This window comes from Rhodopirellula europaea 6C (assembly GCF_000338295.1).
GTDB classification, from domain to species: Bacteria; Planctomycetota; Planctomycetia; order Pirellulales; family Pirellulaceae; genus Rhodopirellula; species Rhodopirellula europaea.
This window is the reverse complement of the sequence record NZ_ANMO01000090.1, coordinates 1-57,671: the sequence shown is the minus strand read 5'-3', so window position 1 is coordinate 57,671 and position 57,671 is coordinate 1. Positions and strand designations below refer to the sequence as shown.

The 57,671-nt window shown below is 55.8% G+C and carries 46 protein-coding genes and 1 pseudogene (1 of these 47 running past the window's edge); 16 read left to right on the top strand and 31 right to left on the bottom strand.

The window, feature by feature from the left end:
- On the bottom strand, positions 1-59 hold the 5' portion of the coding sequence (locus tag RE6C_RS07625) for a hypothetical protein (protein WP_008655347.1). Its footprint begins 154 nt before the window's first position; the window shows 59 of its 213 coding nt (coding positions 1-59); the start codon lies at positions 57-59; its stop codon lies off the left edge, out of view.
- A gap of 143 nt (positions 60-202) precedes the next feature.
- Here RE6C_RS07625 and RE6C_RS33335 point away from each other — a divergent pair, with 143 nt between their 5' ends.
- Positions 203-511, top strand: coding sequence for a TIGR03643 family protein (locus tag RE6C_RS33335; RefSeq protein ID WP_315852345.1), 309 nt, complete (start codon positions 203-205; stop codon positions 509-511).
- Between the two features lie 480 nt (positions 512-991).
- Here RE6C_RS33335 and RE6C_RS07615 read toward each other — a convergent pair whose 3' ends face one another.
- Positions 992-1,738: a phosphatase PAP2 family protein gene (locus RE6C_RS07615; RefSeq protein WP_008655337.1), complete on the bottom strand. Its 747-nt coding sequence runs from the start codon at positions 1,736-1,738 to the stop codon at positions 992-994.
- Positions 1,739-2,068: 330 nt separating this feature from the next.
- On the opposite strand from RE6C_RS07615, the gene hmpA reads away from it, so the two are divergent.
- The 3 genes from hmpA (at position 2,069) to RE6C_RS30035 (ending at position 4,612) form a co-directional block, all read left to right on the top strand.
- Positions 2,069-3,295 carry an NO-inducible flavohemoprotein gene (gene hmpA / locus RE6C_RS07610; RefSeq protein ID WP_008655335.1) on the top strand — a complete coding sequence of 409 codons (1,227 nt, stop codon included), beginning with the start codon at positions 2,069-2,071 and terminating at the stop codon, positions 3,293-3,295.
- 106 nt (positions 3,296-3,401) lie between these two features.
- Complete coding sequence (locus RE6C_RS07605; RefSeq protein ID WP_008655334.1) at positions 3,402-3,737, top strand: cupin domain-containing protein; 336 nt, start codon at positions 3,402-3,404, stop codon at positions 3,735-3,737.
- A 164-nt stretch (positions 3,738-3,901) separates the two neighbouring features.
- Positions 3,902-4,612, top strand: a complete 711-nt coding sequence (locus RE6C_RS30035) for a DUF3565 domain-containing protein (protein ID WP_008655333.1) — start codon at positions 3,902-3,904, stop codon at positions 4,610-4,612.
- A 169-nt stretch (positions 4,613-4,781) separates the two neighbouring features.
- Here the strand turns inward: RE6C_RS30035 and RE6C_RS32420 are convergent, their stop codons facing one another.
- From RE6C_RS32420 to RE6C_RS07580, 4 genes are all read right to left on the bottom strand, one after another.
- Entirely contained in the window at positions 4,782-5,135 is a 354-nt protein-coding gene (locus tag RE6C_RS32420) for a hypothetical protein (RefSeq protein WP_173401776.1), read from the bottom strand.
- 139 nt (positions 5,136-5,274) lie between these two features.
- A complete protein-coding gene (locus RE6C_RS07590) occupies positions 5,275-6,243 on the bottom strand; it encodes a mechanosensitive ion channel family protein (RefSeq protein ID WP_008655331.1) in 969 nt (322 codons plus the stop codon).
- 5 nt (positions 6,244-6,248) lie between these two features.
- Entirely contained in the window at positions 6,249-7,412 is a 1,164-nt protein-coding gene (locus RE6C_RS07585) for a hypothetical protein (RefSeq protein ID WP_008655330.1), read from the bottom strand.
- Positions 7,413-7,692: 280 nt separating this feature from the next.
- Positions 7,693-9,054 carry an AI-2E family transporter gene (locus RE6C_RS07580; RefSeq protein WP_039961498.1) on the bottom strand — a complete coding sequence of 454 codons (1,362 nt, stop codon included), beginning with the start codon at positions 9,052-9,054 and terminating at the stop codon, positions 7,693-7,695.
- Between the two features lie 199 nt (positions 9,055-9,253).
- Between RE6C_RS07580 and RE6C_RS07575 the strand changes: the two genes are divergently transcribed.
- Together RE6C_RS07575 and RE6C_RS07570 are read left to right on the top strand one after the other, a co-directional pair.
- Positions 9,254-9,928 carry a class I SAM-dependent methyltransferase gene (locus RE6C_RS07575; RefSeq protein ID WP_008655327.1) on the top strand — a complete coding sequence of 225 codons (675 nt, stop codon included), beginning with the start codon at positions 9,254-9,256 and terminating at the stop codon, positions 9,926-9,928.
- Between the two features lie 227 nt (positions 9,929-10,155).
- Positions 10,156-10,902: an HI_0983 family protein gene (locus tag RE6C_RS07570; RefSeq protein ID WP_008655317.1), complete on the top strand. Its 747-nt coding sequence runs from the start codon at positions 10,156-10,158 to the stop codon at positions 10,900-10,902.
- A gap of 121 nt (positions 10,903-11,023) precedes the next feature.
- Here the strand turns inward: RE6C_RS07570 and RE6C_RS07565 are convergent, their stop codons facing one another.
- From RE6C_RS07565 to RE6C_RS07525, 8 genes are all read right to left on the bottom strand, one after another.
- Complete coding sequence (locus RE6C_RS07565) at positions 11,024-12,385, bottom strand: NAD(P)(+) transhydrogenase (Re/Si-specific) subunit beta (RefSeq protein WP_008655316.1); 1,362 nt, start codon at positions 12,383-12,385, stop codon at positions 11,024-11,026.
- Positions 12,382-12,681, bottom strand: a complete 300-nt coding sequence (locus RE6C_RS07560) for an NAD(P) transhydrogenase subunit alpha part 2 (protein WP_008655314.1) — start codon at positions 12,679-12,681, stop codon at positions 12,382-12,384. The genes RE6C_RS07565 and RE6C_RS07560 overlap by 4 nt, the downstream gene beginning before the upstream one ends.
- A gap of 32 nt (positions 12,682-12,713) precedes the next feature.
- Complete coding sequence (locus RE6C_RS07555) at positions 12,714-13,847, bottom strand: Re/Si-specific NAD(P)(+) transhydrogenase subunit alpha (RefSeq protein WP_008655312.1); 1,134 nt, start codon at positions 13,845-13,847, stop codon at positions 12,714-12,716.
- Positions 13,848-14,150: 303 nt separating this feature from the next.
- Positions 14,151-15,170: an SDR family NAD(P)-dependent oxidoreductase gene (locus RE6C_RS07550; protein WP_008655301.1), complete on the bottom strand. Its 1,020-nt coding sequence runs from the start codon at positions 15,168-15,170 to the stop codon at positions 14,151-14,153.
- 375 nt (positions 15,171-15,545) lie between these two features.
- The gene (locus tag RE6C_RS07545) at positions 15,546-17,423 is read right to left on the bottom strand and encodes an outer membrane protein assembly factor BamB family protein (RefSeq protein WP_173401775.1); all 1,878 of its coding nucleotides are present in this window, start codon (positions 17,421-17,423) and stop codon (positions 15,546-15,548) included.
- A gap of 107 nt (positions 17,424-17,530) precedes the next feature.
- A complete protein-coding gene (locus RE6C_RS07540; RefSeq protein WP_039961495.1) occupies positions 17,531-18,922 on the bottom strand; it encodes a malectin in 1,392 nt (463 codons plus the stop codon).
- 189 nt (positions 18,923-19,111) lie between these two features.
- Positions 19,112-21,385 (bottom strand): serine/threonine protein kinase, encoded by a 2,274-nt coding sequence (locus tag RE6C_RS07535; protein ID WP_008655296.1) that lies wholly within the window; start codon positions 21,383-21,385, stop codon positions 19,112-19,114.
- A 127-nt stretch (positions 21,386-21,512) separates the two neighbouring features.
- The gene (locus RE6C_RS07525; protein WP_008655294.1) at positions 21,513-22,082 is read right to left on the bottom strand and encodes an ECF-type sigma factor; all 570 of its coding nucleotides are present in this window, start codon (positions 22,080-22,082) and stop codon (positions 21,513-21,515) included.
- Between the two features lie 408 nt (positions 22,083-22,490).
- Here RE6C_RS07525 and RE6C_RS07515 point away from each other — a divergent pair, with 408 nt between their 5' ends.
- The 5 genes from RE6C_RS07515 (at position 22,491) to RE6C_RS07495 (ending at position 28,828) form a co-directional block, all read left to right on the top strand.
- A complete protein-coding gene (locus tag RE6C_RS07515; protein ID WP_008655292.1) occupies positions 22,491-22,850 on the top strand; it encodes a hypothetical protein in 360 nt (119 codons plus the stop codon).
- Positions 22,851-22,994: 144 nt separating this feature from the next.
- Entirely contained in the window at positions 22,995-23,900 is a 906-nt protein-coding gene (locus RE6C_RS07510) for a hypothetical protein (protein ID WP_008655291.1), read from the top strand.
- 145 nt (positions 23,901-24,045) lie between these two features.
- The gene (locus tag RE6C_RS07505; protein ID WP_008655289.1) at positions 24,046-24,735 is read left to right on the top strand and encodes a PRC-barrel domain-containing protein; all 690 of its coding nucleotides are present in this window, start codon (positions 24,046-24,048) and stop codon (positions 24,733-24,735) included.
- A gap of 238 nt (positions 24,736-24,973) precedes the next feature.
- Positions 24,974-26,518, top strand: a complete 1,545-nt coding sequence (locus RE6C_RS07500) for a sulfatase family protein (RefSeq protein WP_039961493.1) — start codon at positions 24,974-24,976, stop codon at positions 26,516-26,518.
- Positions 26,519-26,755: 237 nt separating this feature from the next.
- Positions 26,756-28,828 carry a hybrid sensor histidine kinase/response regulator gene (locus tag RE6C_RS07495; RefSeq protein WP_039961506.1) on the top strand — a complete coding sequence of 691 codons (2,073 nt, stop codon included), beginning with the start codon at positions 26,756-26,758 and terminating at the stop codon, positions 28,826-28,828.
- Positions 28,829-28,880: 52 nt separating this feature from the next.
- On the opposite strand, the gene RE6C_RS07490 is transcribed toward RE6C_RS07495, so the two are convergent.
- The 11 genes from RE6C_RS07490 to RE6C_RS07425 form a co-directional block, all read right to left on the bottom strand.
- A complete protein-coding gene (locus RE6C_RS07490; RefSeq protein WP_008655284.1) occupies positions 28,881-30,296 on the bottom strand; it encodes a POT family MFS transporter in 1,416 nt (471 codons plus the stop codon).
- Positions 30,297-30,653: 357 nt separating this feature from the next.
- The gene (locus RE6C_RS07485) at positions 30,654-30,914 is read right to left on the bottom strand and encodes a hypothetical protein (protein WP_008655283.1); all 261 of its coding nucleotides are present in this window, start codon (positions 30,912-30,914) and stop codon (positions 30,654-30,656) included.
- 845 nt (positions 30,915-31,759) lie between these two features.
- Positions 31,760-32,560 carry a site-2 protease family protein gene (locus tag RE6C_RS07465; protein ID WP_008666269.1) on the bottom strand — a complete coding sequence of 267 codons (801 nt, stop codon included), beginning with the start codon at positions 32,558-32,560 and terminating at the stop codon, positions 31,760-31,762.
- A gap of 153 nt (positions 32,561-32,713) precedes the next feature.
- Positions 32,714-34,939, bottom strand: coding sequence for a prolyl oligopeptidase family serine peptidase (locus tag RE6C_RS07460; protein ID WP_173401774.1), 2,226 nt, complete (start codon positions 34,937-34,939; stop codon positions 32,714-32,716).
- A gap of 60 nt (positions 34,940-34,999) precedes the next feature.
- Positions 35,000-35,575 carry a hypothetical protein gene (locus RE6C_RS07455; RefSeq protein WP_008655274.1) on the bottom strand — a complete coding sequence of 192 codons (576 nt, stop codon included), beginning with the start codon at positions 35,573-35,575 and terminating at the stop codon, positions 35,000-35,002.
- Positions 35,568-36,449 (bottom strand): hypothetical protein, encoded by an 882-nt coding sequence (locus tag RE6C_RS07450; protein WP_008655273.1) that lies wholly within the window; start codon positions 36,447-36,449, stop codon positions 35,568-35,570. The genes RE6C_RS07455 and RE6C_RS07450 overlap by 8 nt, the downstream gene beginning before the upstream one ends.
- 135 nt (positions 36,450-36,584) lie before the next feature.
- The gene (locus tag RE6C_RS32775; RefSeq protein ID WP_236618013.1) at positions 36,585-37,001 is read right to left on the bottom strand and encodes a MotA/TolQ/ExbB proton channel family protein; all 417 of its coding nucleotides are present in this window, start codon (positions 36,999-37,001) and stop codon (positions 36,585-36,587) included.
- Between the two features lie 169 nt (positions 37,002-37,170).
- Positions 37,171-38,892 carry an alpha-amylase family glycosyl hydrolase gene (locus RE6C_RS07440; RefSeq protein WP_008655262.1) on the bottom strand — a complete coding sequence of 574 codons (1,722 nt, stop codon included), beginning with the start codon at positions 38,890-38,892 and terminating at the stop codon, positions 37,171-37,173.
- A complete protein-coding gene (locus RE6C_RS07435) occupies positions 38,889-40,154 on the bottom strand; it encodes a glycosyltransferase family 4 protein (protein WP_039961487.1) in 1,266 nt (421 codons plus the stop codon). Before RE6C_RS07435 ends, RE6C_RS07440 begins: the two co-directional genes overlap by 4 nt.
- 57 nt (positions 40,155-40,211) lie before the next feature.
- Positions 40,212-41,186 (bottom strand): HAD family hydrolase, encoded by a 975-nt coding sequence (locus RE6C_RS07430; protein ID WP_008655260.1) that lies wholly within the window; start codon positions 41,184-41,186, stop codon positions 40,212-40,214.
- Positions 41,183-41,722: an FxsA family protein gene (locus RE6C_RS07425; RefSeq protein WP_008655259.1), complete on the bottom strand. Its 540-nt coding sequence runs from the start codon at positions 41,720-41,722 to the stop codon at positions 41,183-41,185. The genes RE6C_RS07430 and RE6C_RS07425 overlap by 4 nt, the downstream gene beginning before the upstream one ends.
- Before the next feature lie 321 nt (positions 41,723-42,043).
- Here RE6C_RS07425 and RE6C_RS07415 point away from each other — a divergent pair, with 321 nt between their 5' ends.
- Positions 42,044-45,727 carry a PVC-type heme-binding CxxCH protein gene (locus RE6C_RS07415; protein ID WP_039961482.1) on the top strand — a complete coding sequence of 1,228 codons (3,684 nt, stop codon included), beginning with the start codon at positions 42,044-42,046 and terminating at the stop codon, positions 45,725-45,727.
- A 114-nt stretch (positions 45,728-45,841) separates the two neighbouring features.
- On the opposite strand, the gene RE6C_RS07410 is transcribed toward RE6C_RS07415, so the two are convergent.
- Positions 45,842-46,141, bottom strand: a complete 300-nt coding sequence (locus tag RE6C_RS07410) for a FliM/FliN family flagellar motor switch protein (protein WP_008655257.1) — start codon at positions 46,139-46,141, stop codon at positions 45,842-45,844.
- A 44-nt stretch (positions 46,142-46,185) separates the two neighbouring features.
- On the opposite strand from RE6C_RS07410, the gene RE6C_RS07405 reads away from it, so the two are divergent.
- On the top strand, positions 46,186-46,521 hold the full coding sequence (locus RE6C_RS07405) for a hypothetical protein (protein ID WP_008655256.1): 336 nt from the start codon (positions 46,186-46,188) through the stop codon (positions 46,519-46,521).
- A 31-nt stretch (positions 46,522-46,552) separates the two neighbouring features.
- Here the strand turns inward: RE6C_RS07405 and RE6C_RS07400 are convergent, their stop codons facing one another.
- Entirely contained in the window at positions 46,553-47,995 is a 1,443-nt protein-coding gene (locus tag RE6C_RS07400) for a glycoside hydrolase family 32 protein (RefSeq protein WP_039961481.1), read from the bottom strand.
- Between the two features lie 170 nt (positions 47,996-48,165).
- Here RE6C_RS07400 and RE6C_RS07395 point away from each other — a divergent pair, with 170 nt between their 5' ends.
- A complete protein-coding gene (locus tag RE6C_RS07395; RefSeq protein ID WP_008655254.1) occupies positions 48,166-49,161 on the top strand; it encodes an adenosine kinase in 996 nt (331 codons plus the stop codon).
- Between the two features lie 86 nt (positions 49,162-49,247).
- Here RE6C_RS07395 and RE6C_RS07390 read toward each other — a convergent pair whose 3' ends face one another.
- The 3 genes from RE6C_RS07390 to RE6C_RS07380 form a co-directional block, all read right to left on the bottom strand.
- Positions 49,248-49,928, bottom strand: coding sequence for a peroxiredoxin-like family protein (locus RE6C_RS07390; protein ID WP_008655251.1), 681 nt, complete (start codon positions 49,926-49,928; stop codon positions 49,248-49,250).
- 186 nt (positions 49,929-50,114) lie between these two features.
- Complete coding sequence (locus tag RE6C_RS07385; RefSeq protein WP_008655249.1) at positions 50,115-52,478, bottom strand: ATP-dependent helicase; 2,364 nt, start codon at positions 52,476-52,478, stop codon at positions 50,115-50,117.
- Between the two features lie 119 nt (positions 52,479-52,597).
- Positions 52,598-54,340, bottom strand: a complete 1,743-nt coding sequence (locus RE6C_RS07380; RefSeq protein WP_236618011.1) for a hypothetical protein — start codon at positions 54,338-54,340, stop codon at positions 52,598-52,600.
- A gap of 670 nt (positions 54,341-55,010) precedes the next feature.
- On the opposite strand from RE6C_RS07380, the gene RE6C_RS07370 reads away from it, so the two are divergent.
- Together RE6C_RS07370 and RE6C_RS07365 are read left to right on the top strand one after the other, a co-directional pair.
- Positions 55,011-55,706, top strand: a complete 696-nt coding sequence (locus RE6C_RS07370; protein WP_008655245.1) for an RNA polymerase sigma factor — start codon at positions 55,011-55,013, stop codon at positions 55,704-55,706.
- A gap of 442 nt (positions 55,707-56,148) precedes the next feature.
- Positions 56,149-57,354, top strand: a complete 1,206-nt coding sequence (locus RE6C_RS07365; protein ID WP_039961478.1) for a hypothetical protein — start codon at positions 56,149-56,151, stop codon at positions 57,352-57,354.
- A 100-nt stretch (positions 57,355-57,454) separates the two neighbouring features.
- On the opposite strand, the pseudogene RE6C_RS32770 reads toward RE6C_RS07365, so the two are convergent.
- Positions 57,455-57,671: pseudogene (locus tag RE6C_RS32770) on the bottom strand (16S rRNA (adenine(1518)-N(6)/adenine(1519)-N(6))-dimethyltransferase RsmA); the annotation flags it as partial.

The following is a 57,671-nucleotide window of genomic DNA, read 5'->3' as shown; positions in this document are numbered from 1 at the left end:
GCGTCATAGAGTCCGGCGGCCAATTCTGGCCAAGTGTGTGTTCCTTGCTTGTCAGTCATCGTATTCCTCATCGTGTTTTGAGTGTGGTGATTCCTAGCCAACGAACTTTAGAACAGCGGCAAGCTGATGGTTGGAAGTTTTTGCAAACGTTGAACGACCTTCACACAGGGTCACGCTATTAGCGGTGACAGACGGACTTGCCATGCTCATATCCTCCTTGGTCTTTTCATGTGGCCGCATTGGTGACCCGACCCAAAAGGTCCTTAGCAAACTGTTGAATAAGAGATCAAAAGTGAAACGTGAGTCGCAAAAATTATCACGATCCGAAATCGATCGCGTCATCATGATGTTTTGGGAAGATCGAACGAGCTTTGATGCCATCCGAACACAGTTTTCTCTTTCGCATGGCGACGTCATTGAACTGATGCGTAAAGAGATGAAGCCCAGCTCATTTTGTATGTGGAGAAGGCGGACTGCACGGCGGTTAACAAAAACGAGGCGGCGTTTTTAAGTCAACAAGACGAGAATCGCTGTCGCCGCTTTCGCGCCAAGTCGCAGCGAGGTTAGTCATCGCTCGAGCCCGCAAGCGATATCGAACGGTTTGGTTCGACTGCCAGACTGCCGACCATTCTGCTCTGGTGTCCCGCAATTTGTCCATGTGCTTGATCGCCGCGCAAAGCAAGCCAACCAAAAGGGGAACGTCAACCATTTTGACGGTCGCGGTCACGAACTGATTCTTGACACGAAACGAAGCCGAACTGACTACCCAAGGGTCCAGCCAAGTTTGACTTCAGTAAAAACCTTTTCACGCCCTGTTCAGTATTTCGGTGTTTGGAGGGGGGGACGTCGAACATCGACGCCGCAAATTCGGCTTCACACCGGTTTGGGGGCGGTGACGCTGCGTCTGGCTTGGCCTGAACCAGACGACGGCGCAGTTAAGAAGGCAGCTCAAACGCCGCCTCGTAACCGAGGGTTCAGGCGGTTCAGTTGCTCATCGGTCGAGTTCGTCTCGTTCCGTTTCAATCTGTCCGCTTCGCTGAAACCGCCTCGCGAGCAACCAACATGAGAGCGCCCACGTCAAACCAGCGATCCAGCCAGCCAGAACGTCGGTCGGATAGTGGACACCCAGGTAGACGCGGCTGACTCCGACGATCAACGTCAGCATGCACGCAACCGCGAGAGTGTAGATTCGCAAAGTTTGACGAGGCAGAACGCTCGCGAGCAGAGAGCCAAGCGTGAGATAAACGACCGCGGATAGCATGGAGTGGCCACTAGGAAAACTGCTCGTGTGGACAATCGACAGATGAGGAACCATGTCCGGACGCGGACGATCAAACAGATGCTTCAGTGAGAGGCTGATGATCAGACCGCCAAGGGTGGAGGCGATCAGAAAGACCGTCATGTGTCGCTTGCGATCAAGCCAAAGGTAACCGGCAATCACGATGGTGAAGAGCGACAAGGCGCCGATGCCACCCAATGCGGTCGCGTCGCGCCCCATCTCTTGCAAGAACGAAGGCCCGATTGGCTGGGCCGGGTTGTCCGGTTGTCGCATCGCTCGCACTGCCCATTCGTCGAAAGCTTTTGTTTCGCCTTCGATCACCTCGCCCGCGATTTGGGCGAACATCCAAATGCCGCCCACGACCAGCAACACGACGACCAACAGGATCGGCTCACGTCCGCGTAGCCAAAGAAGTGATTGCGACAACGTTGTGTAGGCTTTCGTTCCAATTGTCTTCATGACGAATCTATTGCGGGTGGGATTTGAGTCTCGTCGGCAGGCAAAATCGAATCAGTGACGACGAGACTCATACTTTGCAGCAGATGGTCTCCATGACCAAGTCCCGGCGTTGAAAGATGTCCGTGAGTTATCGGGGACTGAGTTGATCTTTCCCGAGTGACAATCGCGAACGCAACTCGCAGGCCAGGCTGAATCAATCCGCCGGTGATGAAACATGCACCTTGACGTGAATAATCAAATGTGTACCTTTGGGTGAATGTATCGAGACGACGTTTTCTCTGTCGTCCGAAAATTCCCCACCGCTAGCGTTCCTCTATGAAGGCCCCGCCCATGCTGAGCGAGAAAACGATCCGAATTGTCAAGGAAATCACACCCGTGGTCGCTGCGAATGCGGAAACGATCACGCGCAGGTTTTACGAACGGATGTTCGAAGCCAATCCGGAGGTGAAGGCATTTTTCAATCAAGCTCACCAGCATTCCGGCGGACAACAAAAGGCACTCGCCGGTGCGATCTGTGCCTACTTCAGCCACATCGACAATCCCGCCGTATTGATGCCGGCCGTTGAATTGATCGCGCAAAAGCATGTCTCATTGGGCATCAAACCCGAGCACTACCCGATCGTTGGCAGCAACTTGCTGGCAGCGATTGGCGATGTGATGGGGGATGCGGCGACACCGGAAATTGTTGAGGCCGTTTCGGAAGCGTACGGCTTCTTGGCGGACATCTTCATCGGTCGTGAAGGTGCGATCTACGAAGAGCAAGCTTCCGCTCCGGGCGGATGGAATGGAACGCGAACGTTTGTTGTGGCGAAGAAGGTTCCCGAGAGCGACATCGTGACATCGTTCTATCTCAAACCCGAAGACGAAGGTCCGCTGCCACCGTTCAAGCCCGGTCAATACATCACCGTCCACATTGATCACCCGCACACGCCCACTTCCCCACGCAACTACAGCCTGTCGGATTGTGCCAGCCAACCGCACTACCGAATCAGTGTCAAACGTGAAGAACGACTTGTCGCGGATGCACCCGATGGTTTGATATCCAATCATTTGCATGACGATATCGAAGAAGGCCACCACATCGAGCTCGGCCCACCGTGTGGCGAGTTCACGGTCGATCCAGCCGCAGTCGCAAAACCAGTCACGCTGATTGCGGGTGGCATCGGCGTGACGCCACTGTTGTCGATGGCCAAGTCAATCATTCACGCCAATCCCAACGCGGAGGTTCACTTCATTCAAGCGGCTCGGAACAGCAAGGTGCACGCATTCGCAGGCGAGCTTCGCGGTCTGGCACAAGCCGCGCCCAACGTCCACACCAAGGTCATTTATGACTCGCCGCTTCCCGGTGACATGGAAAATGGCAAGTGCGACAAAACCGGATTTATCACGACCGAGTTGATACGAGAGTGGACGCCATTTGCCGAGGCGGAATTCTACTTTTGCGGTCCCAAGCCGTTCATGAAAAACGTCCATGCCTGTTTGAGAGAGCTTGGTGTCGACGAACACCGCGTTCGGTACGAGTTCTTTGGGCCAAAAGAGGAGTTGGTCGCGGTGTGATGCTATCGCGAGCTTTCGATTTCAGCACTCGCGTCGTGGACTCGTTCACGCAAATCGTTTGCTGCCATGGCAACCAATTGTTCCTCTCCATTTTGAAGGTGATTTCATGAGCGACTTGTTTACAACCTATGCCGATCTGGCCGCTGAGATCGATATTCAGAAGGACGGAACGATCAGCAAGACTCTTTACCAAGATGACTCGCTGAAAGTCGTCTTGTTCGGGTTCGATGCCGGGCAAGAGCTGTCCGAACACACCGCGGCTGTTCCAGCGATGCTGCAATTTTTGGACGGGGATGCAACCGTGACGCTGGGTGACCAAACGATTGATGCTGCGGCAAACACGTTCGTTCATATGGCAGCGAAACTGCCGCATAGCATCTCGGCGAACGAGCCCACCAGAATGTTGTTGCTGCTTCTCAAGGGAGCGAAGGCGAATGGCTGACTGGACGGTGTTGGGTTGGTTGTTTGGAGGTTTGGTCTGGTTCGTACCGTAAGATCCGGTGCTAACGCACAAGCGGCTAAGATGCTGGGGATGTGGCTTTTGGGGATCGACGTTTTGGTCGAATCATTTCGATCCATTTTTCTCGCGTTTGAGAGTGTCCCTTGATGACGGAACCAAGCAGTGTCATCCAGCAACCGATCATCGGCTATCACCGCGACGAAGAGGGACATTGGGTTGCGCAGTTGGCTTGCGGACACAACCAGCATGTTCGCCATGACCCGCCGCTGGTTCGGCGTGAATGGGTGACAACATCCGCCGGTCGCGAATCAATGCTCGGCTTTCACCTTGGATGCAAGAAATGCACTGAGGGAGCCCCTGCGGACGATCGGCCGTACTTCGCCTCGCTGTTGAGCAAAATGCCGGCGGGCACGTTTGCTGAAATGACTGCGGAAGAGTGGCGGATCATCAACGACCCGATGCTGCGCGGCGATTCCGCTGCCTTCATCGAACGGTTGGCTGATTTGGGAAAACCGGGCGTTCAGCCCATGCTGGAGATCCTGCGGCATTCGGTGCAAACGATTCCTGAATGGCACAAACGAAGGCAGGTGGTCCTGGCTGTGTGCCGCGGTCTGGCGAGATTAGGGCCGGACGCCGGCGAAGCCTTGCCGTTGGTTCAATCGCACTTTGAGCAGAAGCGTTGCCCGATCACCAACAGTGCCAACGACGCTCTTGCGTGGCGGATCGCGATGGCTCGGATGGGACTGCCGATCGAGAAGCTTCCTCACCCCTCGAGTTGGAAAGAACCCGCGATCGCAAAGATGAAGAGCCGGGTGAGTCGAAGAGTCGCGAAATACGATCCCGATGCTGGTTTGTAGCGACGGACGACTTTCTGCGTCCAACAAAGCAGCCGCGACGCTTGCGGTCTCTTTCGCGTAAGAAAACCAGGGCCAAAAATCAAACTTGGATAGCGCCAGCAAATTGCGGGTTTCGCTGAATCATTCACTTGCAACCGCTTCGTGGTATGCCGGTTGCGGCGCTGCCTCCTCACGGCAACGGGGCCGCAACTAACAATCCAACGGAGAAATCTGAATGAGTACCGCAACCGCATCGATGCAGGAATGCATCCAAAACTGTCAAGAATGCCAAACCATTTGCGCAAATACTTTGACCAGCCATTGCCTGGTCGAAGGTGGCGATCATGTCGAGCAAACACACGTCAAACTGATGCTTGATTGCATCGCCGCATGCAGTGCTTGCGTTGATTTCATGAGCCGCAACAGCGACAACCATTCGCTCTACTGCCGCGCGTGTGCCGAAATCTGCAAGGCGTGTGCGGAGAGCTGTGAAAAGGTCGGCGGAATGGAAAAGTGCGTTGAGTGCTGTCGCACGTGTGAACAAAGTTGTTCATCAATGGCCGCTTAACGGTCAAGTTGTCAAATGAAAGCACATCGACGCCGGGATCACTGTATCCCGGCGTTCGCATTTTATGGGTGGTCAATTACCGTGCTGCCGCCAATTGTGGCCAAGCCCGTTGTGGCTAGAACGTCACCACAGGTTGCGAGCTTTTCTTTTCGGATGAGATGTACGGCGATGTCACCTGGGTGGCACCCAATTCCGCGATCGCCTCTTTGCCGCGGACGGACAGATCGGTGATGAAGACGAATTGGTCACGCAGATCGAACGGGTAGGCCTTCACTTGGTAGTGAGTCCCCCATGGTTTCTCGCTCATCACCACCAACACCGGTTTGTCGTACTCGAGGTAGGCACTCGTCATGGCAACGTCTCGCAATGCACCTCTCACTTCCGACGCGTCGTGATCAGGAACCAAGTAGAAATCGGCGATGCACATCAAGGTTTGTGCGCCGTCGTTGCTGTTGCTGATGTTGCCTTGCCAGCTGACTAAATGCGGCACCGTGATGATGTCGTCCGCAGCGGTCTTCAGACGGATCGCACGCAACCCGACCGATTGCACTTCTCCATAGTCGTCATTGATTTCCACCCAGTCACCCGGGCGATAAGGTCGCTCGAACACCGCGACGACACCCGCGATCAGACTGCTGACGTAGTCTTTGAATGCGAAGCCGATGGCGACGCTGGCACCACCAGCAATCACAAGGAAATTCTCGAAGGTGACATTGAAGATGATCGGGATGATCCACAGCACCGCCAGCGTCATCAATAGCAATCGAATGATCGGCACCGCGGCCAGCAGGTACAACCGCAATTGGCTGGGGCCTCGCTCGGCCAAAAACGGTAGCAGTCTCCGTACGATTGCAATCGCCAGCCAGACGGCGAATGCGATGCCGGCGATCTGTAGCAGGCTGATGTCTTGCCAATCGTTGATCAGCTGAACGGCCTGGTCGGATGCTTGTTGTGCCGGTTTGTCGATCTTGTCGGCAACCGCTTCACCGGCACCGGATGCTTGTTTGGCAGTTTCCGTAGCCAGATCGCTTGCGGTGTCGGCGGCGTCTTGTTCGATGGCCGATTCGGGAGCGTCGTTTTGCATCGGTCCTACAGACGGTCGAGTGGAAAGCCAGCGTCGTTGAGACACTGACGAATCGTGGGGTATGCCGTGGGACAGCAGTAGTAGTTGTCACCATCACGTTCGACGAACTCAGCTTCTAGCAATGCGACCAGCAAATTAGATTCATCCACGCTGGGCAGTACGATGCTCAATTCCTCTGCGGTCAAGGAGTGATGAAGGAGCAAGGCATGCAGCGCGAGCAGCGCGGTTGAGACGTGGTTCTTTGGCAGATGGAAATCGTCCAGTTCCGCCACCCACAGTGCTTGCTCGCCTGGGAACTGATCCGCAATCCGATTGTTGTCTTTCGGGGCAAGTCGCAAGCTGCTACGCCACAGATGCCATGCGACCCACGGGATGCCCAAGCTTCGTGCGGCCAAAGTCATCAGGTAGTCTGATTTCGGTGAACCTTCATCGCCGCTGAGTTGGAAGATGTCTTCGCCATTCTTGTTAAGACGAAAGACTTTCCCTTCGGCTTCGCCCGATTCGACCAAGTGGCTGAACCAAGCGTGAAGACGGTCTGCGTCAAAGGCATGCAGGGTCACTCCGATCGGCAGCACCAAATCCGCCCCGACGGTCTTTTCGAAGAAACCCCACGCCCAGCTGTTGCACCCGATCACGCAATGACGCTGCATCATGGCCAAATGGTCCAGCAGGCGACGCAAGACTTTCAACCCATTGCGATGTCTGATGAACCAGTCTTCTAAACGCGGAATAACAATCACGCCGTCGCCGGTTGCTTCCGGTAAGTCGAAATTGGCCGCGCCGCTGAGAATGGATTGGCGATCCGGTGGTTCAATGATGATGTGCTCACCTTGGGCAGCCCACGATCGCACGACGTTGCTGTGATCGCACGGCGGCAACACGACAAGTTGCATCCAATGTGCGGGCTCTGCGTCTTGCGTCCAATCCGAGAACGTCTCTTTCATCTCGGCGAGAAGTGGACCGCAGGCGGGTGGCGGTACGATTTTGTTGAGTTTTCGCGTCGTCGCAATTCGGAGCGAGTCATCGGAGATGAACGGATCCTCCTTTTCACGCCGGAGAGTTCTCCAAATGTTCTCTGCAAACCGCCGGATCGTCTCATCCGCGGGTGTCGGTGGAAGCGTGAACTCTCCGAGCGGTTGAAACTTCAACACCTCGGGTGATCGGTTCATATTTCACTCGGGTGTGAGGTTGGTGACGGAATCGATGCCAGTATAGTTCCCGGACAATCAAGATCCGCGAGAGGTTGTTTGCTTACTTTGAACGGTCGCTGCTCGCTTGTTCAACGATGGCGAACGATTGGAAGTTCAACGTTCGTTTGCCAGAGATGGCTTAGCGTGCTGTTGATTTAATGAGCCGTACCACGTTGGTGGCGGTTGATTAGACGCCAACCGGGGCCAATGCCCGACGGCAAATTATTGTCATTCGGTATGCGACTAAATCAACAGCCAGTCAGACCGGTGATGCTTCGGCGATTGGTTTGTGATCTTTGATTGGATCGCACTCTTCACCGGGCTCGCAAGCGTCTTCGCCAAGCACCACAGCGAACGGATAGGTCGCTTCAAAGCTCGCGAAAATTTTTCGCTGAACGATCAGAAGTGGCACTGCGAGGAAGACGCCGGACAAGCCCCAAAGAAATCCCCAGAATGCCACCGCGATGAGGACCACCACTGGTCCGACTTTCAACGTCTTGCCCAAAATCGTCGGAGTAACGAATTGGCCCTCGACCGCGGTGGTCAACCAAAACGCGAACGCTGTCAAGCTGGCACGGGTCATCGTATCGAATGAACTGGCGGCAGCCAGAAAAACGATGGCAGTGGCAGCTAACGGACCGACGTACGGAATGAAATTGAACAGAGCGGCCATCACACCCCAAAGGACCGGCGTTGGCATTCCCACCAACCACATCACGATTGTGACCGCCACGCCTAATCCGATGTTGATGCATGTGATTTGTGCTAGGTATCGCCCGACGCTGTGCTGGATGTCGCCAATCTTTTTCAAAACCTCACCGCGCGAGTCCGCATTTGGAAGGACTCCTAGCGTTCGATTCAACAAATCATCGCCCGTCGATAACATGAAAAATGTCAGCACCGCGATTGCGGCAACGAAAGCGAGCATTTGACCGGTCTGATTGATCAGAACGGTCTCGTCGACGATGGATGGTTTTTCGTAAGCCACCTCGATTTTTGGCTGGTCATTTTTCAAGGGGACGGTCGCGTCATCCACAGCGGTACCCGCTCGATCGACCGCGGTCAGCGGTTCTGCGACTGACTGAAATTTGCTTCGGATCGCGGCAAGGCTTTCGGGGGCCGAACTCATCCACTGCTGAGCCGGGGAATAGAGCAATGCAATGATTAGCGCAAGCGAAGAGAAAAGGCCGACGATCAACAACGCACTCGCACCCGCTTGCGGAACGCCCCATCCGCAAATTTTGGCCTCAATTGGTCGCAAAGACAGGTATGCAAGCGTTGCGATCGCAATTGGAACCAACAGATCACCGGCGATGTAGAGCGTGCCTAAAGTTAAGATGGCGGTGATCGCTGTGACCATCCCGCGCATCCAACGATCGTTGCGAACGGCCGTCGCCTCGTGCCCGGATGGTGCTACAGACCCGGATAGTGCTACAGACCCGGATACGGCCGAAGATTCCGACGAGCAATCTTGAGATGACTGGGGCGTCGCCGGCTTGGTTGTGCGATTTCCGACCGGAGACGGGGTGTTTGCCTGACGCTTTAAACCAGGGTCAATTCTGCGATTGATCGCTAGGACGCTCGTGGTGGAAGGTTCTTGATCATCGTGAGCGTTCTTCATCGTCCGTGGTCCCTGCGATTGCGGTTCAATGTTCGGAGATCACCACAGATCATGCAATCTTCGTACCGACATGGCATGTGGATTGCTTTGAGTTGCAAACGCGGTCGAGAGTCGGCTGCATATCACTCTGAAGAACCAGCGGCAGCGTTTGCGTTTCTCAGATTTCAAACCAGTCGATTTCCATTGAGGTTGAAGCAAAATGCATGCGATCACTGCGGGGCCTAGTGAAGCGGGTGCCCGGCCAACGTTTGCCAAGCGAGCGTTTTATGTGTTGAAGGCGTGGATGCAGTCTCCCATGGATGTCGCCACCCTCTGCCCAAGTTCGCCCTATCTGACACGGAAGCTCGCGGATCGTGATTGCGTCAAAAACGCACGGTGCGTGATCGAATTGGGACCGGGAGCCGGCGGCACGACACAGGCATTGCTCGAATACATGCGGCCTGACGCAAAGCTTCTGGCGGTTGAGAAGTCGACGGTGTTTTCCGAGCCGCTTCACGCCATCCACGACCCGCGTCTGGAGGTGGCGATGGACGATGCTTGTGCACTCGCGGAGCTTGCAACGAAGCACGAGTTCGGATTGGTCGACGCTGTCATCTCGGGCATTCCGTTCAGCAGCATGCCGACGTCTGTCGCGAAAACCATTGCTCAGTCGATCCATCAAGTCTTGCGACCTGGAGGAGTGTTTGTTGCCTATCAAATTCGCGACCACGTCAACGAATTCGCAAGACCTTTGTTTGGTCCCGCGAAGACGGAAGCCATTCCCATGAATTTTCCGCCGCTGACTTTGTACACATGGACCAAGGTGTGTGTTGGTCAAAACGACACTACCGATCGTCATGAGGCCAAAGCAGTCGTTCACGACCAATGTGCGTGAGGCGGAACAAACCGCGTGGCTGAAAGAGCCGAGTCAGCTGTAACGCGGCTGGATACGGTTCGATCAAGTGGTAGGAGGCGACAGCCGGACGTTCGAGCTTTCTCGATAATCGCGATCCAGTTTGACTGGTCCTCGTTGTGACCTAGGGTTCCTCATGGTGTGGCTTTCTGGCTTGAAATGCACGCCTCGTTACCAGCCACATCTCACGTGTCCACAACGTTTTCGCTATGAGCAATCAGCCGAACGCCGACGTCGATTCCATTCCCTACGCGACAGTGGTTGCTCCTGCACCGGCCAAAGCGAAACGCAGTTGGCTATCGATCATTGTGGCGGTCGTGGTACTTGGTCCGATTGTGACCATGGTTGGCATCGTTGTTTTGCTCGCGTGTGTCGCCGCAATTGGTTCTTCGGCTCAAGACGAGTTCCAAGCCAGCACTGGCATCGAGCATTCTGCCGAGGTGAGCACCGTTTCTTATCAACCTCTAGTGCAAGCGTCAGCGGAAGGTCCCACGATCACTTACCAAGGTGAGCCTTTTGTGCTGAAATATGTCGGAAGCAGCGATGAATCAGGTGAGCTCAACGAATACATCGCCGTTGGTGAGACGCAGGAGAACTGGACCAAGATGATTGCCGTTCGCCGACAACCCATCGCGATCGAGCCCATCGATGCGGCGCGTGGTGTTGTGGAGTATTTGCAAGAACAAGACGCTGACACACCGTTCACGATTTGGCCCAGTGACGACGGTGAGAGTTGCGGAGTTGACTTTGCCGTAGTGGACGCCGAAGTGGCGGAGTTGAACGTCTTTCTCTATCACCGTTCGACTGACGGTGAAAATATGGTTTGCTACCAGTACGCTGAACGAGCCTACGGTGATGACCGTTTGTCGTTCGTCGAGGGCCTGGAGCATCGCGTTCACGATGTCTCCAAGCAAGTTTTTCAGTTTGATTTTCCTGAGCTGATTGAAAGCAACTGAAGCGATTCGCGTTCGGGTGCATTCAGCGATGGATAGCCTTGCTAACGCGGCGGGTTTCGATTGGTTGAGCGACCTTCGATGCCTTTGCCCGACCTTCAGGAAGCTTCGAGCTTTTAACTGCTCAGGATTTGAATTCGGCGATCACGCTGCTGAGGGATTGCTTGGCGTCGCCGAATAGCATTCTGGTGTTCTCACCGAAGAACAATGGGTTATCGACGCCGGAGAAACCTGATGCCATCGATCGTTTTAAAACGAACACGGTTCTTGCGTAATCGACGTTGATGATCGGCATTCCATAGATCGGGCTGTTCTCGTCTTCTCGTGCCGCTGGGTTCACCACGTCGTTGGCTCCGATCACGATCGCAACGTCGACGCTTTCCATCCGCGGATTGATTTCGTCCATTTCAATCAGTTGATCGTAGGGTACGTTTGCTTCGGCAAGCAGGACATTCATGTGCCCTGGCATCCGTCCGGCAACGGGGTGAATCGCGTAGCTGACATCGGCTCCGTTGGCTTCGAGCAGTTCGCCCAATTCGCGAACCACGTGTTGGGCTTGGGCGACCGCCATGCCATAACCCGGCACCATGACGATCGATGAAGCGGCCTCGAGAATTAGGTAGGCGTCGTCGGCGGTGATCGGTTTGACTTCGCCTTCGACTTTAGTTGCCTTCGTTGTCGCGGCGAAACCGGAGAACAGCACGTTGCTGAGCGATCGATTCATCGCTTTGCACATGATGTTGGTCAGGATCAAACCCGCCGCACCGACCAGCGACCCGGCGACGATCAGAATCGTGTTGTTGATCGCGAATCCGGCGGCGCACGCTGCCAATCCCGAATAGCTGTTGAGCAGCGAGATTACAACCGGCATGTCGGCGCCACCGATCGGGATGACAGCCATCACGCCGAGCAAGATCGAAAGCCCGATCACGACGAAGACGAGCGGAAACGTCAGGCCGGGATCGACGACCATCGCAATCGAACAAGCCAGCAACGCCAGCAACAACAATATGTTGACGACTCGTTGGCCGGAAAACGTCATCGCTCCGCTGCCGATCGTTTCGGAGAGCTTTGCCCAAGCGACCAGTGACCCAGAAAAGGTCACGCCGCCGATCAAGATGGAGAGCAGAATGGTGACGAGCGTGAAGGACGAGGACTCCTGACCATACAGGGCGGCCCAACCGACCAGCAGACTCGCGATGCCGCCCGAACCATTGAACAATGCCACCATTTCAGGCATTCCCGTCATGGCCACACGTTGCGCCGCGATCACACCGACGACCGCTCCAAGAACGGCGGCACCGGCCAGATAGCGATAGTCGAGAATTTCCTTTGATGTGAGGGTGATCAAGACGGCCATCAGCATTCCCACCGACGAAAGCATATTGCCTCGCACGGCGGTCGCCGGAGAACTCATGAGTTTGAGCCCAAACACAAACAAGATGGCCGAGATGATGTAGACCGACCCCAGGACTTCAATGCTCATGAGTCACCTCCCGATGTGCTGTCTTTCTTTTTAAACATGCTCAGCATGCGATCCGTCACCATGTAGCCGCCGACCACGTTGACGGTCGCGAAGAACACCGCCAACGCTCCCAGCCAAGTCGACCATGGACCCAGGTCAGCTCCCGCGGCGATGATCGCGCCGACGACGGTGATGCCGGAAATGGCGTTGGCACCGGACATCAGGGGCGTGTGAAGAGTCGCCGGAACTTTGGCGATCAATTCGAACCCCAAAAATACAGACAGCGTCAAAATGAAGGCGAGCAGGACGGCTTCCACGGGAACCCTCGATCAAAAAGATGAAGTGCGGTCTATGAATGAAGCTGGGCGATGGTGTCGTTGACGATGGTCCCACCGCGAGTGATGACGGCGGCTTGAACGATTTCGTCTTCGGGATTGAGCTCGAGACGTTTGGATTCGGCGTCCCAAAATTCGCCGATCAAGGCGGTCAAGTTATTGGAATACATCTCGCTGGCATTGCGGCTGACTTCCGAAGGCAAATTGCCTTGGCCGATGATTTTGACGCCTTCCACATCGACAATTTCGTTCAGCACGGACCCTTCGACGTTGCCGCCTGTTTCCACCGCCATGTCAATCACGACGCTACCAGGTTGCATGCCCAACACCATGTCGCGGGTCACGATGCGAGGTGCCGGTCGGCCAAACAGTTGAGCGGTGGTGATAACGACGTCGGACGCCGCGATGACCTTCTTCTGGCCTTCCTTTTGAAGTTCGATTTGTTCCGGTGTCAGAGCCTTCGCGTAACCTTGCTCTGTTTGTCCGACTTCGCCCAAATCGATTTCGACGAACTTGGCGCCGAGCGATCGCACTTGTTCAGCGACAACGGGCCGAGTGTCAAAAGCATCGACGCGAGCGCCCAAACGTTTCGCGGTTGCGATCGCCTGCAGTCCCGCAACGCCGGCACCGATCACAAACACTCGAGCAGGCCGAATCGTTCCTGATGGAGTCATCATCATCGGGAAGATCTTCTTGCTGTGATAAGCGGCCTGGATCACCGTGACGTAGCCGGCAAGGTTGGCTTGCGAGGACAAAGCGTCCATCTTTTGTGCGCGCGTGGATCGCGGAATCATTTCCATCGATACGGATGTCACACCCGACTTTGCCATTTCACTGACCAGTTCTTTTTCGTTGAACGGATCGAGGAAACTGATATGAATGGCTTCGGTGCGAAGCGTCGACACTTCGTCGATTTCCGGACGTCGGACTCGCAACACGATGTCGGAGCCTGAAAGAATGGCGGCCCTGTCGGCCTGAACGGTGGCACCGACTTCGCTGTACGCCTCATCGGAAAATCCTGATACCAAGCCCGCACCGGATTCGATCCCAATCGAAAAGCCAACCGAAATCAACTTCTTAACGCTTGCCGGGACGAGAGCCACTCTCGCCTCGCCTGGCCAACGTTCGCGTGGGACGCCAATCTGCATCACTTCGCTCCTGGTGTGTTGAATCAGCCAGCGGTTTGAGTCGTAGGATCATCACGCTGGCACAGCGTTCTCGTCCTATCGTAACCACCTGACGCGCGCTCGTGCGTGCCGTCCCAACCGAAACGACGATGGAACGGCGAAGTTTAAGAGTGTGCCGATCCACGAACGATGACTTGTGTCTGAACCAAGTCATCGTTCGCGATGGCCGAGGAGTCACCTGCTTTGGCGAGCTAGGCCGGGTCTAACCTGCTTGGGGCGAAATCGGTTGCCAGCAACGCGAGTGAAACTTGCTCTGCAGGGCAGTCAGAGTTGATTGTTCTTGATCGCGGCTTGCTCGGTGAGCCTCGTTAAGACTGATGGGGACCATTCCGATTGGCTTTGATGACCCATTGCGGCCGTTCGACCAATGCCGCCCATCTTGGGCAACACGCTTGATGCCAACGCCAGGATCTCTTGAGTCAATTCGGGGAAAAGGTTCTGCAACGCGATCGTTACGTTCAGGGGGCTGCGGATGAAGACTTCACCACGTCCGTGCTGGCACGCCACCAGGATTTGCTTGGCTGCGGCTTCGGCGTTCATGGACAATCCTGGCAATGAATCACCGATGCTGAACCAAGCATACTCGTCGCGGTGTTGTCCTTTGAAGATTGCATTGCGAGGGCTGCCGGTTCGCATCAGGCTTGGACAAGCGGTGGTGACAAAGATGTTGTCGCCTTTGAGTTCAGCACGCATTCCATTGGACAAACCGACCAATGCGAATTTGCTGGCAGCGTATGGCAGCATGTGTGGAACCGCTCGTTTTCCTCCAAGCGAAGCGACGTTGACAATGCGTCCCCAGCCGGCGGATCGCATGTGAGGTAGAACCTCCGTAGCAACATTCAATGCTCCCCAACAGTTCGTTTGCATTGCCGATTCGAAGTCGTCCATCGTCATGGATTCGAGCGGTCCGACAGTGATGATTCCCGCGACATTGAACAGCACGTCAATGCCATCGAATTGGTTGGTCACTCGATCGATGAAAGAAGCAACTTGCTCGCGATCGCGGACATCGCAGGGATGTGCGATGACTTCCGCTCCACGTCGACGCAGTTCCGCGGCAGCCGCACACAGGTCTTCTTCCGTGCGTGCGGTGATTGCGATCCGAGCACCTTGGTCGGCCAACTGCCGAGCAATCACCAACCCCAGTCCACGCGATCCACCCGTGATGACCACACGCTTGTTTCGCCAGTCAAAGGTGCGACCGCGGCGAACGATTGCACGTGTGATGACGATTCCTGCGTACCCGGCAGCGGCGGCCGTCGCAAATTTACGAAGCGTTGACATGATTGATTTCCTCTTTGAATTGGACCGCCGAAGGAACCGCAATTCTCGCGCCGCTGATTTTTTGTAGACGGTAGCCTCAGCCAGGGGGACGCCTGTATTGTGGTTTCCCCTTTCGGGGCGATAGCGACGCTTTCTGGCGATCGCTACCGCTCATTTCCTTGGAAGAATGACCATGTCAGATGAAAGCAAGCGATGACAAAGTTGCGTTCGAGCGAGTCTTTCCTGATTCAACCCGTCATCGTAACAGCAACGTCGGATCGTCATTAGTGATCGCCACCATCCACGAACTGCCGCGAAATTTTATTCGCGGCGGTTTGTCGTTGAGGTGATCATTGCGTGCGGCGAGCAGGCAGCCCGCCGCAGGCTTCAAGCGGTCTATTCCGCGCTCACGTCATAGCAGAGCAGCAAGTCTTGGTCGCGAATGTAGAGTTTTCCATTCGCGACAATCGGGTGAGCCCATGCAGGAACATCGGTGCGATCGGGTTGATCGAAGCGGCCTCGTTCGATGAACTGATCCGAGGATGGTTCCAGGAGCAGAATTTCACCCTCTTCACCGCGGAGGTACAGCCGACCATCGGCAAGCAACAAGGATCCCTTGGGCCCTTCGCGATCTCGCCATAGGGTCTCGCCCGTTTGGAAATCCATGCACGTCATGATCCCGCCGCCGTTTCCGCCATTGGCTCCGTAGAGGCAGCCATCGACCACGATCATGCCGCCGTGGTGATTCTGCATGCGAGGTGTGAAATAAGCTTCCTCGGCATTGATTTGACCGCTGGGATCCTTGGTCAGTTTCACTGCGCCACCTCCGGTCCCATACGCCGAAGCAGCGAACAGCAAACCGTCTTGGAAAATGGGTGTGGAGCAGTTGATTCCCATCGCGTTGGCAGGGGCGGAGTATTGCCAAAGGACTTCGCCATCGGTGGTTGAGACACCGACCAAGGCGTTGGCGGTGAATTGCACGTATTGGCGAATGCCTTCCCATTCGATGGCAATCGCGGAAGAGTAAGCGGCGCCTGGACGAGGGCCGCCGAAGCCGCCGAAACGCCCGCGTCCGCCCGAACTGCCGGGACGTCCGCCGGAACGGTTGATGAATCCAGGGCTGGTTCCTCCGCCGGTGAATCCTTGGTCTGCCAACCAGGTGTTTCCATCGGAGTCTTTGAAGGGATTCGACTCTCCCGCTTTGACTCGGATGGTGTTGGATTGGTCCGCATCATCGCCCTGTGGAATGATCTCGATGGCCTTGATGGCGGGGCTTTGGACTTGTTGTTGAAAGGTAATATTCAGCTCGCCGTCATCGACCACGGCGGGAACCGATTCGACAATTGCTTTGCGTGGACCGCCCGCCTTCTTCCAAATGTCGAAATCGGTTGTTTCGTGACCTTCCACATCAAAGGTGAAAACGCGTTGTCCCTCATCGGTGATGCCGTTGTAGGTTTCGGCGAAGTACAGATTGACCAGGTATTTCCCATTGGGAACCGCGTGTGAGAATGCTGTCATGCCCCAATGCTCACTGACAAACAATTCAGGATTCTTCGAGCCGGTGATTGTCGGTGTCGACCCCTCGTTCGATTCTCGTGGTGGCGGTCCACGGCGTGGTTCGTCGTCAGAACGACCAGGTGGAGTGCCTTCGGGGGCGGAAGCTGAGGTTGGTTGTTTTGTTTTCCAAATGGTTTCGCCCGTGCGTTTGTCCAGTGCGACCATCAATGCATCTGCCGCACCGGGAGTGCAGATGACTTGGTCACCATCGACGAGCGGCGATTCTCGAAAGCTCCACATCGGAGCGACACCGCCAAAATCGTCGATCAAACTTCGCTGCCAAATGATTCGGCCGTCGCTGGCGTCCAGGCAAGCGATGCGTCCACTCATTCCGATCACGTAGAGCTGCTTGTCATCAAAGGACGGGGTGCAACCAGGGCCTTCCTTGGATTGTGGTACCCGTTGGTCCGCCGCCTCACCCAGCGAGGTCGCCCACATCTCGTCGCCGTTCTTTTCCGATCGCGCCCAAACAATTTCTAGACCGTCGCGATTGCTCATCCCAAGGAGCTTGCCGGCCGCAACGGCGGGAGCACTGTCTCCGCCCCCGAGACCGTCAACTCGCCAAGCCAGTGGAGGTCCGGCTTCAGGCCATTGTTGTAGCAGTCCCGTTTCGCCGGATTTGGCGTTTCGTTCCGGGCCTTGCCACTGGGGCCAATCCGCGGCGCACGCCATTTCAGCGGACGCAAAGATCAACAAACCTATTAAGGGCCATTTCATTTGGTTGTTTCCAATTCGGGGAGGGGCGAAAATTGTGACAGCCGGAAGGAGAACTTCGGCGGAGTGAGCGGAAGGATTTGTGTTAGTAAATGGTGTCGAAAACAGACTCAACTGAGCATCGCCGAATCCAAGACGATCCAACGGAACGTGACCAGCGTGCAGACCATGCAAGTCCACCAAGATGCCAGTTGGGCTCCTTTGAACTTTCGAAGGAAGAACAGCAACGCAAGGGCAGATGCCAAGCTCACCACTTTAAACGCCGTCAGCGATGCGCCTTCGAGCAAGAAATGGTTTCCCACCGGATTCATTTCTTGAAAATGAACTTCCGTTGACATCGTGGTCGTCCAAAGGAGATCGATGCAGGAAAGCAAGCCTATCAGCACGAGCGATTCAATGACCGTCCGCGTCGCAATTGGAGATGCATCGATTTGTGTCCATCGTTGGCGGCGTGGTGGGTTTGCCGTCAACAGATGGCCAAAGCTGAGAGCCGCAAGCATCATGGCAATCACCGTGAACAGATACGAACTCCACTCGGCCTGTTTGGCAGTCGAAAGTTGCACGACAACTTCTGCATCGAGTCTGTCTGCTTCCGCTTCGTAGGCGTCGAGAGTCTTTCGAAGACGAGCGATAGTTGGTTCGGAGGGGGCTGTGTCTTCCATGAGTTCCTCCTTCAATTCACTGCCTTGCGGTTGGCCAAGAATGAACGCGTCAAATCGAGCGACCTCAACGACCGTAGCGACACCATTTTGATCTTCATCAAGCCTCGGATGAACGAAACGAAGCGAGGCTGGCAGCTCTGCTTCATCCAAACGGAGGTTCACGTCCTCGTCGTGATTCATGAATATCAAAGTCGATTGAGTGGGGGCCCAACGGAAACCGCTGTTGCCAAAGAATCGGTTCCCTGAAATGGGGCGACCACCCATGAACCCTTGGTCAGCCAGCCATTTCCGGCCGGTCGAGTCAATCTCGGTTGCTGCCCCACCCGCATTGATTCGGATGATCTCTTTTGGCGACGTCGCTTCTTTTTGCGGAATGATTTCTATCGCCTTGATCGTTGGGAAATCGACTACTGTCGAAAAGGTCACCCAGAGGATGCCGGAATTGATTTCTACCGGAACCGATTCGACGTAGACGCGATTGCTCCCACCGGCTGCTTGCCAGATGTCAAAATCATTGAATTCAATTCCATTCACTCGAAATGAGAAAACCCGTTGGCCGGGGCCTGATATTCGCGGAAACGTCTCGGCAAAGTACAGATTCACCAAGTAGTGCCCGTCGGCAACGTCTTGTGCGAACGATCGCATCCCCCAGTGTTCGCTGTTGATGAGAAAGTCATCCAGCTTCGCTGTTGAGTCCGATTCATTGTCGACGACCGAAACAGCGGTTTGTGAGCCGACTTGCGTATCCGCCTGTTCTGCATCTGTTGATGGAAGGTCCTGTCCACGGATGGTGGTCGTGGCGATCAGCACGATGAAAAGGCACAAACTGAATGATTTCATATTCAACTCCAATGAGTCTGTCCGAATTCTAGCGGCCGCTGACGGACGCTCGTTCGGCGGTTGGTACGCGACCGTCTTGTTTCGAGAAATGTTCCATTGGGCAATGCGAAAACGGTTTGGAACCGGGGCCAGAGAAATTCATTCGGTGGATGGGAAGGCCGAGAAACAATGATTGACGAGGAGACTGATTTACCCGTCGATCGCTGCATCCGCGAAGCCTTGGAGCCTTTGAAACCGAGGGTCTGCGGCCGGGGTGTGCCCTTTGACAACGATGCTGGCTTCGCGGTGATGGATCAAAAATTCGATCCAGTCGATCCAGGGCATGAAGGGCGAGCCCTTGGATCGCTCGATGCTTTCATCCAACAGCCGATCCAGGAAGGCTTGTGACTCTTCGAAGGAATGAACGGCGTCTTCGGCATTGCCCATTCGATGGTGAGCGATCGCAATCAGTGGTTTTGCGATCCCACGCCCAAACCAATTCGCATCATTGGATGCTTCCAATCGTTGAAGTGCCTGTTCGTGGTTGCCCGCTTTCAGGTGAGCCCAGCCAGCAATGTACAGGTTCACTCCGTAGTAGATTTTGGCGTATCGTTGACGTTTAGTGAGCGATTCCGAATTTGCGTCCGAATCAACCGTCTTCGCCAGCACTTGTTCCATTTGCTCGGCCAGTTCAGTTGCACCGTCTGACGAGACGGAACCGACCAGTTGCCCTCGAGCTGCGACCGCGAATGGAACCTCGGCGTCCGACTGCCGGAGTCTCTGCTGAAGTGTTTCGTAAGCGTTGGACCGTCCGGCATAGAGCAAGATTTGAGGAACACCGTTCAGCTCGGCTTGTTCGATTGGGAAGCCAATTTCGACCGCTTTGGCAAAGTCGTCTGCGGCGGCTTCCCAGCGGCCTAGTTTTGCGTTGAGTCCACCTCGTTCCAGCCAGACCAGGAAAAATCGCGGCAGGACCTGAGTGGCTTCTGAGTAGGCTTCGTAGGCATCGGGCCACCTTTGAGCATCCGCATTGGCGCGTCCGGCGGCCAGCAAGACGGTGGTTGAATTGAGTCGGTCATTGAAGTTCTCCAGTTCCGATCTGGCTGCGTTTGCCGCAACTTCAGCTTCACGTGCTTCCGCCAGTGCCACCTCTTTTTCGTCTCGTTCCCGGATGGCTTCGCGAGCCTGCCAAAGACTGGTTGCAGTTCCGAGAATCAACGCGATCGCAACGAGAGAGAATGTCGAGATGGCGACTTTGTTTCGTCGTGCAAAAGTCGTGAATCGGTACCAACTGGACGGCGGGCGAGCCTCAACCGGTTGGTCCTGCAAGAAACGCAAGATGTCTTCCGCGAGTGCACCCGCCGTGGAGTATCGTCGGTTGCGATCTTTGTGCAGGGCCTTCATCACGATCCAGTCGAGATCGCGTTTCATCGCGGTGGATGGTGTGGTTGGTGGTCCCAAACGGTTGACGTTGCTGGTTCTTGTTTCGTCGTCATTCAGAGTGCTCAACCGCGTGCTCGGACGAGGCGGTTCCTCTTCACGAATGATGCGGCGCAATTCGTCAAAGCCAGCTGTTTGCAAGCGGTCCGGTGCGAATGGTGTGGATCCGGTCAGCAGTTCGTACAGCAAAACCCCCAGCGAATAGATGTCACTCCGAGTGTCCACATCATCGGTGCTCATTGCCGCCTGCTCGGGACTCATGTACGCCGGAGTGCCGACCATCGATGTGAATCGGGTGTAGATCGTTTTGACCGTCAGGCTTTGACCAATTGCTTTGGCGACACCGAAGTCAATGACCTTTGCGAGTGGATGGCCATCCTGAAGTGTCACAAGAATGTTGGATGGCTTGAGGTCTCGATGAATGATTCCTTTCTGGTGAGCATGCTGAACGGCATGGCAGATTGTCACAAAAAGTTGCAGTCGCTTTGGAATGCTCAGTCGATTGCTGTTGCAGAAATCAGTCAGGGGAACACCGCGAACCAATTCCATCACAAAGTAGGGTTGGGCGGATTCGGTCACGCCGGCGTCAAAGACTCGCGCGATGTTGGGATGGTCCATCAGTGCGATGGCTTGTCGTTCCGCTTCAAATCGGGCGATGACTTCGCGAGATTCCATTCCCGGTTTGATGATTTTGAGAGCGGCGCGGCGCTGGACTGGCGACTGCTGTTGGGCCACGAACACCCATCCGAATCCTCCTTCGCCAATTCGTTCCATCAATTGGTAAGGACCGACCATCGCACCGGGGGAAAACCGTGGGTCGGTGAGTTCGCCTGATCCGGTTGACAGCATGGTTGGAAGAATCGCCGCAGCGACGGGCCGGTCGATCGGATTCTCTTTCCGATCGTTTTCGCGAAGCAACGCAGAGACCGCCGCATGCATTTGAGCGTCGTCCTTGCATGCTTGCTGGACGAATTTGGTTCGTTCCTCGAGGCAAACAATCTCAAGTGCTTGGAAAAAGATCGTCTTTTCAGATGCAACAGTCATCGAAGCAGATCATTCCAGTGGCAAAGGGGGGCGTCGCTGGTTCGGCCGGTCTGTTCAACCGATGGGAGCATGCGTTTGATCCCACAGAATGCAATGCGAAATCGAAGGCATTTCGGGGCCACTCGATTCACCGATCTTCGTCCACGTTCAGTTCGCGACCGAGCCATGCTCGAGCAAACGCCCAGTTGCGTTTGACCGTTCGAGGTGAGATGCCAAGAGCCTTGGCTGACTCGTCCACCGACAAACCGGCGAAGTACCGCAGTTCGACGAGCTTGGCCATTTCTGGCTCGATGTCGGCGAATTTGGTGAGGGCGTCGTTCAAGTCGAGCAGCTCTTCCGCGTTATTGAAATCGATGATCGCGTCGTCTTCAGCGATTTCATACCTTTCGCGATCTCCACCACGCTTGAGACTATGACGGCGCCGGGCATTCTCGATGAGTATTCGCCGCATCGCCTCGGCAGCAGCGGTGAAGAAGTGACCGCGGTTGTCCCATTGCGGAATGTCCTCGCTGCCAACGAGACGCATGTAGGCTTCGTGAACGAGCGCGGTGGGTTGAAGTGTCTGCCCGGCGGCCTCGCTCTTCATTTTGTGACGCGCCAAACGTCGCATCTCTTCATACACGAGCGGCAACAGATCGGATGCGGCGGCGACATCACCAGATTGGATCTGATTCAAAATCTGCGTTACTTTGGCCACTCGGTGGATGCCCTCGACGGATGTTCATGGTGTGGAAATGATTGGCATTGCTGTGGCGGCAGCAGCAAAAAGCAAAAGCCATTTGGTTTAGTTCGTGGAACACATCCAGCGAGCGGGGCCCATCGAATGCGAAGAATGGAATCAACGTCAATCAAACGCGATACCGGAAACGAACTTGCAATGCACTCATCGTAGTGCGAATGAAAGTTGGAGTCGATCAAGACGCGGCTTGTTGCACGCGGGACTTGGTGGAAGGAATGCGTCAGCGGAAGGGCTGTCGGTTTGCTGGTTGAAACCTGATGGATACGGATTGGTGTTTGGAGATCCCCCGGATTGCGGTAGGCTGGTGCCTCGTATCACGCTTTTGCATTTAGCAAGAGTCACAACGCAACTTAAAAGGATTGAACAATGCGTCTCAAATGCGGTGCCCTGTTGCTGGGGATGATGTTGATGGGAATGGCTGTGACAACCAACACGCAAGTTTCTGCGGAAGCGGCTGATGGAGAGGTGCTCGTCGATCCAGGAAAGACCTTCGTGAAGGTCTATCGGCTCCATGATTTGCCGGCGTGGTCCAAAGACGGAACCTTTCGACCCGTGTTGATCATGCAAACGGTGCAAGATCAGATCCTGCCAAAGCAATGGGAAGGTCGCGGTGGAACCGCCACGATGGCGCCTTATCCTCAGGACGGCGCGTTGGTTATTTCGGCAACCGAGAAAATGCATGAAAAAATCGAAGCTTTTCTCGACAAGCAGCGTCCTAGCAAATGATTGTTCGTACCTCGCCATGACGTTTGGCGAGGCCGATGTCGTGTGACCGAGTTCTTCAAAAAATTGGTGTCGGTTGGGATGAACGGTTAGACTCGCTGAACGTCTCTTGGGTAGTCGTCAGTCCTTCATTCAGCGAGTGATCCGATGAATCGAAATGTTTGGAAGCCCACCAGCAAAAAAGCGGAGGCCCCTTCCAGAGACGGATCGTCTTCGATGCGAACCAGTTGGTTTGATGCGGTGACTTCGTTTTTGATGGCGGTCTTGCTGATGCTGACCAGCATGGTCGGTGTCTTGTTTCTGCTCTGGGTGCTGCTGCCGGAAGACGAGTTGGTTTTGACCGAGCCGGTGACGGAGATCACACGCGTTTCGGTTGGAGGTAGCGCGACGGTTGATTCGCCGTTTGTTGTTCCGACGAAGCAAGAGACAATGGATTTCCGCACCACTGACTTGGCAACATCGGTTCAGTCGCTTGTATCGGCCGCCGAGCAAATGGCAGTGGACGAACCCACGCTGAAAACCGTGGACCCTGCGGGAGACGATGGCTCCGGGACCATCGGCAGAAACGGTCCGGACCAATCGGGCGATGCCGATGCCGACATCATCCCGCGATTCAAGCGATGGCAAATTGATTGGAAGGCCAATGACTTGAATGAATACGCTAGACAGTTGGATCACTTTGGAATCGAGTTGGGCGTTGTCGGCGGAACGCGACCAGGAGTCGATTTGGTTAATGAGTTCGCATCGAATCCACGTGCGCGATACCTGGAACGATCCGACGACGAGAAACGTTTGTACTTTCTTTGGACTCGCCCCAGCCCACTGCAGCGATTCGAAGAACGCTTGCTGATGCAGGCGGGAGTCTCCACTCGCGATCGTCAGATCCTCAAGTTGATTCCAGAAGAACTGGAAATGCAACTGGCAACGTTGGAGCTTCGCCACGCGGTGTCGAAGGGACACGACTCGGTGGATGAGATCGCACGGACTGTCTTCGAATGCGTTTCAAAGGGCAGCGGATACGAGTTCCGTGTTGTCACGCAGCGGTATCGCTAGGCGACCCGGCGATTGGCTTCGGAACATTGTTTGCACCACCGGTCTCGCTCATTGCTTGGTGAAGGTCGCGAATCTTGATTTGGTGCATTGGATGCAGTGCGATGTTCACCACGCAATCAGTCCGCCTATTGAGAGGAACGATGTGATGTTGATTTCTACCGAGACCATCTTGGGCACCGAGTTGCCTGGATCCGATCGAAGCGTGGGTTCGATTTGTGACCTGCTGTTTGATGACGAGACTTGGGTTGTCAGGCACCTGGTTGTTGACACTGGGCACTGGTTGCCTGGTCGACAGGTTTTGCTGCCGCCGGGTGTGGTCCAAAACGCGGATTGGAATGCCGCGAGTGCCGCCGTCCCTCTAACCAGTCAACAGGTCAGTGATAGTCCATCGGTTGAATCCGACCGCCCGGTTTCGCGACAGATGGAGATCGAGCTGTATCAGCATTTTGATGTGCCGTACTACTGGGGACCCGCCGGAGCAACGTTAGCAGGTAGCGGTTATACGCCGATGCCGTTGGCCGCCGGGTTGCTGCCGATGGACCAGGTCGACGCGGACGACATCAAGCGGAATCACCTTCGCAGTGTGAACGAAGTTTCGGGCTACACCATCCAGGGCACCGATGATCATGTCGGACACGTCGAAGGATTGTTGGTCGACGATGAGAACTGGTCCATTCAAAAGTTGATCGTGGACACTCGGAATTGGTGGCCGGGCAAAAAGGTGTTGATCAGCCGCGAGCTGATCCAAGAAATCTCTTGGGCGGAAGCGACCGTTTCGGTGGGTTTGACGCAGGAGCAGATCAAGGGTTCGCAACTCTATGAGCCGACCTCGTGAGCGGAATCCGATCGCAGTTGGGCTCAGGTTGTCGCAATTTGTTTTGTGCCTGTCGCATTCGCGGATGAAGTGGTGCTTGGTCGCAAGTTTGTGCGTCCTTTCTGAAATGACGCTTCCATTGTTTGGTAGTTTGTGGGGCCCTGCGGGATCTCACCGAAAGCTTTGTGCATCAACGAGCTTCGCATCTAGAATGTGGGATCCCTTTCTCCCCTCCCCCACTCTGATTGATTGGCTACTGATGAATTGGTTGCGCTGGTTTGTTGTTTCCGCGGTTGTTGCTCTGCCTTGTTTGATCGATGTGGGAGCGTCGCGAGTTCACGCGGATGATGTCGCGTCACGTCCAAACATCATCTTGGTCATGGCGGATGACTTAGGCATCGGAGACGTCTCTCCGACCAATCCGGATTGCAAGATCAAGACGCCTCGGTTGCAGCAGATGGCCGATGAAGGGCTGACGTTCCTGGATGCCCACACGCCCAGCTCGGTGTGCACCCCAACCCGCTATGGATTGCTAACCGGTCGCTACAACTGGCGTTCGCGATTGGCCAAAGGCGTGTTGAGCGGAACCAGTGAGCACCTCATCCCCGGCGACCGAGCAACCCTGGGGCACTTGCTTCAAGGTGCCGGCTATCACACGGCGATGATTGGCAAGTGGCACCTTGGTTGGGATTGGCACAAGAACGGTAAAGAGATTGATTTCATGAAGCCGGTTTTGAATGGTCCCGACAACAACGGCTTCGACCAGTACTACGGTCACTGCGGATCGCTGGACATGCCACCGTACGTTTGGGTCGACACCGGCAAGCCAACCAGCGTGCCGACTCGAAAAGAAGGCGTGACGAAGAAACAGAATCCCTACGGTTGGTATCGCAACGGACCGATTGGTGATGACTTCGAGATTGAACAGGTGTTGCCGCACTTGTTCGACAAGTCAATCGCTTACGTGGAAGAACGTGTGAAAGAAGACAAGCCGTTTTTCTTGTACTTGCCACTTCCTGCTCCTCACACGCCGATCGTTCCCGTGCCGCCATTCAAAGACGCCAGTGGGATGAACCCCTACGCGGACTTTGTGATGCAAATGGATCACCACATGGGGCAACTGCTCGATGCGGTTGCGAAAGCGGGCATCGATGAAAACACGTTGGTGATCTTCACCAGTGATAACGGTTGCTCACCGGAAGCCAACTTTGGTGAACTCGCGAAACATGATCATCACCCAAGCGGAAAGTATCGCGGGCACAAAGCGGATCTCTATGAAGGTGGTCACCGCGTGCCGTTCATCGTGCGATGGCCGGGGAAGGTCGTGGCGGGCAAAACCACCAACGCGGTCGCGTGTCTGACCGACGTGTACACGACGCTGCAGTCGATCACCAACCAGCCGCGTGAAGCGACGGGTGGCGAAGACGGATTCGATTTGACCGGCGTGTTTAGTGGTGATGATTCATCGGATCGCGAAGCTTTGGTCAGCCACAGCATTGGCGGTTTTTTCGCGATTCGACGTGGCAAGTGGAAGCTGTGCTTGTCGCACGGCAGCGGTGGCTGGAGTGACCCTCGGGAACCGAAGGCAAAGCTGCAAGGACTTCCGCCGATGCAGTTGTTTGACCTGGAGGCGGATCCCGCCGAGAAGAACAACGTCGCAAAGGAGAATCCAGAAGTTGTGGATTCGTTGCTGGTGTTGCTCAACGAGTACGTCGAAACCGGGCGCAGCACCCAGGGGCCGAAGGTTGCCAATGATCGCGAGGTCACTTTCCTGCCCGAAGGCGTTTCGCTGCCGAGTCCTTGAGTGAGAGATTGAAAGTGACTGAATCGTTTGCCGCCCGCCATGGGTGCTGGCGGCTGCTGGACGCCAAGTGGCGGGGAATGGTCAATTTCTCCGTTCCGTGGGGTGACTCAAGCTTGCCCCGCGACAAAGCGGAGGGACCCAGCTAAAATCGATGCGGTATGAATTTGGGGGACGCGTCTTTGAACCGTCCCCCTTTTTTTTGGCCAAACGACGTTGCGAATTGCCGCGAAAGCATCGATGAATCCAACCGCTGACCCGATCACGGATCCACTGAGGCTCAGGGCGCTAAGAAGTCTGTCGTTGGTGGACAGTCCTGCCGAAGAATCGTTCGATCGGATCACTCGATTGGCGGCTCGTTTGCTGAAATGCCCCGCCTCGGTGGTCACCCTGATCGAGGAAGATCGGCAGTTTTTCAAGAGCTGTGTCGGGTTGCCAGAGCCGCTCGCGACGCTGCGGGGATCGCCGCTGAGCCACTCGTTCTGCAAGTTGACGGTGCGTGCGGGCGAGCGTTTCCTGATCGAAGACGCGCGCGTGGATCCTCGAGTCGATTCGCATCCAGCGATCGAAGAGTATGGAATCATTTCCTACGCCGGCTTTCCCATCCGCACACGATCGGGGGAAGTGCTCGGCACACTTTGCGTGGTCGATATCGTTCCGCGTGAATGGACCGAAGACGAACTCGAAACGCTGCGTGAGCTTTCGGCGTCGGTCGAGTCAGAAATCGAATTGATCGCGGCGGCGGAGCGAGAACGTGATCACGCTCGCATGTTCCAGACGATGATCCAAGCATCGCCGCTGTCGGTCATTGTCATTGATACCGATGGGCGCGTGGAGCTTTGGAACGATGCTTCCGAAGTCATCTTTGGTTGGACCAGCGCCGAAGTGCTCGGTTATCCCCTGCCGATCATCCCCGAGCACAAGCTCAACGAGTGCCAGCGGATTTGCGACGCGGTGGGCGACGGTAGTGTGTTCCGATGCGTGGACACTTATCGTGCCAAGGGTGAGAATGCCAATGGCGAAAAGCGAGCCGTGCATGTCAACGTTTCCGCCGTTTCGCTGCATCGATACGACGGGCATTCGGATCGGATTCTGCTGATCATCGATGATGTCTCTCAGTCGCACGCGGACACGCTCGAACGCGAACGGCTGTTTCGCGAATTGCAGAAAGAGAAGGCATTGCTCAGTGAGATGGACGAACGCAAGAATCGCTTTCTCGCTTTGTTGGCACACGAACTGCGCAATCCGTTGACGCCGATCGGCAACGCGGTCGATCTGCTGCGTTTCGCGGCGAAGGATCCGAGCCAGGTCAACGAGATCAGCACGGTTTTGGAAAGCCAAGTCCGCCAGTTGGTGCGATTGATCGATGACTTGATGGACGTTTCGAGGATCACACGCGGGCGAATTGATTTGCAACGCGAGACGGTGTCGATTCACGACATCGTCGCCAATTCTTGCCGAGCGGTGAAATCGCTGTGCAACGAGATGGGCCATGAACTGATTCGGCGAACGGATCCGGAGCAGCCACTCCACGTGCATGGCGACTACGTGCGATTGACTCAGGTTGTGACCAATTTGCTAAACAACGCGTGCAAGTACACACCACCGAGCGGTCGCATTGAAATCTCATGCGGTCAGGTCGACGGCCAGGTGGAAATCGCGGTCAAGGACAACGGGGTTGGCATCCCACCGGAACACCGCAAGGGCATCTTTGAGATGTTCACTCAGGTGGATGAGACGTTGAAGGACAGTCGCGGCGGGCTGGGGATTGGACTGACTTTGGTCAAGCAGTTGGTTGAGCTGCACGGCGGAAAGGTTTTGTTGGTTGACAACGACGAAGCATCGAACGGGAGTGAGTTTCGAATTCAATTGCCGTGTTTGGATGCCAAACCGAACGAGCCAAAAACGGTTGTCGAAGATGACGAGCCGAAGCAACGTTTTCGGGTGTTGGTGGTCGATGACGTCCCCGCGATCGCGAAAATGTTCACGATGCTGGTCGGTGCGATGGGGCACGAGGTGCATTCGGCCCCGAGTGCACCCGAGGGCATTGAGCTCGCCCGTGAGTTGCGACCTGACATTGTCTTTTCAGACATCTGCATGCCGGACATGGACGGTTACGAGCTCGCACGACAATTTCGCGGCTTGTCGGAATTGGATTCCAGCATGCTGATCGCGATGACCGGCAACGGGCAACCCGAAGACATTCGGATGGCCATGGAAGCGGGCTTTGACAGGCACGTCACGAAACCCGCTTCCATTCAACGCTTGCGAGAGATCTTTCAAGAGCTGGAAACGCGTCGTTTCAAAGTCTGATCGCCACGGCAATCGCTTGGATTGTCACCCGGCCCTCAGACGACCACGTCGCTCAGGCGGTCATCGAGTTTTCGGCGGTCGATTCAGCATCCAGGGTCTCGTCGTCCTGGATGTAGGTTTTGCCTCGGTAAATCAGTGCGACGAAGATGAACAGGCAAGCTGCTACCAACATTAGCCCAGCGAAGAACCAGTAGTAGGTAGCACCTGGGAGTTTCGACGTGCCATCGGGGTTGGAGATGATCGCGTTGACACCAGCGGCGATGAAGTTGCCCAGTGCGACGGACAGCAGGTAGAAGCTCATGATGATGCTCTTGATGCTGTTAGGAGCCTGCGTGTAGCTGAATTCCAAGCACGTGATCGACACCATCACTTCAGCTGCGGTCAGGATCGTGTAGGCCAAGACCTGCCAAGCGATCGAAGGTGTGCCGCCATCTTGAATGTTCTGTTCGATCAGCGCGATGATTGCGAAGGAAGACACGGTCAGGAACATGCCCAGGGAGATCTTCCGCAAGGGTGTCAGCGGGAACACCCGGTCAATCGCCGGGTACAGCACGTAGCTGAACAGCGGCACGAAGATGAGGATCAGGAATGGGTTCGCCGCTTGGATTTGGCTGGACAGCAATTCAAAACCAAAGACATTTCGGTTCATGCTTTCGGCTTGGATCACCCATGAGGTGGCGGTTTGGTCAAACAGGCTCCAGAAAACAGCGACCAACAGATAGATGGGGATCAGGTTCAGGAGCGCGAGTCCGCCGATTCCAGTGAAGGCATCTTTGAAGACGCCTGGTCCGCGGGCGGGGATGTGGATGAACTTTTTCCGCCCCATCCAAAACAGCAGCGTCGCGATTGCCATCAGCACGCCGGGGACACCGAATGCGATCTGCGATCCATATCGGTCGAGCAGCCATGGCGTGAGCAGGGTGGAGAAGAAAGATCCTAGGTTGATGGCAACGTAGAACCATCCAAAGACCTTCGCGAGCAGATGCGAATTCTTGGTTCCGAACTGGTCGCCAACGTGGGCGGAGACACACGGTTTGATCGCACCCGTGCCAAGGGCGATCAGTCCCAACCCGATAGCCAGGCCAAATCGGGTTTCGTTCATCGCGAGAGCCAAGTGACCGAGGCAGTACAGAACAGACAGGTACAAGATGGTTCGGTACTTGCCGAGCAACCAGTCGGCCAAGAAGGCACCAAGAAGCGGCGTGAAGTAGGCCGCCATGATGAAGGTGTGCCCCCAGAACTTGGCGTCCTCGTCGCTCATCGGATCCAGTTCACCACTGGCGTTGAGCAGGTAGGTGGTCATGAAGACCGTGAGGATCGACCGCATCCCGTAGAAGCTGAATCGCTCAGCGGCTTCGTTGCCGATGATGTAGGGGATGCCAGCGGGCATGCCCGTGGTGGCTTCGGGCTGTTCTCGATATTTGGGGGTGTTCGGTTGATCGGGAGTGGTTGTATCGGGTGTCGACATCAAGCAGGTTCCGTTGGATTGGCACGGATGGGCGAACAGGCCCTGTGGACGTCAGCGAGGAAGGGGTGATGGAGCAGCTGACAGAGGCCAAATTAAGCCGCTCGACGCAGCCAAACCAGTCCCCGCGGCGATTAAATGGGCCGGGAAATCAACGTTTCAGACGAAGCGAGGTTTTGGGGCTCGATTGCACGCCAAGCGTCGCGACACGGTGGTCGGTAGCGCCCTCTGGTCCTCGACTCCCTCGATTGAGCCAGGGCATGAAAAAAGCCACGTTCTCCAACTTGGAGCTCAACGTGGCTTGTCTAATTTGTTTCACGAATGGTCGACGAACCAGAATGGTCGCCGGATTCGATCGGCTTAGCGTCGTTTCTTCTTGGCAACTTTCTTCTTGGTTGCCTTCTTTTTGGCGACCTTCTTCTTGGCTGCCTTTTTGACGGCTTTCTTCTTCACAGCCTTCTTCTTGGTTGCCTTGCGAGCGGTTTTCTTGACGCCCTTCTTTACAGCCTTCTTCTTGACGGCTTTCTTCTTGACTGCTTTGCGAGCGGTCTTCTTGGCTGCCTTCACGCTCTTTTTAGCTGCGCGTTTGACGGTCTTCTTGGTTGCTTTTTTCTTGGCCACGTTCTTCCTCCGCGAGAAAGGAACTGTTGCTGAGTCATTGTGACTTGCGAGCTGTGACATCGATTCAGTCAGCGCGATTGCGTCGACGTCTTCGTTGTCAAAGTTGATTGCAAGTCACCGGCCACGGCTCAACAACAATCAATGGTGATCGATTCCATCCGCTTCGATGATCCTCATCGACCTTGCAAACAAAAACGATCGTTAGTACGTGCGCGTAACTGTACGCGCTTCGCTGGATTCCGCAACATGTTTTCGTGAAAAAACCGCTTGCGTCGCCAACAAAATTTGCTACGGCAAACGCATTTTTTGCATGTTGTTTCACTTCGTTGATGATGATGCGCATGCGTTGTTGCCATCAATGATCAAGTCAACGTTGCAACGTTGGTTGCAAACAAGTGCGGTAACACTTGGCTTTTTCAATGTTTTTGCAGCAACACGCGTGCAACGTGTTGTTATCGCAACGCAAACAAACGTTCGGCGCGACTTGTTTGTACGGCGTTGGAACATGCAACGATCGCGCGTTTCAACGGCACAAAAAAAGTTTGAAAAAAACAACGCGTTGATTGCTCAAAACGGTCGATCAATGTCGTGTTGAAGACAAAAGTTGCACACGAAGCGACGCGCTGGAACGTTCAACACGCATGCGTCTGCGCGGCGCAACACGTGTTGCGAAGTGTGTTCGATGACACCTTCGCATGGTCACTCGATGCATCGATCGCTGCTCACTGCTTCGTTGATTGCATGTCACCAACCATGTCACCGACATCGAGATGATGGTGGTGAAGTGAAGCACGATGCAAACGCGCTTCGCGCGAGCCACACAAGCAAGCGTGCTCGTAACGCTGCTAGTAACGCATCGGGCCTTGGAGCATTTGGTAGTTGCCCACCGCCAGCGACAAGAAAAGGATGCCCAGGAACATGTTTCCCGATGAAAAACCGTACGCGGTGCAAGCACCACCGACGATCATGCTGATCCACAGCCACGTGTCGGTTTGACCGCCGCCCATCATCACCAACGAACGCATGATTCGGCCTCCATCGAGTGGGAAGACGGGGATCAAATTCAACACCGCCCAAATCACGCTTGGCCACACGTAAAACGTGACCAATGCGAACAATCCGACGCTCTCGAAGTCGTTCCCCTCCAGGATGCCGGGGATGGAATCCAACGGATACGGCATCAAAGCAAACGCAATGACGCGGTACCCCATCGCTTTGACAACTGCGATCATCACAGCGGCCGATGCCAACTGAGCGAGCGGGCCTGCAAATGCGATCCAAAGTTCCGCAGCGGGGCTGAGTCGTGGTGGTGCAAATGACGAAGCGAAACCACCGTAATTGTTGGTGGTTCGAGGCACCGCGAGACCGCCGAAGTGGTACAAAACCACCGAAGATTCGACGCCAAATTGCCGAAACGCGAATGCATGTCCAAGTTCGTGAATCAGGATCGAAAAGAGCATGCAGAGTGCCCACAGCAGCAACAACGGGAGGCGTCCCGGGCTGCCTTCCATCCTGTCGAAGAATTGCACCAGGCTCCAACCAAACACCGCCGCACCCAGCCAGAACGTCCAAGCGATTCGGATTGGAAATCCAAACAGCTCGAAGTTCACGTCGTATGGACTTTCGTCGGGTTGTTGAAGCAGCATCGGACTGGTGCACAGGTGAGATGGGTGGAAGTGTGTTGAGCTCGATGAAACAACGCACGCGGAAGAGGTGTTCCCGTCCGCGTGCGATGATTTCATTTGGTGAATCGGTTCAAGCAGTGTTCATCTTCGGATGAGGCCGCTGAACAACCAAGATCACTTCAAGTTTTCGAGCAAGAAGGACCAAAGGTCAGCGTACTCGTCAATCTTTTTGCTGGTCGGAGTGCCCGCACCGTGACCGGCACGTGTTTCAATCCGAATCAACGTTGGGTTGTCGCACGATTGAGCCGCTTGCAGCGCCGCGGCGAACTTGAAGCTGTGACCCGGAACGACTCGGTCGTCTCGATCCGCCGTGGTCACCATCGTGGCTGGGTAGCATGTCCCAGGTTTCAAATTGTGCAACGGGCTGTACGACAACAGGTTGTCAATTTGTGTTTCATCGTCGCTGCTTCCAAACTCACTGACCCAGGCCCAGCCGATCGTGAATTTGTGGTAACGCAGCATGTCCATCACACCGACCGCGGGCAAGCACGCGCCGAACAGGTCGGGGCGCTGTGTCATCACGGCACCAATCAGCAAACCACCGTTGCTGCCGCCACGCACGCCCAATCGTTCGCGACTGGTCAGCCCCATGTCGATCAAGTGTTCGGCGGCTGCGATGAAGTCATCAAAGACGTTTTGTTTCTTCAGTTGCATGCCGGCTTCGTGCCATTCGCGACCGTACTCACCACCACCACGCAGGTTGGCAACGGCGTACACGCCACCGGCGTCCAACCAACCGGCAATGCCGGGCGAGTACGAAGGCGTCAACGAGATGTTGAATCCACCGTAAGCGTACAGCAACGTGCGGTTGCTGCCGTCCAGCGGTGCATCTTTGTGACGTGTGATCAGGATCGGCACCTTGGTGCCGTCCTTGCTGGTGCAGAAGACTTGTTCGGTGGTGTATTGGCTGACGTCAAAGGCGACTTCCGGCATGATTGCCAGTTCGGATTCACCCGTGGCCACGTCAACGCGGTGGATGCTCGGTGGCGTGACGTAATTGGTGAACGAAAAGAACGTCTCCTTTGCGTCTTGTCGGCCTCCCAGGCCGCCCACGGAGCCCTTGCCGGGCAATTCCAGCGGTCCGATCGGAGAACCATCGAGCGAGAACCGTTCGACTTGGTTCAGAGCATCGGCCAAGTAGTTGGCGAAGAAGACTTCGCTGAGCAACGAGACGTGCTCCAAAACGTGTTCGCTTTGCGGGATGACCTCTTCCCAGCCCGCTCGATCGGCAGGTTCATCGACGTTCTCATCGGTTCGCTTGGCGTGCTCGGCCACATCCAAGCTGATCACGCGGCGACGTGGGGCCTCGTGGTCGGTCAGGAAGTACAGCGTCGATCCTTCCGATCCGACAAAGCTGTAGTCAGCGTCGAAGCCCATGATCAATCCGCGAACGGGAGCGTCTTCGATCGTTAGGTCTTGAATGAACACCTGCGTTTTCGGTTCGGTGCCCTTCCAGTTGGAAATCACCAGGTACCGCCCGTCATCAGTCACCGATGCACCAAAGCCCCACTTGGGATGGTCGGGACGTTTCATGACCAGTTTGTCTTCGGACTGGGGAGTGCCCAGTTGATGCAGGTACATCATTTGGTTGTCGTTGGTCCCGGTCAGCTCTTCGCCTTCGGCTGGTTCGGCATAACGCGAGTAGTAGAACCCGTCGCCATCGGGCGTCCACGCGATGCCGCTGAACTTGGACCACTGAATCAAATCATCGGTGTCCTTGCCGGTGGCCACTTCGCGAACACGCCAAGTTCGCCAATCGCTGCCACCATCGGCGATGGCATAGGCGAGGTACTTGCCGTCTTCGCTGGGCACCCAAGACGCGAGCGACATCGTGCCGTCTTCGCTCAGCTTGTTCGGATCCAGCAGCACTTCGCGGTTGGCTTCCCACTGCGAGGGAGGCACATCGACCGGGGTGCGGTACAGAACGCTTTGGTTCTGCAGCCCATCGTTGAAGGTGTAGAAGTACGTGTCGCCTCGTTTGGCGGGTAAGCCGGTTCGCGAATAGTCCCACAACGCTTCCAACCGGGCTCGCATCTTTTCGCGTTGCGGCAAAGACTGCAAGTAACTCTGCGTGACCTCGTTTTGTGCTTCGACCCAAGCCGCTGTTTCATCACTCTCGACGTCTTCCAACCAGCGATACGGATCGCTGACTTTGCGACCGTGGTAATCGTCGACGACCTTGTCACGACGGCTGGCGGGATACTCTAATTTCATGCGTGAACTCGAGGCGGTGGGTTCATCCGCCGTGGTGGCGGGTTGGGAAAGGTAGCTGATGCAAAGGCCGGCAAGGAACGTCGCCAGGGTCTTTCGAAGGCGGACGTTGTGTCGGAAAATGGTCATGTTGTCATTCTCGTCGTGCTTCATGGAATGCGGCGGTAGCAAAACAATTGCCGAAACGACTCAAGGCGTTTCGGCGGGCGGGGATGTTTCGTTGGATGGAACCAGCGGACTTGGTTCTGACGCGTCCTCGGTGGCTTCGTCTGCAGGCAACTCCACCAGTTGTCGACGTCGATCGATCTCGTCTTCGTCCAAACCGAATTGGCGAAGTTGTTCGAGCAAGAACTCTTCGGCCATTGCGATCGCGGACGGAGTGCGACTGATCCGAACCTTGATGCCACTGGAGTCGCCCGGTGCGGCTTGAACCGCCGACAGCAACGCTTCGAGTGCCAGTGCCTCACGTTGTTCCGGTTGATTCGCGTTGGTAACGACGAGGTAGCTTTCTCCGTCGATCAAAACATCGACAATCTCAGGCGTCACGACCGGCAACGGAGTTTCGGTTTCTGAATTTGTCTCGGTTTCCTCGGAGGTGTCTTCTTCCGAAGCGACAATCGCATCAAGAATCGCGGACGAGCCATCGGGGTTGGTGGAAACGGAGGGGGATTCACCGCTTCGAAACCCCAGACCAAAGTCAAGAAACTGACTGGCGATCAACAAAGCGATTCCACCGCCAACAGCCAACGGGATTCGTTTACGCATCGTCTGGGTTTCCCTGAAGCGGGGTAAGGTTTTCGGGTTCGGTGGACGTTTCCGCGTTGTCCACATCGTTCGCTTGTTCGGGTGCCTGAGCCGCACCGAGAATCGTGTACTCGAAACGGCTGGTCGGCGTGTCCGCTCGCAATCGTTCCAGTGTAGCGGGCATGGCATCAATCAAAGGCTGGTAGACCCCGGCAACGCTTCGCGGCGCGTAGGAAACGAGCACCACGATCAGCCCCTTGGGTTGCGGCGATTGTTTGTAGGCCGCGAACAATCGGTCGGCGATTTCCTGCGTGCGTTGAGCTTGTCGGCGACTTTCGAGCCGAAACGTTTCGGTGTATCCGGAAGCGTCAAAAACCACGTCGCCCGTTTCGCGAGCGTGGACGGTCCACACTTCGGCACGTTTGAGCAATTCATCGTGTCCGACCAAAAAACGAATGAGCGTGTTGGGATCGGCGGAAGCGAGTTGCCGTGAACGTTCGATCGCTCGAGCGATGACGTCTCCTGAGTCAGCACTGGATCGCAGGTTGGTTTGTTCAGAGAATTCGGCATCCAGGTTCAGCCAACCACGAAGCATTTCCAAGGCACGGCTGACATCTTGCGTGTTGGCTTGCTGCGTTGCCATTGCCATGTTGCGATCCGCGACCGCTTGATCACGCTCGGCCCGCCACATCGTTTGCTCATCCAGCAAGGCTTGGCGTTCTTGTTCGATCTCTTGCGTTTGTTCCTGCGACGTTTCTCGCATTTCCAAAAATTGAGCGAACACGATGATCAGCAGCAGATCCATCAACGGTGTCAATTGAAACCGAGTTCGTCGACGAAGGACGCCGGATGGGTTGGTCGAGGTTTCGTTGGGAAGAGACACCGGTTCGCTCACGTTGTCGCTTCCGTTGCGGGAGTGGACGACATCGCGTTGGGATCGACTCGATCGGCTGGTCCCAGTTCCCGTTTGGCTTTCGATGCTGTTTCGCGAACGTGCAATCGGTTTTCTGAAAGCTTGGCAAACCCCGGTTCAAAAAAAGCTGTTGATCAACATCAATGTGATCGCTGCAGCCAGCCCCGCAAACGTCGACCAGATAGCATCGCCAAATCGTGTCACGATCACGCCAACGGAGGCTTGGTCATCCGAAGCGAGCGCGGCACCGATCGCGAGGATCGTTCCCAGGACACCGGCCAGCGGGTAAGCCTCGATCATCGTGCGGGCAACGTTCCATGCCGTTTCGAAACGAAGCGAGTGCAAGTAGTCGCGACGTTCATCGAGGATTCGCATTCGTTGACTGAGCGCAACACGATGGGGCGAGCCCGAAGGTTCGACCAAGACATCGTGGATGTCCGCCAAGCAGGCTTCGATTTGGTCCGACGGATGAGCGTCGTAATCCATCCGACTGCGGTTGGGCAACGAGTCCGTGAAACGCTGGAGCGTTTGCACGATCTTTTTGCGATCCCCCCTCGCCCACATCGCCAGCACAAAAAAAACAGCAGGTGCGCCAGCGCGGCGACCACGATGGCAACGGTCGAGTAAGACGAAATCAGCTCTAGCATGGCCAGTTGTTGTAGCGATGAACGTGGGGGATCTTCGTAGCTGGACTCGCCAGAGTTCAGGAATCGCTGGTGGAAGACGACTTCAACCAGCGTACCTGATACGGAGCCATCGCGATGGGGGCATTTTGATCCAGCGATTCATCCGACAAAACATCGAGGTCAAATTGGCCGGGCAAATCAGCGGGATCGATCGAACGAGTTTCGCCGGACAGATTGGCCAGCACGCACAACGCGGGCTGGTCATCATGTTGTCGCACGAACCCAAGAAGCCCATCGGTTGGCAATTCCAGAACGGTCTGCGAAGCGTTGGGATGAAACTGAGTCTGCTGCTTTCGCACTCGTAACAAATGGCGATAGCCATCGGCGACGAGTTGTTGCAACGATCCGGTTTCGGACAACGCCGCTTCCAGTTCGGCTCGCTCGTATTTGTGACGATTGATGCGGCGCGGAATGCCAGACGCTTCGACGCCGGAGATGTCGTTGGGCGATCCCACCAGCGAGTGGAAGTAAACCGCGGGAACACCAGCCATCGACAACATGATCGCTTGCGTGGCCAAGAACCGTTGGGCGTGCTCGGCCGCGGGGACTTTGGTTCGATCGGCGATGGCGTCCAGGTAAGTGATGTTCAATTCGTACGGGCTTTGCGAACCATCGGGTTTGGTTCGCATTCCGATTCGACCACCGTGAGCTTTTGCGACATCGACGAGTGCATCGACTCGTTCCTGTGGCAGAATGCCCTCGGCGGGTCGCACTCCGATGCCATCATGCGATGCGGTGAAATTGAAGTACGTGACTTGATCGGTGGGCAGGTCGAGCGATCGCATCCAGCCTTGAAGCACGCCGGTGTCACCGCTGTGAATCGCATCGAGCAACAACGGCGGTAGGCTGAACTGGTAAACCATGTGGGCTTCATCGGTGCCATCACCAAAGTACGAGATGTTCTCGGCGTGAGGCACGTTGGTTTCCGTCAGCACGATCGTTCCCGGTGCAGCAACATCCAGCACATGTCGCATCAGCCGGACCGCAGCGTGTGTTTGCGGCAGGTGCAAGCACGACGTGCCGATCTCTTTCCACAAGAACGCGATCGCGTCGAGCCGAATGATGCGTGCACCTCGGCGAGCGTACTCGACCAACGTCTCTAGCATCGCCAACATCACACGCGGGTTGGCGTAATTCAGGTCGACTTGGTCGGCGCTGAACGTGGTCCACACATGACGCTTGCCCGATGCCGAGTCGAATTCCGTCAGCAGTGGCAAGCTTCGCGGTCGAACGACTTCCGAAAGATCTTCGGACGGATCGGCGGTGGTGTAGAAGTCTTGGTACTCGGGTTCGTCGTTCAAGAAACCTTGGAACCAACGATGTTGTTGCGACGAATGATTGAGCACGAGGTCGTACATCAATTCAAAGCGTTCGCCCAAACGCTTGATGTCGTCCCAGTCGCCTGATTCGGGATCCACGGCCAAGTAATCGGCGACGGAGAATCCATCATCGCTGGTGGATGGGCAAAAGGGCAGCAAGTGAACGCAGCGGATCAGTTCGTCGAGATTGTGATCCAGCAAGAATTGCCGCTGTGCGTCGAGCGGCGATTTTCCCGATTCGCGAATTTGATCGGCGTAGGTGATCATCACGACATCGCGATGATCCCATAATTCGTCGGGAGTTGAGGGGGGATTGGATCGGTCAAAGCATCGTTTCAAGCCGTCGGCGAGCACGTCCGGAACGTGCCCATACACATCGGTGATCCGTGACCGAGTGACGTCGTCGATGGTTGAGTTCACAAGTTGTCCTGTCCGGTGAAGTTGGTCACGAGAGCTCGGAGTTTGCGCCGCAGCACCCCGTAGGAAAAGAAAGCACGGCCGATTTCGTAATTGAAATCAACCATCTCATCTCGGAACGTTTTGTCGCGGATGATCCGCTCCACCTTCGACACAACGTCCTTGGTCAGATAGCCATCCATTGAGATGACCTTCGCCCCTTTGGGCTCGATGTCGGCGACGTAAATCGAGTAACGATTCACCAACAACGGTTTGCGATAATAGAACGCTTCCAGTAAAGCGTTCCCGAACCCTTCGTAGATACTTGGGTACGTGATGAAGTCGGCTTGCGAGTAAGCATCGGCCAACGTGTAAATGCGATTGCCATCGGCGTCGAACGCTCGTTTGTCACCGACTTGATGATCACACAATCGCAAGTCGACGCCACTGCTTTCGGCCAAGTCCATCAGGACTTGGAGGTATTCGTTGCCTTCGTCACCGCTCGCGTGCGAGATCACCAATTTGCACTTGTCGTTTTTCAAAGCGGCAACCAACGCGATCGCGTGCTCGATGCCTTTGCGAGGCACGACGCGAGTTGGTTGCAAGAACAGAATGTCGTCTTCTTCCAAACCGATGTCTTTGCGGAAGTGAGACGAATACTCGTCGGCTTGCGGTGGTTCGTTTTCGAAGTCCAACACGTTGGGCACCAAGATCGACGACACACCGCGGCGGTGCGACAAGTCTTCTTGTGCGAACGAGTTGATCGTCACGTTTTGAATTTGTGGCAACGCGGGCGGAAACGCCATCCACAGCATGTCGGTCACGGCCGAAACACTGAAGCGATCTCGTTCCCAATAAAAATCGTGATGATGCGCGATCGTCGGAAAGCCGGTTTCGGCGATGAAGTTCGTCAGCGCAACGCCGAGCGGCAAATTCATCGGAATGCACAATGCATTCTGAACGATCAACAGATCCAAATCGAATCGCCGAGTGAACTCGTACAGCGTTTTCTTCAGATAGTCCGCCAGCGTGTAGATCCGCTGGGTCACATCGGGTGTTCGAGTCCGCGTGCCAAAGGCGCGGCGGTTGATCCATTCGATGTCTGGATGGCCAAAGTAAGCGTGGGGAACGACCATTGACGTTGCTTTGTCACGGTCGCTCTGCCCCGAGTACCAATGGCTCACGTGGCCGTTGTCCCAGAGAACCTGAGCCCATTTCGCGCTCTCGAGCGACACCCCATCGGTGCCGGCGAAACGTGTTCCCACAAAGCCGATTTGGACGCCCATCGTTGATGCCACTCATGCGTGTGTCGTCTAGCTATTGAACGTCAAGTAAACGTTCGCTCACAGACACTCTACTATCTGTTCCCAGTGTGTCAGCACCATGTCAGGTAAACAATTTTGACAACGGGCGTCATTGGTGCGCAATCGTAGGCTGCGACCATCCCCGGCGAACAGCGCCGTCCGCAGCCCAAACTCCTTTGCCGCCCAGACATCGTTGAGCATATCGTTGCCAACGTAGAGCACCTGATCGGGCGAAATTCCGAGTGAACCAAGATGACGCATCGCGCGATCAAACAACAACGGGCCCGGCTTGGCCGCTCGGTAGCGATAGGAAAAATGACACGCGTTGAGATCGAACACGGATGACAGATCGCCCGCAATCGTTCTTTCGGCCGAATCACTTGACGGGTCACGTTTCGCGTCCTGGGGACGGTTCGCCATCAATGCCCGAACGATCAGTGGAGTGTAAAACTGAGCGTTGCTGACGATCCCCAAACGACGCCCCTTTTCCTTCATCGCCATCAAGGCATCGTGAGCACCCGGCATCGGCCAAACCGGATTGGAACGCCCTTCGACGCCACAAATCCAATTCACCAAAATTTTTGAATTCGTCGCCAAATCCCAGCGTCCGTTGGCATCCAGCACCTGCCGCCAGATTTCCAGAATGTCGACTTCGGGCTTCGGGTTCGTCTCGAAACGAGCCGCTTCATTCGTTGCAACGATCAGATCTCGCAACTGGTTGGAAGTCGGAATGTTGCTCAGGTCATCGACTCCGGCGGCGATGGCGGCATCGCGAATCCATTGGTTGGCCGCGTCGTGCTTGGCGTCATCAGCGGTTCCAACGTCGCCGCTGCCGCTGATCACCAACGTTCCGTAGACGTCGAGCAAGATGACCTGAATCTCGCTTAGGTCCAGCGGTTTGGGCTGTGTCAGCGGGATGTGCGCCGGTTCGACCGAGATCGGGGTTGGCTGAAGCGGCGTGGAAGAAAAGAGAAGGTCCGTCAGTCCGGTGTCACGGTCGTTGGATGAGTTCACGGCGAAGGCGATTGTTTGGGTTCGAAGTGAGGCGAGTCAATCGTATCGCCCCCACCGCCGGAACGCTGCCCCGATGAATCGGAACCGTTCTGACCAAAACCTCGCTGACCAAATCCATCTTGCGTCGACGGACCATCGGATGAGCCGGATCCGCCACCGCCAAAGGTCCGCATTTGAAAACTTCCCGCGAAACGATGACGCAACCATCCGCCAATCAACGCGCGACCGGGAGGAGTCAAAAGCGTGAAGCCAAGTGCATCGGTCAGCAAACCCGGCGTTAGCAACAACGCGGCCGCGAACGCGATCATCAATCCATCCTGAATTTCACGGCTGGGCATCTTGCCTTGCGACATCGCTGATTGGAACCGAAACCAAGTCGCCAAGCCTTCGCGGCGAGCCAAGAACGATCCGATGATCCCTGTGATGACGACGATCAACAACGTGGTCAGCCAGCTGGTCGCATCTGCCAAACGCAGAAGCAAAACCAGCTCGATGAAAGGGACGACGATCAGGAGTGCGAGAAGTCGAAAGAACATCAATTGGGGCTCAGACGAAGGAATGAATCCACTGCCAACTTGGCAAGAGAATCGGTTAAGATTCTGTACGATACGATGGCATTGCGATTCTCGTTCCGCAAACTGACATCTCCCGCCTCGATCCCCCCGTTCTCTCTCGCTTTTTGCATGCGTTTTATGAAATTTTTCGCGTTTTCGCGGTCTCGTTCCGCCCACCAGGCCCAGTTGCTCCGGACCGAGCGGTCGGTTGCCTCCAAGGCCCAAATGGTAGCGACACGGGGCGTTCTGCTTTTGAGTTTTGTCGCGTTTTCTTTGACGCTGGTGGGCTCGGTTTTCTCGGCCATGGACCCGTCCAAGCTGCCTGCCAAAACTCGTTTAGCGTTTGTGGGCAATGGAACGGCGCAGCGGATGAGCCTGTACGGGCACTTGGAAACCATGCTGCATCTGCGAACCAGCGACAATCCGCTGGTCGTTCGCAACTTTGGTTGGCCGACCGATGAAGTTTCCAAGCAACAACGCCCCGGCAACTACACCGTCATCGACGATCCGTTCCAAGTCTTCGCACCGCAAGCGTTCTTGTGCTTCTTCGGCATGAACGAATCGTTCGCCGGAGACGACGCGGAACAAATCGCGAAATTCGAGGCGGACTACCACGCGTACTTGGACGGGTTGGCGAAGCAGTTTGGCAGCGACGGACGACCGGTCCAGTTCGCTTTGGTCACTCCAATTGCGTTTGAACCCAGCGGCAATCCGTTGCAACCGGATGGTTCGCTGCACAACCGTTACTTGGCCGCCTACGCCGATGCGGTCAAACGAGTTGGCAAGCAACGTGAGTTGACGGTTGTCGACGTGTTCACGCCGACCGCTGAACTGTTTCAACAACAACCTGGCTGCCAGTTCACAACCAACGGTATGCATTTGAACGAAGCCGGTGACGAAGCCGTTTCATTGCTGATCGATGCGGCGTTGTTTGATGGTGCCGGACCCGCGGTCGGTGCGGAACGCTTTGAAGCGATGCGAGAAGTCGTCAACGACAAAGCTTGGTTGCACCAGCAAGACTACCGAATGCTGAACGGTTGGTACGTCTATGGTGGACGTCGCACGTGGGACACCGAAACCTTTCCAGGTGAGTTTCAAAAGATTCGCAAGATGGTCGCCGTTCGCGATCAATATTTGTGGGACATGTCCGCCGGTCGCGAAGTGCCGGACGAAGTGGACGATTCAAAAACCGGCGAGGTCTTCATTCCCGAAACCATGTTCGGTTCTCGCGATGATTCGTTCCGCGAAATGCGTGAGCCCAAGACGTTGGAGTATCCCACACCGGAACAATCCATCTCGCAGATGGAAATCCCCGACGGTTTCGAAGTCGAATGTTTCGCCAGCGAGAAAGACTTTCCCGAACTGGCCAACCCGACGCAAATTGCATTCGACCAACGCGGTCGGTTGTGGGTGTCGTGCATGGTCAACTACCCGCAGTGGTTGCCGGGCAGCAGCCGCCCCAGCGATCGTTTGCTGATCTTTGAAGACACTGACGGCGACGGTAAAGCGGACGAGTGCAAACCGTTTTATGACAAGCTGATTTGCCCGACCGGATTTGAATTTTACAAAGACGGCGTGTTGGTCATCGACGAACCGCACATTTTGTTTTTGCGAGACACCGATGGCGATGATGTCGCCGATGAAGTCACGCACGTGTTGGACGGGATCGGAACCGACGACACTCACCATGCGATGGGCGCGTGGGAGTATTCCAACGGTGGTCGCCTGCACATGCAGGAAGGCATCGCGATGTCGACGACGGTCGAAACACCTTGGGGCCCCGTTCGCGAAGCGGGTGCATCGGGCAGCTACGTTTGGGACTTGGAAAGTCTGCGTTTGACGCACTTCCGCACACCCGGGCAATACAACCCGTGGTGTTTGGTCTTTGATCAATACGGCAACGGAATCATTGGTGACGGGACCAACGCCCAGCACCACTGGACGAACGCGTTGTCGGGCGGCGATGTCCGTTCGCGAAAAACGTTGGAGCCAATTTTCAACAACCACGGAATTCGCCCGGCGGCAGGCAACGAAATCCTGCACTCACGTCAGTTCCCAGAAGAGTTCCGCAATCGTTTGATCTACGCCTGTGTGATCAACATGCACGGGATGCCGGCGTTCGAAATTCGCGACCAAGATGATGAAGCGGGTTTGACTGGCGAGCGAACCGATGACTTGTTGGTTAGCACGGATATGTTCTTCCGTCCCGTCGATCCAAAAATTGGACCGGACGGAGCTTTGTGGTTCGGCGATTGGTGCAACGCCCTGATCGGTCACATGCAATACTCGCAACGAGATCCAAACCGTGACCACGAACACGGCCGCATCTACCGTATGCGTCACAAAGAACGTCCTTTGCTCGACGTTGTAACGCAGTCGGATCTGCCGACTATCGAGGTGATGGATCAATTGTTGGCGTTCGAGACGCGAACCCGATACCGCGCCCGTCGAGCTCTGCTCAGCCGTCCCGCCGACGAAGTGGTTGCCGCATCGAAGCAATGGTTGCAGGACAATCCGACTGCCGAAGCCGCTCTTGAAATCCTTTGGGTACAGGAAGCGTTCCACAACGTCGAGTTGGATCTCGCGAGAAGAGTTTTGGCGGAAGGCAACTTCCAACAACGTGCCGCCGCGACCCACGTCGTTGGCAACGAATGGCGTTTTTTGTCCGGCAACGAACAAGCCAACTCGCCTGATCAAATTGAATTGTCGGTCGATCTTCCGTTCGTGCAGTTCCTTTTGGAAGCCGGCCGAGACGACCACGCTCGCGTGCGACTTGAATCGCTTCGAGCTGCCAGCCTGATGGATCATCCCGTCGGTGTTCGCGTGGCATTGGCCGGTATCGATCGACCCGCGGACAAGTGGATTCAATATGTGTTGGAACACACCATGTCGGCGTTGTCGAAGCATTGGGATGGCGACTCGGCCGAAATTCAGGAGCTGATCGCATCGTTGCCAGCCAAGGCGGCCGAGTATTTGAAGGAATACAAAATCGCAACCGGGCCCGGCGCGGAAGTCTATCGTCCATTGAAGATTCTGGCCGATGTCGATGCCAAGCAAGAGGACCAATTGGTCGCGTTGCAAAAAGTCGTCGCCGCATCTCGTGGGAATGCTGAAACAGGTGCGAAGGTGTTCGAACGTGTTTGTTCCGCCTGTCACTTGCACGGCAAACTTGGCAAAGCGTTTGGTCCTGAGCTGACCAACATTGGAGAACGGATGACGAAGGAACACATCATCCGTTCGATCGTTTGGCCCAACGAAGAAATCGCCAAGGGATACGAAACGGTCATGATTTTGACGTATGACGGTGAAGCCATCGGCGGCTTCATCCTGAAGGAAGACGAAGAAACGATCTCGTTGGGAATCGCCGACGGCAAAACCAAAGTGATCGACAAGGAAGAGATCGAGATTCGCAAACCGATGAAGGCAAGTAGCATGCCCGAGGGTTTGACCGAAACGGTCGCCCCGAGTGAGTTTTTGGATCTGTTGGCTTTCTTGGGTGGTGAGTGGATCGCGACCAACCCGAACACCGATTACCCTCTTCGCAAAGATGGGGATCTGATCGAGGTGACTCGTGATTCAATGATCAGTGTGCCTGGCGATTGGCCTGCCGTTTGGAACCGCGAAGCGGAGCACTTGTTCAGCGGAGAAGGCGTTCGGAAAGATCGTTTCGCGGTTCACTCGAAACAGCCCGCAGCCGATCCCGCGGTGATCCTTCGGTTGGCGAACCCGGCCGAATTGGTACGTGGGAAAATTACGAACCGTCGTGACGAGGAGTTCCACGACCGAGCCAAGGGATTGGCCGTTTGGACGTCCAACGACGGAAAGGATTGGACGCGTGTTTGGAAGAGTGACTCGCCGCAGGCCGAATGGAAGGTCGAACTTCCCGAGGGCACGATCGCGAGCTACATCAAAATCGGCTTGGAAGGAACGGGCATCTTCCACATCGATCGCGCGGTCTTCTTCGGTCGTCCGGCGAAGGGCGAGTGAACAAGCCGTCGACGTCGTGATCGATCGGTAATGAAACGAAACAAGGCCCGTTTGAAATCAGTTCGATGATTTCAGGCGGGCCTTTTCGTTTTCGCGGTTGGGTCTTTCGACGGATCAGTCTTCTTTGGGAACACCGATTTCACGGACTCGCAGGCCGAATTTGTCACCAATCTTGACGGTTTCGCCGGTGGCGATTGGGTGTCCACCCGCACGCAGCGTCAGCGGTCGGTCGCAGTTCACATCGAAGGTCAGCATCGAGCCGGGCACCAACGCCAGAATCTTGCGAAGCGGTTCCTTTTTCTCCGCCAACGTGACGTTGACGGTGGTGCGGATCTTCAGAACCTTCTCCTTGTACATCGATGATGTCGGAGGACTGGGTTCGGTCGGCTTGTCTTCGGTTGCGTTCTCGCTCATTCTTCCTTGTATCCTGACACATCGTTTATCGACCGGAATCATCCATGAAATCAACCGTTTTATTCCTCTCTGGCGATTTGATTTTTGCTTCGCGAGTGCGAGCCGCCTGCGAATCGGCTGACAAAACGTTTTCGTTGGCCGGGCGATTGCCGGAAGAACCCAACGAAGACGTCGGATGGGTCATTGTTGACCTGTCGACTCGCAACGGAGTCGTCGCGGAGCTGATGCCGACAGTTTCACGGGTGTGTCCCGAGGCTCGCGTGGTCGCCTATGGACCGCATGTGCAAGTCGCCCGATTGAAAGGTGCCCGAGAGGCGGGCGTGCCAACCGTGCTGACACGAGGCCAATTCGACGCCGGTTTGTCGTCGATGTTCAGTTAGGAAGCTTCCGGCGAGCACCACCGCAGCTATCTCACCAAGTGCTTTTGATTCGGTTGAGTTGCAGCGTCTCCAATGCAACCTTTCCACCTCGAGTGAAAAGACGAACGGACTCATCGTCGGGGGTGAAGGCAAACTGCTCGCTATAGGAAAATACGCCCCCGGCAGAGAAGACTTCCAACGAGCTCCAGTCGACCAGCATGCGGATGGTGAGCTTGTTGTTTTCGTCCGGTTTGAGTGGCTTTCCTAGCAACTGTTGCTTCACAATGTCGTAGACGATTTCTTTGTTGGCGATCTGGAAGACAATTTGACTGGCGTTGGTGTCGCTCAGATCAAACGTGGCGTTCAAGTCAAACGCCTCCGCGCGAACGTCCTTCAGCAGCCCATCCTTTTCATCCTGCGATGTGATGGTCTTGTTGCTCCAAGTCGTGGTGTCTTGGTAAATCGTCTTGATCGCTTGTATCGGTGTGCGGGTGACTTTCATCTTTCCTTCGTGAGTGACCAAGCCAATTTTCACTGGGAAGGTTGCGTTGCGTTCCCACGGGCTTTCGCCAATGCCGCCGTTCCAATGATCGTTCCAAGCGATTTGAATCACATCGCCCGAGGGAAGGTTGGGGCGAAAGAAGGTTTGGCCGGCGTAGAAGTCCGGTCCAACATCCATGACCAGGGTTTCTTGTTCCGGTGTGAAGCGAACTCCGTCAAATTGGCCAACCAAGTAGGAACCGTTCGCGTCGTGAAGGACCCACTTCTTGTTGTCCGTGTTTCCATCAAGTGGCAATTCAAACATGTCCGGGCACTCGAACCCAAAGTCGATGTTGCTGAGCTGTTTCCACTCGACCAAATCATCCGAGCCATAGAGGGTCGTTCCGTTCTCGTACAAAGCGAGGATCCACTTGTTGGTCGGTTCGTGGAAGAACACACACGGGTCGCGGGGATCGGCTCCTTTGGTTCGATTGGCAACCGGATTGCCGGAGTAGTCATGCCAAGTGGTTCCGCCATCGTTGCTCCACGCCAAACAGGTTCCCGCCTTGGTTCCGGTGTAGATCATCACCATGGCCTCTTTGGTTGACCCGGTGATCTTTTCGGCGGTCTCTCCGGAGATCACCACGCCGCTTCCGGAGTAGACCTGTGCTCCGCTGACATTGCGTTGGGCTTCGGCGGGCAAGAACGATTCTTGTGGGATGAGTGCAACGCCTTCGTCTTCCCAGTGCAGCAGATCGGGGCTGGTCGCATAGCCACCGTGGCGAATCGCTTTGCCCCACTGATACAGCATGTGGTACTGGCCATCGGCGTAAATCAACGCGTTGATGTCGTTCATCCACTCCGATTTGGGGCTGAAGTGAAACTGATTGCGGTAGTCTTCTTGGTAGTCGATTCCGGCGGGGTGAGGATCGTATTGAGACTGGACGAAGGAAGCCGGGAGCACAGAGGCGAGAACCGTCGTGATGGCAACCAAAAGGCGATGTGGGGTGGTCATAGATTATGGGGACAGGTGGGGTGGGATGGGGAATTGCGTCAGTATAGCTGGCTGGCGGAGTCGTCTCTCGCGGGTACACTGCGGGCCCGCCCAGCGGATGCGAGGCTGCTCTAATTCCGGCCGATTCGCGGGCAAGGACGAGTCTGTTTCTCTCACTCTGGTTGAATTTGATGACGCACGATGTTTACGCGGTTGGCAATGCTCTCGTTGACATTCAGACAATGGTTGCCGATGACCTGTTGTCCGAACTGAAGCTCGACAAAGGCATCATGACGCTGGTCGACGACGAAAAACAAGCGACCGTGCTGAGCCGATTTGACCTGCCGTCGCTGTCTCGCTGTGCAGGTGGTTCGGCCGCCAACACGATCGCTGCGGTCGCTGACTTTGGTGGCAAAGCCGCGTTCGTTGGAAAGATCGGTGACGACGAAACCGGGCAATTTTTCTTGAAAGACTTGCGGGCTCTCGGGGTCACCATCGACGTCGATCCGCAGCCTGAGACGCCAAGCGGAACGTGTGCCGTGTTGATCACCGAAGACGCTCAGCGAACCATGCTGACGAACTTGGCCGCGTCGACCGCGTTGTCCGAAGCGGACATCGACGAAGATGTGATCGCGGCGAGCAAGTACGTTTACATCGAAGGTTACTTGTTCACCGGCGAACAAACCAAAGCGGCCGCTTACAAGGCGATTGAGCTGGCAAAGAAGAACGATGTCAAAGTCGCCTTCACCGCCTCGGATCCATTCCTCGTCAACATGATGAAGGATGAGATGTGGGACCTGATTCGTGGCCCCGTCGATTTGTTCTTCTGCAACGAAGAAGAGGCCAAAAGCCTCACCGGTCTGGATGACCCCATCGCCTGTGCGAACAAGATTCACGAGTCGGCTGAGAACGTCGCGATGACGCTTGGCCCAAACGGTTCGATCCTGATGCACGGCGGCGAAGCGATTCCCGTCGAAGGCGTGAAGGTCAAAGCGATCGACACAACGGGCGCAGGTGACATGTACGCCGGCGGCATCTTGTACGGCATCACCAACGGTTTGGATTGGCGTCAGTCCGGGCACTTGGCTTCGCACGCCGCCGCTCGTGTGGTCGCTCAAATGGGCGCTCGCTTGGCAAAGCCATTCACCGCCGAAGAAGTCAAGCAGTTGACTGATTTGACCGTGTGAGCTGAAGCTTGCTCAATGACCAAAACGAAAACGCACTTGCGAGCAACTCGCAGGTGCGTTTTTTCGTTGTGTCGGATGGGCGTTTGCTACTGAAGCTTTTTCACGGCAGCCACAACGTCCGCAGGTTCGGCTCGTTTCTTGTAGTCCGCATCCAGGAACGCGTAAGTGATCTTGCCGTCCGTGTTGATCACGTAGGTCGCAGCAAGAGGCAATTCCATCGCGTCGTTGCCGTTGAACTTGGCGAGTTGCAGTTTGTCGCGGTAGATCGGGACAATGGATTCGGGCAAGTCGAACACGATACCGAATTTCTTCGCGAGCTCGTTGTTGCGGTCATGCAGGACCAGCATGTCGAGGTCGTTTGTTTCCGCTGTTTCCTTCGCCTTTTCAGGAAGCTCAGGCGTCAGGACGATCAGCTTGGCGCCGGCACCTTCGATCGCGGAGAGTTGTTTTTGCATGGCTCGCAATTGCAGGTTGCAATAGGGGCACCATCCTCCGCGATACCACATCAGGATGACAGGGTTTTCGGACCACACTTCGCTGAGCGTGACTTCGTTTTCATCCCAGCCTTTCAAGGTCGCGTCCGCGGCAGAATCGCCGACTTGCTTGGCGGACTTTTCAATGCCGCTGGCACGAACTTGGTCGACTCCATCTTGGAACGTCTTCAGGACTTCTGCCGGGTATCGCTTGGTCGCGTTTTCGGCAGTTTCTTTCAGTTGGGTGGACAGGCTTGTGTCCGAGGATTCGTCAGCGTGAGTTTGTGTGGACATGACCATCGCTGGCAGGAAGGCGGCGCAAAAGAAGAGGCTGAGTCGCATGGGTTCGCAACGTTGAACTGGAAAGGAAGAGAAGATTGGCAACAGTTTGGGAATGTCTGCTGCCAACGGCGATCCGCCAGAACCGATGTTGACCTTACCGCCCGGAATGATCGGGAATTGCTGCAGGCTTGTTGCGAATCAGCGTTCGACTAGTTCGATCTTTGCAAATGCCAAACGGAAGGTTTCTTCGGTCTCTTCGAATTGGATTTTCGCGGTCCGTTTGGGGCCCTTGCCCGTCAGAGCGATGATCGTTCCTTCGCCATATTCGCTGTGTCGAACCGTGCTGCCTTCGCGGTAAGCACCCAGCGGCGTGACGCCGGATTGCAACAGATCGCTGGCCGTCTTGAGTTCGGTTTGAATAGAAACCTTGGGCTTCTTTTTCTTCGGTGGCGGCACGTCGTCGTGATACAAATCCGGAATCGCGGATTGGTCCGTCATCGGAAGAATGCGTGGGCCATCGGCCACGTCTGTTTGGCCAGCGGGGCCGGTGTCGGTGACCGCGGCGGGCTCTTGGACCAAGTCCCACGAGTCCGGGTATTCGTCGTCATAGGCGTCGTCAAAGAAGTTGCGACTGCCTTTGACTTCGACGACTTGCATTTCATCACGAGGCATTTCCCCCAAGAACATGCTCGGGATCGCCGGTTGGTTTTCACCACGAAAGCTTCGCAGTTTCGCGTAGCTGATCTGCAACCATTGTTCCGCTCGCGTAACACCCACGAAGAGAAGACGACGTTCCTCTTCGAGCTGAGTCTCGTCTTCTTTGCTGCGGCGGTGAGGCAGCAAGTTGTCTTCGACTGCGATGATGAATACGCGAGGGAATTCCAACCCTTTGGCCGCGTGCAAAGTCATCAAGGTCACACGGTTGTTGGAGTCTTCAAATGCGTCGGTGTCCGACACCAATGCGACCTGTTCGAGGAACGCTTCGAGTGATCCGTCCTCGGGATGCATTTGGTCGAATTCGACGGCTGCGGAAATGAACTCGTCGACGTTGGCGATCGGGTTGTTGTCTTGTTGTTCTGGAGTGGTCCGTTCCAAGTACGCGACGAATTTGATTTCTTCGATCAGGTAGCGAAGCAGATCCTCCAGCGTCGCGGTCGCTTTGATGCACAACCGATCGTAAAGACGAATGAAAGACGTCACCAACGTTTTGGCTCGTTTGGAAAGCGTGTCAATTTCATCGACACGGCGAGCGGCTTCCAGCATCGGGATGCGATGATCGTCGGCAAAGCGTTGGATTCGCTCGAGTGTCTTGGCACCGATGCCTCGCGTTGGTGTGTTGATCACACGTTGGAACGCGACGTCGTGGCGAGGGTTGTTGATCAGGTGAAGATACGCCAGCAGATCCTTGATCTCTTTACGTTGATAGAACTCCAGGCCGTTGACGATTTGATACGGGATGCCGCGATTGCGCAGGGCGTGCTCGATCGATCGTGTCAGCGCGTTCATCCGGCACATGATCGCGAAATCTCTCGGTTCGGCATTGCCCGCGATCATTTGGTTGGCGATCTCATCGGCGATGCCGTCGGCTTCTTTGTAACCGTCCTCGTACTGACGCAGCGTGACCGCTTCGCCGGTCGGGTTATCGGTGAACAGATTTTTCTGTTTGCGACGGCGGTTGTGCCGAATCAGTTGATCGGCGACGCGAAGGATTTCTGGCGTGCTGCGGTAGTTTTGTTCCAGCCGAACGGTTTTGACCGTCGGGTAATCCTTTTCGAAATCCAGAATGTTGTTGAGGTCGGCGCCACGCCATCCGTAGACCGATTGATCGGGGTCACCCGTCACGGCGAGGTTGGGATGGTCGACCGAAAGGGCTCGCACGATGGCGTACTGAGCCAAGTTCGTGTCTTGGTACTCGTCGACCATGATGTACTTGAGCTTCTCGTCCAGGTTCGATCGCACCTCGGGGTTTTCCCGCAGCAACCGAGCGAAGTGGAAGAGCAAATCATCAAAGTCGACCGCGTTGGCGGTCAGCAATTGTTGTTGATAAACCGGGTAGACCTTCGCTGCGACGGTGTCGCCAGCGCGGCCGGTTTGTTGAGCCATGATCTCGGGGGTGATCAGCCGGTTCTTGGCATTGGAGATCGCCGATGCGATTTGCTCGGGCGAGGTGTGGCTGGTCGACACACCAGCGGCCGCGATCGCACGCTTCATCGCGGATTTTGAGTCAGACGAATCGTAGATCGAGTAGTTCTCGGCCAAGCCGACCATCGGTGCGTAACGCCGAAGCTGTTGTGCGCAGAACCGGTGGAACGTGCCCATCCAAACTGGTTGGTTGGGGGCGAGCAGATTGACTCGCGACCGCATTTCGTCCGCGGCTTTGTTGGTGAACGTGAGCGCCGCAATTTGCCACGGGCGTATCCCGCTTTGCAGCATGTACGCGATGCGGTGGGTGACGACGCGTGTCTTGCCGCTACCGGGGCCGGCGATAATCAGCAGAGGTCCGTCGATGTGCTGGACCGCTTCGGCTTGTGCCGCGGTCAGATCTTTTGTGATGGCATCCATGACGCAAGATTAGCGTTCCCAGGGAAACTGGGCAACGCAAACAGGGGACCGACCCGATGGCCGATCCCCTGTGCGAGATTTTCAGAGAGTGAGTGTTTGGCGATTGACCGCCAAAACGCTCACCACATGTATTCCAAACCAGCGGCGAAACCGTTCAGGGTCAGCGACGTTTCCGAGGTGCTTGGTGCTGAGACACCAGCCCCGTTGGTTGCGAAATCGTCGATGAAGCTATTGTCCAGTGGAGCCGCGTAGACGTCATCGATGGTCAACAAGTGGTAAGAACCACGCAGCGACAACGAGTGCGAGAAGCGGTAGATACCCGTTGCTTGGAAATCCAAGATGAAGGCACCGTCTTGTCCGCCCGTTTCAAACGTGTTCAAAGCACCGGGGGTGATTCCGATCGACGACGTTTGGCCGAAGTCGTTTTGAACCCAAGCCCCTTTGACTTCGGCACCCAGTTGAATTCCGGGCCGAGCGTTCCACCACAGGTCGACGCCGGCCTGAGGACCGAAATATCGGTTCTCAAGGTCGAAGCTTTGCTGGAAGTCAGCAATGGTGCTGGAGTTTTGCGAGCCATTGAATGCGTATTGGTTGTCGAAAACCACGTGTCGGAGTCCGAGCAACCAAGAGCCTTGGAAGCGTCCGTACGGTCCAACGGTGCGACGACGGTAGTTGATTTCGTAGCTGTCGAATTCCGCTGCGTAGCTGATCGATTGGAAGTTTGACAGGTTGGCGTATCCGCCTCCCGGCGTAGTACCGTAACCGGAATAAATCGAAGTCAAGTTCCCGCCTGGGTCAGAAGCCGAAGCGGAGCCGCCCCATTCTTGGCCGCCCATGAAGGTGAACTCGACATTTGAGCCGGCACCGAAGATCAGTGCGAACGAGATGCGAGCACCGGCTTCCAGGTCATCATCGCCCAGGTCGTCCTGAGTCAGGATTGGGTTGTCGGCGACGTTCGGTGTGCCTGTGGTTCCGCCGTTGGTCAATACTTGACCGTCAGCAAATCCATCGAGCTCCTGTGTCAGGAACAACCCTTCGACCGATACGTCGTACCAGCGTTGGGCTGATTTACCGGCTTCGGAGTAAGGCCGCAGGGCTTCGGCTAGACCGGCCAAGCCGCCACCGATGTGTGCTGCCAGAATGCCGAAGTCGGTGCTGCCGGGGCCGCACTCGTTGAGGCTTCCAAGCAATCCGCCTTGGCCGAGCGAGCCGTTGGTCAGGCACGAGCCCAATCCACCGCAGGCACCGCATCCGCCACCGCCGCATGATCCGCAACAATCGCCCATCACAGCTGGCAATAGGCCACGGAAGTTGCTGCCGCATTGGCCACTGGTGCAACCCGAGTCGCCGCATCCGCAGCTCATCGTGTCGCATCCGGCAGCATATCCGCCGCCGAGGAAACCACCGCTCTGATAGCCAACCGGCATGACGCCAGCAGGTGCATAGGCGGCTTGTGGGTAACCGGCCGGAGCGTAGCCAGCCGAGCCGTATCCACCAGGCATCATCAGCGGAGCCGATGGCAAGGTGGTGGCGATCGATTGTGCACCTGGCATGGAGCCTGGTGGCATCGACATGGCTGGCATGCCGTCGACCATCCCTGCTGGTTGAACACCGGGCGGTAGCATGAAGCCACTCGCCTCGTAGTCCATTTCATCACCCGCGGTGGGTGGTGCTGCAGCGACTGGCGTGGCAACTGCGGCGGCGATCAAGCCACCACAGACCAAGTCACGAAGCTTTCGTAATTTAACCGTCACGCTTTCGCTGAATGATTCCGTCATCCCATTGTCCTCAAGGGTCACACGCAGTCCGGTTCTTTGGTTGGGTCCGGGTTTGATTTGGGGATCGGGGGTCTGGGCCATCATGGGTTGCTCGTTTCTTTGCCTGGCAATTCGTCGCATTGCAATCGTCTCCGCGGTCACAAAGACCCCAAAATCCCCCCGGGGGTCCCGCTCACGCGAGGACGCCCAGCCATAAAATGTCCTGTGGCTGTTGAGTTGCTGAATGCTCCAAAGGATTTCGCATCCAACGACCCCGCCGTTGTGGACCGTTCCGCCGTGGACCGAGGTTGAAAGCGTTTCCGGGGAAGACTGCCGCCAAATTGGGGGCAACACCGCGGAAAAGGAGTTCAATCTCGAACGAAGAAACCGTTCCAGGCGGAGTTATCGGCACAACTTCCAGCAAACATTCGGTAATTCCGGAACAATCGGACCAACCCGAGTGATTGACACAACGATTCCAGGTGGACTGGAACACGAATTGCCCCTATAGGGCCCTGGATTCGCTCCCTGCCAAAGAGGCAGGATGTGAATTCAACGCGAAGATGACTTTGACAAATCAGGCGAAACCGCGATAATACGCACGTGGAGCAGGTTTCCCTTGATGCCTTTTAAGGGCGTTTGAAGTTGCCTTGGCGGTTGCCCTCATCATCACTCGTCTCTGTGAATGTGATTTTGTTTTGGCGGTTCCATCCGTGGCGCAACGCATTTCTAATTAGACTGAGTGCTACTCATACTCTTTTGTGATCGATCCCCCATGAACTTTTCAACTTCCGCAGCGGTCGCTGATTCGAAGGTGGATTCGGGAAACGTTTTCACCAGCGAATCCATCGCTGATCAAACCGACGAGCAACTGGTTGCGAAATATCGCACCAGTGGACGTCGCGATATTTATGAAGCCCTGATGCGCCGATATGAACGCGAGATTTACGCGTATCTGCGTCGCTACATCGGCAACGCCGAAATGGCTGAAGATGCCTTTCAGGGCACCTTTTTGCAGGTTCACCTGAAGTGCAACCAGTTTGATCTGACGCGTCGTTTCCGGCCTTGGTTGTATGCGATCGCTACCAACCAAGCGATCGACGTGCAGCGTCGTAACAAGCGTCACCGAATGGTCAGTTTGGACCGCCCCGCAAACGGTCAAGAAGATGATCGTGGAGGCAGTTGGTCCGAAAAGCTCGAAGGGGCGATCACGGATCCATTGGCAGCTGCTTCGAAAGAAGAAAACGGACGCTGGGTGCATCACGCCGTCGAATCGCTGGGCGAGCCAATGCAGCAAGTGGTCGAATTGGTTTACTACCAAGGCCTGAAATACCGCGAGGCAGCCGAGATTCTGGGGATTCCCGTTGGGACCGTCAAAAGTCGTTTGCACGCCGCAGTCAATCGTTTGAGCGGTTTGTGGGACGACAGCCACGACGGCGAACGCGACGCGGAAGACCAACCGGGCGTCTAATCGCGAAACCTCATTTTTCGCGGCCTTTTGGTTGCGAACTGGACACGAGCGGCACTTCGGGGCCGCTTTTTTTCTGCGCCAAGTTGGGGTTCGAGTGAACCATGGGAAGCATCCGTTCGTCTGATTGATTGGGTTTGACTCGGTCGTGAGGCGATAGAATGTTCTTCACAAAAGTGGAGCACGAACCTGTTCGCACCTGACCTACCCGAACACTCGCTCCACCGCGGGCGTAATTATTTCTGAACCGATCCGAAACGTGTCTCGTCGAAATCTGCTGGGCGTTGTGCTCGGTCTTTCGCACGAAATTGCGCTTAAGGGCATAGGCCCCGGGTTTTGCGACGCAAGCCGCGGCCGATGCCGTTCGAGTTGAGCTTTTTGGATTGGTTCGAAGCCTGTCTCCATTTCTCGCGTTTCTTTTTCCGCTTACGCAACGTCCTTTGTGATGCAAGAAGATCTTCTTGGATATCTGCTAGGCGCGCTTGAAGCGGACGAAATGCAACGGGTCGAAAAACTCTTGCGGGAAAGCCCTGAGGCCAGAGAAATGCTGGCCGAGTTGGAACGCAAACTTGGGCCTCTTCATGACGATTGTGAAATCGTCGAACCGCCGCCCACTGACCTGGTTGCTCGAACGCTCGACGCTTTGCCGCCACTTCCGCCGATGCCCGGCGCCGAACCCGATCAATCGACGACACCCGCCGAATCCAAAGTGTCCGCGCCGGTGATACCGAAATTGTCTCCGGTGATGGAAGGTTCTGATTCGCTCGCGTGGACATGGCGAGATTGGGTGGGCTCGGTCACCGCCGCTTGCATCATGTTGGCGATCGCATTGCCGTCGATGGTGGAAGGTCGCTTCATGGCTCGCAAGCAGGCTTGTCAGGACAATCTACGTCAACTTGGCACGGCAATGACCCAGTACGTCACTCGCAATGCGGAAGCACGTCTGCCTTCGGTCGAGTCGACCGGCTATCAAGCATTCGCTGGGGTCTATGCACCACGGTTGCATTCGGCCGGTTTGATGATGGATTCACGCTCCACACTTTGCCCTTCGATTCGTTCCACCGATTTTTGGTCCGCTGGCGGACTGCACCCAGAAGATGGCAACTTCGTATCCGAAGGTACCGCGGAGGAAGTGCACACCATGGTTACGCTTCGAATGCTCGACGAAGCCGCTCGTGATTTGAATCATTTCGCCGTCGCTGGTGCGACGACCGTCGAAGAGCAAGCGGCATGGCAGCGAGCGATCGCTCGTTTGCAATGGCTGCAACAAACCGCTGGTGGTCACTACGCCTACACACTCGGTGTTCGTGACGGCGAAGAGTTTGCATCCCCGCGGTTTCAAGGGCGTTCATCGTTTGCTGTGATGAGTGACGCCGCTGTGATGAAAGTCGTGGACCGTGTCGTCGACGAGGAAGGCTGGGCTCGTGCCGCTTCGCCGTCGCAGGATGGACTGATCAGTCACGGTGGCCGCGGGATCAATGTCCTCTACGAAGACGGCCGCGTTCGCTTCATCCCGGGAGAGTCCTTGAACCAATTGATGGACCATCCATTGGTCAATCATGACGGTCGCCCGGAAGCAGGCGTGAACATCGACGACGCGTCGCTCGCACCGAGTTGGCAAGCGCCCTTTTTTCACGCTCGCCAACGTTGATCAAACGCGAGTTTGGTTTCGCCGAACGGGCGTATCGCCAGCATCTATTCAGCGGTGACCGAGCGTGGGTTCTATATTTCGCCTGCGCCGGCAGCAAGTCTTACTCGTTAGCCTGTTCCGCCTGACGAAGGGCTTCTACTAGATTGGAGATCTGCTCCAGATTTAGTTCTTCTGCACGTGCTGTTTCGCCGTGCCCTAGTCGCCCGAGGATCTCGTCGATCGTCGGTTTGTCCAAGCGACCTTTCATTGCGCTGATCACGACGCTTCGCAAAAATTTGCGTCGATGGAAGAACAAGGCTCGAACGGTTTGGTGGAAG

Coding starts and splice junctions, on each gene's coding strand:
- RE6C_RS33335 (WP_315852345.1), top strand. CDS start 203: ATGCTCATATCCTCCTTGGTCTTTTCATGTGGCCGCATTGGTGACCCG.
- RE6C_RS07615 (WP_008655337.1), bottom strand. CDS start 1,738: ATGAAGACAATTGGAACGAAAGCCTACACAACGTTGTCGCAATCACTT.
- hmpA (WP_008655335.1), top strand. CDS start 2,069: ATGCTGAGCGAGAAAACGATCCGAATTGTCAAGGAAATCACACCCGTG.
- RE6C_RS07605 (WP_008655334.1), top strand. CDS start 3,402: ATGAGCGACTTGTTTACAACCTATGCCGATCTGGCCGCTGAGATCGAT.
- RE6C_RS30035 (WP_008655333.1), top strand. CDS start 3,902: ATGACGGAACCAAGCAGTGTCATCCAGCAACCGATCATCGGCTATCAC.
- RE6C_RS07590 (WP_008655331.1), bottom strand. CDS start 6,243: ATGCAAAACGACGCTCCCGAATCGGCCATCGAACAAGACGCCGCCGAC.
- RE6C_RS07585 (WP_008655330.1), bottom strand. CDS start 7,412: ATGAACCGATCACCCGAGGTGTTGAAGTTTCAACCGCTCGGAGAGTTC.
- RE6C_RS07580 (WP_039961498.1), bottom strand. CDS start 9,054: ATGAAGAACGCTCACGATGATCAAGAACCTTCCACCACGAGCGTCCTA.
- RE6C_RS07575 (WP_008655327.1), top strand. CDS start 9,254: ATGCATGCGATCACTGCGGGGCCTAGTGAAGCGGGTGCCCGGCCAACG.
- RE6C_RS07570 (WP_008655317.1), top strand. CDS start 10,156: ATGAGCAATCAGCCGAACGCCGACGTCGATTCCATTCCCTACGCGACA.
- RE6C_RS07565 (WP_008655316.1), bottom strand. CDS start 12,385: ATGAGCATTGAAGTCCTGGGGTCGGTCTACATCATCTCGGCCATCTTG.
- RE6C_RS07555 (WP_008655312.1), bottom strand. CDS start 13,847: ATGCAGATTGGCGTCCCACGCGAACGTTGGCCAGGCGAGGCGAGAGTG.
- RE6C_RS07550 (WP_008655301.1), bottom strand. CDS start 15,170: ATGTCAACGCTTCGTAAATTTGCGACGGCCGCCGCTGCCGGGTACGCA.
- RE6C_RS07545 (WP_173401775.1), bottom strand. CDS start 17,423: ATGAAATGGCCCTTAATAGGTTTGTTGATCTTTGCGTCCGCTGAAATG.
- RE6C_RS07540 (WP_039961495.1), bottom strand. CDS start 18,922: ATGAAATCATTCAGTTTGTGCCTTTTCATCGTGCTGATCGCCACGACC.
- RE6C_RS07535 (WP_008655296.1), bottom strand. CDS start 21,385: ATGACTGTTGCATCTGAAAAGACGATCTTTTTCCAAGCACTTGAGATT.
- RE6C_RS07515 (WP_008655292.1), top strand. CDS start 22,491: ATGCGTCTCAAATGCGGTGCCCTGTTGCTGGGGATGATGTTGATGGGA.
- RE6C_RS07510 (WP_008655291.1), top strand. CDS start 22,995: ATGAATCGAAATGTTTGGAAGCCCACCAGCAAAAAAGCGGAGGCCCCT.
- RE6C_RS07505 (WP_008655289.1), top strand. CDS start 24,046: ATGTTGATTTCTACCGAGACCATCTTGGGCACCGAGTTGCCTGGATCC.
- RE6C_RS07500 (WP_039961493.1), top strand. CDS start 24,974: ATGAATTGGTTGCGCTGGTTTGTTGTTTCCGCGGTTGTTGCTCTGCCT.
- RE6C_RS07495 (WP_039961506.1), top strand. CDS start 26,756: ATGAATCCAACCGCTGACCCGATCACGGATCCACTGAGGCTCAGGGCG.
- RE6C_RS07490 (WP_008655284.1), bottom strand. CDS start 30,296: ATGTCGACACCCGATACAACCACTCCCGATCAACCGAACACCCCCAAA.
- RE6C_RS07465 (WP_008666269.1), bottom strand. CDS start 32,560: ATGCTGCTTCAACAACCCGACGAAAGTCCATACGACGTGAACTTCGAG.
- RE6C_RS07460 (WP_173401774.1), bottom strand. CDS start 34,939: ATGACCATTTTCCGACACAACGTCCGCCTTCGAAAGACCCTGGCGACG.
- RE6C_RS07455 (WP_008655274.1), bottom strand. CDS start 35,575: ATGCGTAAACGAATCCCGTTGGCTGTTGGCGGTGGAATCGCTTTGTTG.
- RE6C_RS07435 (WP_039961487.1), bottom strand. CDS start 40,154: ATGGGCGTCCAAATCGGCTTTGTGGGAACACGTTTCGCCGGCACCGAT.
- RE6C_RS07425 (WP_008655259.1), bottom strand. CDS start 41,722: ATGTTCTTTCGACTTCTCGCACTCCTGATCGTCGTCCCTTTCATCGAG.
- RE6C_RS07415 (WP_039961482.1), top strand. CDS start 42,044: ATGGACCCGTCCAAGCTGCCTGCCAAAACTCGTTTAGCGTTTGTGGGC.
- RE6C_RS07410 (WP_008655257.1), bottom strand. CDS start 46,141: ATGAGCGAGAACGCAACCGAAGACAAGCCGACCGAACCCAGTCCTCCG.
- RE6C_RS07405 (WP_008655256.1), top strand. CDS start 46,186: ATGAAATCAACCGTTTTATTCCTCTCTGGCGATTTGATTTTTGCTTCG.
- RE6C_RS07400 (WP_039961481.1), bottom strand. CDS start 47,995: ATGACCACCCCACATCGCCTTTTGGTTGCCATCACGACGGTTCTCGCC.
- RE6C_RS07395 (WP_008655254.1), top strand. CDS start 48,166: ATGACGCACGATGTTTACGCGGTTGGCAATGCTCTCGTTGACATTCAG.
- RE6C_RS07390 (WP_008655251.1), bottom strand. CDS start 49,928: ATGTCCACACAAACTCACGCTGACGAATCCTCGGACACAAGCCTGTCC.
- RE6C_RS07385 (WP_008655249.1), bottom strand. CDS start 52,478: ATGGATGCCATCACAAAAGATCTGACCGCGGCACAAGCCGAAGCGGTC.
- RE6C_RS07380 (WP_236618011.1), bottom strand. CDS start 54,340: ATGATGGCCCAGACCCCCGATCCCCAAATCAAACCCGGACCCAACCAA.
- RE6C_RS07370 (WP_008655245.1), top strand. CDS start 55,011: ATGAACTTTTCAACTTCCGCAGCGGTCGCTGATTCGAAGGTGGATTCG.
- RE6C_RS07365 (WP_039961478.1), top strand. CDS start 56,149: ATGCAAGAAGATCTTCTTGGATATCTGCTAGGCGCGCTTGAAGCGGAC.